This is a genomic window from Micromonospora yasonensis (genome assembly GCF_026013475.1).
Lineage (GTDB): Bacteria > Actinomycetota > Actinomycetes > Mycobacteriales > Micromonosporaceae > Micromonospora > Micromonospora yasonensis.
In genome coordinates this window covers 1-55,604 of the sequence record NZ_JAPDPH010000016.1, presented here as the reverse complement: position 1 = coordinate 55,604, position 55,604 = coordinate 1, and the positions used below count along the sequence as shown (strand labels likewise).

Genomic DNA, 55,604 nt, shown 5'->3' with positions numbered 1-55,604 from the left:
CTCCGTTTCACGGCTGCCGACCCTGTCAGACCGGGGACGCGCGGGGCCAGCCGATTTCGGTTGCGTACCCTGCACCGGTGGCCCTGACCTTGCCGACCGGCGACTTCCGCGCGTACCTGTTCGACTGCGACGGCACCATCGTCGACTCGATGCCTGTGCACTACGCCGCCTGGCGCTCCGCGCTGGACGAGTGGGGTTGCGAGTTCCCCGAGGAGCAGTTCTACGCCTGGGGCGGCCGGCCGGTCGCCGACATCATCGCCGACCTGAACGAGCGCCACGGGCTGGCCATGCCGGTCGACATGGTGGCGTACCGCCAGGAGGACCACTACCGACGGTCGCTGCCCGATTTGACCGCCGTGCCGGAGGTGCTGGCGCACATCGAGGACGCCCACGGGCGGGTGCCGTTCGCGGTCGTCTCCGGCAGCACCCGCGAGTCGGTCACCGCGTCGCTCACCGCGCTGGGCCTGCTCGACCGGTTCGAGACGCTGGTCTGCGCCGGCGACTACGCGCGGGCCAAGCCCGATCCGGAGTGCTTCCTGCTCGCCGCCCGCCGGCTCGGCGTGGCTCCGGCGGACTGCCTGGTCTTCGAGGACACCGAGCTCGGCGTACAGGCCGCGGCCGCGGCGGGCATGGCTGCGGTGCGCGTACCTCAGCCGTGGGAACGAGTCGCGGGAAGAAGGTAGGCGTCCATCCGATGTGACCCTCGTCGCGCCCGGTGGGCCCTCCGGCACTCGCGTTCACGCCTAGGTTCGGTGGCATGGCCGTCAACGAGGACGCCGCAGCCCGGCGAGGGTGGCGAGGACTGCTCGGCGCGTCGCCGATCCCGCCGCCGGGCCGGCTGCGCACCCTCTCCCTGGCCACCCTGGCCAACACGGTCGGCTCCGGGCTCTGGCTGGCCGGCGCGGCGCTCTACCTGACCCGGGACGTGGGGCTCTCCCCCGCCTCGGTCGGCGCCGGTCTCACCCTCGCCGGGCTGGTCGGGCTCACCGCCAGCGTGCCGCTGGGCGGCCTGGCGGACCGGCGCGATCCGCGCACGCTGCGCGCCCTGCTCCAGGTGTGCCAGGCGGTCGTGGCGGCGGCGTACCTGCTGGTCGACTCGTTCCCGGTCTTCCTCGCGGTGGCGGTGCTGGACGCGCTGCTCACCTCCGGCAACCTGGCGGTGCGGGCCGCACTGGTCGCCGCGGTCGCCGGCCCGCAGGGTCGGGTGCACGCCTTCGCCACCCTGCGCGCGGTCGCCAACCTGGGCATCGCAGTCGGCACGGCGCTGGCCGGGCTCGCGTTGGCCGCAGACACCCACCGGGCGTACCAGGTGCTGGTGGTCGGGGATGCCGCCACCTACCTGCTGTCCGCGGCGTTGCTCCTGAGACTGCCGGCCTACCCGCCGACGACCGGCGGCGGCCGACGGGCCGGACCGGCCACGTTCCGGCGCGGCGGCGCGCTGCGCGACGGGCGGTTCCTCGCGGTGAGCGCGGCGTCGGCGGTGCCGGCCCTGCACCTGACGACGCTCACGCTCGTGGTGCCGCTGTGGACGGTGACCCGGGCCGGCGCGCCGCCGCCGGTGGTGTCGGCGGTGCTGCTGACCAACACGGTGCTCACCGTGCTGCTGGCGGTACGGCTCAGCCGGGGTGCGGACACCGCCGCCCCGGCGGCCCGACAGTTGCGCCGGGCCGGTCTCGTGCTGGCGGCGGCGACGCCGCTCTACGCGGCCACCGGGGGCCTGTCCACCGTGCCGGCGGTCGCGCTGCTGCTGGTCGCCACGGCCGTCTGGACCCTCGGTGACCTGTGGCACGGCTCCGCCGCGGCGGGCCTCGCCTACGACCTCGCCCCGCCGGACGCGCTCGGCGCGTATCAGGGGGCGGACGGGCTGCTCGCCGGCCTGGCCCGGGCGGTCGGCCCGGCGCTGCTCACCCTGCTGGTGCTCGACGGCGGGGTGCCGGGCTGGCTGGCCCTCGGCGTGCTGTTCGCGGGCGTCGGCCTGGCCGCTCCGGCGCTGACCGGGTGGGCGCTGGCCAACCGGGCGGCCGACGAGCCGGCGGTGGCCGATGATCGACCGACCGCCGCCGTGTAGCAGCATGACGGCATGACCGACCAGCAGACCCTCGCCGTCCGTCCGGGCGGCCCGGACGACGCCCTCACCGTGCTGCGGCTGCTCGACACCGCCACCGCCTGGCTGGTGGCGAGGGGCCGGACCGGGCAGTGGGGCACCGAGCCGGCGTCGACCGATCCGCGCCGGATCGCCCAGGCCGACGCGTGGGCCACCGGTGGCGGCCTGTACCTGGCGATGCTCGGCGACGTGGCGGTGGGCGCGCTGGTCGTGGGCGAGGCCACCGAGTACGTCCCGCCGGCCACCGAACCGGAACTGTACGTGAACCTGTTGGTCACCGACCGGGCGTACGCGGGCCACGGGATCGGGGCGCGGCTGCTGGCGTACGCGGCGGACCTCGCCCGTGAGCGTGGCCTGGGGCTGCTGCGGGTGGACTGCTACGGCGGCGACGACCGGGCGTTGGTCCGCTTCTACGAGGGCTGCGGATTCACCGCCACCGACCCGTTCACGGTCGAGCGTCCGGGCCGGGTGCCGTGGCCCGGCCAGGTCCTCGCCCGCCGGCTCGGCTGACCGGTCAGCCGATCTCCTCGTCGACGAAGCACCAGCGCCACGACTCGCCGGGTTGGATCGAGCGCATCACCGGGTGCCCGGTGTCCGCGAAGTGCTTGCTGGCGTGCTGGTACGGCGACGAGTCGCAGCAGCCGACGTGCCCGCAGGCCAGGCAGGACCGCAGGTGCACCCAGTCGTCGTTGCCGACGGCGACGCAGTCGGGGCACTCGGTCATGGTCTGCGGCTCGGCGTCGCCCGCCTCGGCCAGGTGCTGGCAGCTCATTCCTTGTCCTCCTGTCGCAGCAACGACTCCTCCAGGTCCAGGTCACGGTAGGCGCGGACCAGCACCTCCTCCGGGATCCGCCCGGAGTCGCGGGCGGCCCGGAACACCTCCCGCTCGGCGTCGATCATCTCCTGCCGCAGCCGACCGTACGCCTGGGAGGGGGTCTCCCGCTCGGTGCCGCCGAGCCGTTCCCAGGCCAGGTTGGTCCGGCTCTGCACCAGCCCGCGCAGCCGCTCGACGACCGCGGCGGGCGCCCCCTCGGCCAGTCCCTCCAGGCGTTCCCGGGCCGCCCGGCTGGCCTGCTGCTGCACGCCGGCGGCGGAGAGCGCGTCCTGCACCGGGTCGTCCGGGGGCAGTTTCACCGCCCGGGCCACCGCGGGCAGGGTGGCGCCCTGCGCGACCAGGGTCACCACGATCACCGCGAACGCCAGCCAGATGAACAGCTGTCGTGGGTACGCCCGGCCGTCGGCCAGGGTGAACGGCAGGGCGAGCGCGGCGGCGAGGGTGACCACGCCGCGCATCCCGGCCCAGCCGATGACGAGGGGGAACCGCACCGACGGCGGCTGGTCCCGGCGGCGGCCGCGGGGCACCAGCCGGGCCAGGTAGGTGGCCGGGAAGAGCCAGACGAACCGGGTCAGCACGACGGCGAGCAGCACCGCGGCGGTGATCCCGACCAGCCGGCCGAACGGCTCGTTCAGATCCCGGACGACCTCCCGCAGTTGCAGGCCGACCAGCAGGAAGACCAGCCCTTCCAGCAGGAACTGGATCAGCCGCCAGAACGCGCCCACCTGGAGCCGGGAGGCGGCGGACATCAGCAGCGGCTGTTTGTGGCCGATGCCCAGACCGGTCACCACCACGGCGACCACCCCGGAGGCGTGGATCTCCTCGGCGGCGAAGACCACCGCGAACGGCACGATCAGCGACAGCGCGTTGTCCAGCACCGCGTCGGTGATCCGCTTGTGCAGGTAGCCGAAGACAACCACGCCGAGCAGGCCGATGAGGATGCCACCGCCGGCGGCGACCAGCACCTCACGGGCCACCTCGCCGAACCCGACGTGGCCGCCGGCCACCGTGGCCGCGGCGACCGCCACCCGCAGCAGCACCAGCGCGGTGGCGTCGTTGACCAGGCTCTCGCCCTCCAGGATGGTGACGATCCGCCGGGGCAGGCCGACCTTGCGGGCCACCGCGGTGGCGGCGACCGCGTCGGGCGGCGCCACCACCGCGCCCAGCGCCAGGCAGATCGCGTACGGCACGTCGGGCAGCAGCAGGTGCACGACGGTGCCCACCACGAACGCGGTGAAGAGCACCAGCCCGACGGCGAGCAGCAGGATCGGCCGGATGTTGAGCCGGAACGCCGGCACCGAGGTCTTCAGCGCCGCCACGTACAGCAGCGGCGGCAGGATGCCGACCAGCACCAGGTTCGGGTCCAGCCGCACCTGTGGGAACCCGGGCACGAAGGACAGCACGAGGCCGAGCACGACCAGCAGGATCGGCGCGAGCAGGCCCAGCCGCCGGGCCAGCGCCGCACCGAACGTCGCGATCGCGAGGAAGAAGACGACCTCGAACAGAGCCTCCATGGGGTACGAGCCTAGGCGGGCAAGCCCGGGCCCCTTCCTGACGCCTTCGGTATGGGAAGGGCCCCGGTCAACACCCGCTACTCGGAGTGCGCCCCGGCGCCGGGTCCGGCCTCGCCTTCGCCGACCCAGACGGTCTTGGTGTTGCAGAACTCCCGCATCCCGAGGGCGGACAGCTCGCGCCCGTAGCCCGAGTTCTTCACGCCGCCGAACGGCAACTCGGGATAGGACGTGGTCATGCCGTTGATGAAGACGTTGCCGGCGTCCAGATCGGTGGCGAACCGCTCCTGCTCGGCCGGGTCGGTGGTCCAGGCGTTCGAGCCGAGGCCGAAGTTGGTGCCGTTGGCGATCTCGATCGCCTCCTCGTACGAGGACGCCCGGAAGAGGCCGGCGACCGGCCCGAACACCTCCTCGGACCACATCCGCATCCCCGGCCGCAGGTCGGTGACCACGGTCGGCGGGTAGTACCAGCCGTCACCGGCGGGCTTCTCGCCGCCGCACAGGATGGTGGCGCCGTTGTCGGCGGCGTCCCGCACCTGCTCGTGCACCTCGTTCCGGCCACGGTCGGTGGCCAGCGGGCCGACGTCGGTGTTCGCGTCCATCGGGTCCCCGACCCGCAGCGCCGACATCCGGGCGGCGAACTTCTCGGCGAAGGCGTCGAACACGTCGGTGTGCACGATGAACCGCTTGGCGGCGATGCAGGACTGGCCGTTGTTCTGGCAGCGGGCGGTGGTGGCCACCTCGGCGGCCTTGTCCAGGTCGGCCGAGGGCATCACCACGAACGGGTCGCTGCCGCCGAGTTCCAGCACGGTCTTCTTCAACTCCCGGCCGGCGCTCTGCGCGATCGAGCGGCCGGCGCCCTCGCTGCCGGTGAGGGTGGCGGCCCGGACCCGGGAGTCGCTGAGGATCCGGTCGACCGCGTCCGAGCCGACCAGCAGGGTGGTGAACGCACCCTCGGGGAAGCCGGCCCGGCGGAACAGGTCCTCCAGGTAGAGGGCGGTCTGCGGCACGTTGGAGGCGTGCTTGAGCAGGCCGGTGTTGCCGGCCATCAGGGCCGGCGCGGCGAACCGCATGACCTGCCAGAGCGGGAAGTTCCACGGCATCACCGCGAGCACCGGGCCGAGCGGCTGGTAGCGGACGAAGGCCCGCTTCGCCTTGACGGCGGCGGCGTCAGCGGGCTCGTCGGCGAGCATCCGCTCCGCGTTGGCGGCGTAGAAGCGGCAGGCGGTGGCGCACTTGGTCACCTCGGCCTTGGCCGCCGCGTACGTCTTGCCCATCTCGGTGGTCATCAGCCGGGCGGTCTCGTCGCGCTCGGCCTCCAGCAGGTCGGCGGCCCGGATGAGCCATTGCCCGCGCTGGGCGGCGGTGGTGCCGTGCAACTGCCGGAAGGCCTGGTCGGCCCGCTCGATGGCGGCATCGACCTGCTCGTCCGACATCGGGTCGTACGTCTTGAGCACCTGTCCGGTGGCGGGATTGGTGGTGGCGATGGGCATCTCGTACTCCTGTCACTCGAACAGTGAGTGCCGCACACCCGGCTCCTCGCGACGACGGGCAGCGCGGCGGCGCTGGATGACGACCAGGTCGACCACGGCCACCAGGGCGAGGACGGCGCAGACCACGCCGAGCCAGACCAGGTGCACCCAGAAGGCGACCACCGCGAAGAGAGTCATGGTGACCAGGCCGAAGGTGGCGAGCACGAGCCGCAGGTTCAGCGCGCTGTACGCGGCGTTGACCCGGCGGCGAGGCTGTGATCGGGTCATTCCTTCGGGCTACCCCGGCACGGAGCGCCCTAACCGGTTGCCGCTGGGTCGACGACTGACGGTGCGCTCAGGGCCGGCGCTGCTGCGGCAGGTTGCCGCGACCACCCCGGTAGAGGGCCCGGGCCCGCTCGGCCAGATCCCTGGTGGCCGAGGAGTTGGCCCAGGTGCCGAGGATGATCGCGGCCCCGGGCACCACCTTGGCGAAGATCCGCTTGGCGGCGCGTACCCCGGCCATCTGGGCCAGCCGGATGCCGAGCTGCACCATCACCCGCCCCAGCGGGCGCTCCCCGGCCATGCCGAAGAGCGCACCGGCGCGTTCCCGCCCGGCGGCCACCCCGAGGGCGAGCCGGGCGGTCTCGGCGACCTTGTGCACCTTCTGCAGCACCAGCAGGTCGGCGGCGCGGTCGGGGTGCACCGGGTCGACGCCGTACGCGGCAGCCACGTGCAGCACCAGCCGGGCCTGGGTCCAGGCCAGCACCCCGATGTCGATCACCGCGCCGGGCAGCCCGGCCGCCCCCGAGACCGCCCCGGAGAGCCGGGCGTGGTTGACGAACTTGCGGACCGCCTGGTCGGCCAGCTCCTCACCCGGGATCTCGGGCCGCTGCGCCCGCTCCCGGGCGGCCCACTGCGCCGCCTCGGGTCCGAGCCGCCGCACCGCCTCCAACGCCAGGTGCTCCGGGGCGTACTGCGGGTCGTCCCGCATCCGGTCCCAGAGGGTGGCCGGCGGCGCCTCAGGGGCGTCCTGGGGCGCCGCCGGCCGCGGGGGGACGGTGTTCTCGCCGTCGACGGGGGCGGAGTCGGTCACGAGAGGCTCCCGGGGTTCGGATCTGCGGGGCGTACGGGTCAGCGCCGGCGGCTGGACAGCCGGGTGGCGAGTTGCCTGAGCCGTTGCTGGTTCTCCGGCTTGGCCAGCTCCCGCCGGCCGCGTTCGACCAGCTGCTGGCCGCGCGGCGACCGCAGGAACGTGCGGATCCGTTGCATCAGTGACATGTCGTCCTCCCGTCCGCGGTCCCCCTCATGTGTACCCGGGACCGGCAATCCCCCGGTACCCGGACCGAACTTCGGACAACCGTCCACACCGGACGAGGGCGATCAGGCGAGGATCGCGTCGACGACCTCGGTGGCCCGCCACTCGTGCTGGGCGTACGCCCAGGGAAACGCGGAAACCTGCACGGCCTGGGCGGCATCGGTGAGCGCCATGTCCTGCCAACCGGGGATCTGCACCAGGACCGAGAGGAACGCCTTGGTGGCGTACTTCGGGTTCATCAGGTCGGCGACGGAGCCCCAGCCGCTGCTCGGCCGCTGCTGGAACAGCCCGACCGAGTCGTGGTCCCAGCCGATGGCCTGGTGCGGGTAGTTCTGCGACTCGGGCAGCACGCCGCTCGCGTAGTTGTAGAGGTTGCTCTCCTGCATCGCGGTGGCCACCGCGATCACCAGGGCGCGGCGCGGCACGCCCATCTCCTTGCCGGCCTGCACGATCCTCTTGGCGTTGTCCATCTGGGCCTGGTCCAGCCCGGCCACCGGGACGATCCGCTTCGGCGTGGGCTTCGTCGTGGGCTTGGGCTTCGGCTTCTTCGTCTCGGTCGGGGTGGCGGTGGGCGTGGGGGTGGAGGTGGCGGTGGGGGCGGCCGTCGGGGTCGCCGGAACCGACGTCTGGCGCTCCATCGCCCGGGAGGCGGCGTCGAGGGCCGCCCGCTGGGCGATCTCCTCCTTCGCCGGCGCGGGATTCGCCGAGCCGCCGATCGCGCCGGCGCCGATCTGGCTGAAGCCGACCAGGCCGAGGCAGCAGACCGCGCCGGTGGCGACCGCCAGCTTCGTCCGGCCGGGCCGGGCGGCGAGCGGGTTAGCGAGGCCGCTCAGGCGGGTAAGCAGGGAACGTCGAGGGGTGGGTGCCTCCACGGATTCGGTTGACCGGACGGTGGAGTGGGTATCGTCCGAACGGTCAATCGCGCCGTCGAGCCCGTACTGGTCATCGAGGGTGCCGTCGTCACGCATTCGACGAGGCTAGGCAAAAGGATCGCCCGCCACAGAGGGTGATCATGTGGCCCTTGCCACAATTTGCCCCCCATAATCCGGGCAAGCGTGCCCAAAAAGCTGCGGAGCCGGATGCACCTCGCCAACCGGGCGAACCTCCGGTCCACCTCGAGGCGCGCCGCCACGGGTAGGAACGGGGCAGCCGACGGCGGGCCGCCTCAAGGTCCACTAACTCGGCCGTTCGGTGGATTCACCCTTAGGTCGTTCACCCGAGGACCCGAGCAAGATCAACGTATTCGCCCCGATCTGCACCCCACCTCCACCAGGCCGTGATCGACCGCCGACCCCCGAACCGGGCCGTAACGGAATGGACCAGGATGGCCGGTACGTTGGCCCCACGGGGTGCCGTGCGCGCACGGCCCGCCGCACGCGCGTTTCCAGGGAGGTCCCGACCAGTGCTCGACCCACACGAGCTCTACGAACTCAGTGACGAGCTGCCCGAACTCGGCCAGCCGGTGCTGATCCAGGCGCTCACCGGCTTCGTCGACGCCGGCAGCGCCACCCGGCTGGCCCGGGAGCAGTTGCTCACCTCCCTGGAGGCGCGGCTCGTCGCCCGGTTCGACGTCGACCAGCTCTTCGACTACCGCTCCCGCCGGCCGGTGATGACCTTCGTGGAGGACCACTGGGCCGACTACGACGCGCCGGCGCTGGAGCTGCACCTGCTGCACGACGACGACGAGAACCCGTTCCTGCTGCTCACCGGGCCCGAGCCGGACCTGCAGTGGGAACGCTTCGTGGCCGCGGTCGCCGGGCTCGCCAAGCGGCTCGACGTGCGGCTCACCGTGGGGCTCAACTCGATCCCGATGGCGGTCCCGCACAGCCGGCCCAGCGGGGTGACCGCGCACGCCACCCGGCCGGAGCTGATCGCCGGGTACGAGCCCTGGCTGCAGCGGGTCCAGGTGCCCGGCAGCGCCGGCCACCTGCTGGAGTACCGCCTCGGCGAGCAGGGCCGGGACGCCCTCGGCTTCGCCGCGCACGTACCGCACTACGTCGCCCAGACCGAGTACCCGGCCGCCGCCGAGGCGCTGCTCGCCGCGGTCTCCCGCAGCACCGGGCTGCTGCTGCCCCGCGACGGCCTGCGCAGCGCCGCCGAGGTGGTCCGGGTGGAGATCGACCGCCAGGTCGCCCAGACCGAGGAGGCGGCAACCCTGGTGCAGGCCCTGGAGGAGCAGTACGACGCGTTCGCCCGGGGCCGCGGCCAGAAGAACCTGCTGGCCACGGAGACCGGCCCGCTGCCCACCGCCGACGAACTCGGCGCCGAGCTGGAACGCTTCCTCGCCGAGCAGACCCGCCCGGGCGACACCCCGGAGCGCTGACCACGGCGAACCGGCGCGGGGCTGACCAGGCAGGCGACGACGGGATGCGGCAGGCTGGGGGCATGCGCCTGGCGACCTGGAACGTCAACTCGGTGAAGGCCCGCCTGCCCCGGCTGCTCGACTGGCTGGCCGCCACGAAGCCCGACGTCGTCTGCCTGCAGGAGACCAAGTGCCCCGACGGGGCCTTCCCGGTCGCCGAGGTCAGCGAACTCGGCTACGAGTCGGCCAGCCACAGCGACGGCCGGTGGAACGGGGTGGCCATCCTGTCCCGGGTCGGTTTGGCCGACGTGGCGGTCGGCTTCCCCGGCGAGCCGGGCTTCCCCGAGCCGGAGGCGCGGGCCATCTCCGCCACCTGCGACGGGGTGCGGGTCTGGTCCGTGTACGTACCCAACGGCCGGGCCCCCGACGACCCGCACTACGCGTACAAGCTGGCCTGGCTCGCGGCGCTGCGCGACGCCCTGGATCCGGAGCTGGCCACCGGGCTGCCCCTGGCGGTCTGCGGGGACTTCAACGTCGCCCCGACCGACGCCGACGTCTGGGACCCGGCGCTCTTCGTCGCCTCCACCCACGTCACCCCGGCCGAGCGGGCGGCGCTGGCCGCGCTGCGTGACCTCGGGCTCAGCGACGTGGTGCCGACCCCGATGAAGGGGCCGCACCCGTTCACCTACTGGGACTACCGGGCCGGCATGTTCCATCAGAACAAGGGCATGCGGATCGACCTGGTGTACGCCTCCGCGCCGTTCGCCCGCGTGGTCCGCTCCGCGTACGTGGACCGGGAGGCGCGCAAGGGCAAGGCCCCGTCGGACCACGCCCCGATCGTGGTCGACGCCGAGCTGGTGCCGGCCGTCGAGGGCTTCTGAACCCGTAGGGTGGGACGCATGGCAGTCGTGAAGATCAACGCGATCGACGTCCCACCCGGCGCGGGCGAGGAGCTGGAGAAGCGGTTCGCGGCCCGGGCCGGCGCGGTGGAGAACTCCCCCGGCTTCCTCGGCTTCGAGCTGCTCCGCCCGGTCGCCGGGGACAACCGCTACTTCGTCTACACGAAGTGGGAGTCCGAGGAGGCGTACCAGGCGTGGGCGCAGGGACCGTCCCGAGCCGCGCACGCCGGCGGCGAGGGCGGCGAGCCACGCAAGCCGGTCGCCACCGGGGCCACGCTGCTGGAGTTCGAGGTGGTCCAGCAGGTCCCCGGCAAGGGCTGAGTCACGCCTGGCGGATGCCGGCCAGCGAGGCGAACACGATCACGTTGTCCTGGTAGCCGGTCCGCCCGCCGACCCAACTGCCGCCACAGGTGATGAGGCGCAGCTGCGGCGGGCCGGAATCGCCGTACACCCGGTCGGCGGGGAGGTCGGCCTTGTCGGAGTACTCGACGGTGTCGACCGTGAAGGTCACCACGCTCCGGTCGGACCGGGTCACCTCGATCCGGTCCCCTGGCTTCAGCTCCCGCAGGTGGTAGAAGACCGCCGGGCCGCTCTTGGTGTCGACGTGCCCGACGATGATGGCCCGGCCCGGCTCCCCGGGGACTGCGCCCCGGTCGTACCAGCCGGTCTGGTTGTGCTGGGTCAGCGGCGGCACGTCCACCGAACCGTCCTTGGCCTGGCCGACCGGGGTGATCGGCGCGGTCACCTTGATCGCCGGTACGGCGAGGGTCACCGGCCGGCTGGCCGGCGTCCGGCCCGCGGCCGACGCGGACGAGCGCGACGTAGTGCCGGTCGACGCGTCGGCCCAGTCGAACGGGCCGGCGGTACGGCCCAGTCCGGCCCCGGTGGCGAAGACCCCGACCAGCACCAGCAGTACGGCGAGCGGGGTCGACCACGGGCTGCGCCCACGGGCCGCCTGGGTGGACGGCGGGGAAACGGGCGGCGCGGTCATGGCGGGAGTCAGCGGCGGGCGGCGCCGCGGACGGTACGGGGCCGACGGGATGCCGCCACGCCGACGACCGCCCCGGCCACGGTCAGCGCCAGCCCGACCGGCACCAGCAGCCGGCCCGGTCCGTGCCCGCCGGCGGTGCCGCCGAAGCCGGTCGCCGGGCCGCGGCTCGGCCACGGGCTCCGGGGCGGGTCCGTCCCCACCTGCTTCACCACCTGGAGCATGGTCGACGCGGTCTGCCCGCTGGGGCACTCCAGCTTGACCCGGTAGTTGCCCGGCCGGGTGCGCTCGTTGACCATCGGCGAGGCGGTGAGCAGGCCGCGCTGCGGCTGCACCTGCACCCGACCGAACGCGTCGGAGACCACGATCGCCGGGATTGAGTTGTCCCGGCAGCTGGCCCGGACGCCGACCAGGAACCCGGGCTGGACGGTGCTCGGGGTGACCTCCGCGAAGATCAGGTCACCGGGCGGCGGCGGCTCGGTGCTCGGCGCCGGCTCGGCGAACGGCCGGGCGGCCGCAGCGTGACCGGCAGGCGGGCGGGCGGCGGAACGCGGGAGGGCCAGCGCGGGTGCCGCCCCGACCAGCGGGGCGCAGGCGGCGACCGTGATCAGCAGCGCCGCGCGTCGCGTGACTGACACCATGCCCCCTTCCGGCGCCGCCGCTGTCCGGCAACTCCAGCTCGGCGCAGCGGCCTCGGAGCCGTCGTCCGGGCGGCGGGCCACCCGTCCTGCCGTACGGGATGAATCCTCTCACCCCGGACCGCACATCACATCCGATCCGCCCCGACGGTCGCGTACGCTCGGGTCGCTGTGACCTCCACCGACCTCAACGCCGCCCCGCCGGCCCACCCCGCCGGCATCCGTACCTTCCATCCGCGTCGCGGCCGGATGAGCGACCGACAGCGTGACGCGCTGGCCCGGCTCTGGCCCACGTACGGGCTGGAGATCGCCGGCCTCGACGGGCCGTTCGATCCGGCGGCGCTGTTCGACCGGCGGGCGCCGCTGGTGCTGGAGATCGGCTCCGGCATGGGCGACGCCACCGCCGCGATGGCGGGGGCCGACCCGGACCGACACTATCTGGCGGTCGAGGTGCATACGCCCGGAATCGCCAACCTCCTCGGCCTGGTGGAACGGCACGGACTGGACAACGTCCGGGTGGCCGAGGGCGACGCGCTGGACCTGGTCCGGGCGATGCCGGAGGGCTGCCTCGACGCGGTGCACGTCTTCTTTCCCGACCCCTGGCCGAAGTCCCGCCACCACAAGCGGCGGATCATCCAGCCGGCGCACGTGGCGCTGCTGCGCTCCCGGCTGGTCCCCGGCGGGACGCTGCACTGCGCCACCGACTGGGCCGAGTACGCCGGGTCGATGCGCGAGACGCTGACCGCCGACCCGGAACTGGTCGACGTGCACGGCGGCTACGCGCCCCGCCCCCCGCACCGCCCGGTGACCAAGTTCGAGCGCCGCGCCCTGACCGCCGGCCGGGAGATCTTCGACCTCGTCCACGTGAAAGCAGGGGCCCCTTCTTAACGCCTGGTGCGGGTAAAGGGCCCCCTCCTAACATCGACGGCACAGCGACGGCAGCAGGCCCGGTTGGCGCGGCGGCCCATGATCCAGGCACGATGGGAGCCGCCATGACTCTCACCGCCGCGCTGCCGAAGAGCGCCGACCCCGACACCCTCTACGACGCGTTCGCCGGCTGGGCGTCCGAGCGCGGTCTCGACCTCTACCCCCACCAGGAGGAGGCGGTCATCGAGATCGTCTCCGGCGCGAACGTGATCATGAATACGCCGACCGGCTCCGGCAAGAGCCTGGTGGCGGTCGCGGCGCACTTCGCGGCCCTGGCAGACGACCGGACCACCTTCTACACCGCGCCGATCAAGGCCCTCGTGTCGGAGAAGTTCTTCGCCCTCTGCGAGGTCTTCGGCGCGGAGAACGTCGGCATGCTCACCGGCGACGCCAGCGTCAACGCCGACGCCCCGATCATCTGCTGCACCGCGGAGATCCTGGCCAACCTCGCGCTGCGCGAGGGCGCCCGGGCCGACGTCGGCCAGGTGATCATGGACGAGTTCCACTTCTACGCCGAGCCGGACCGGGGCTGGGCCTGGCAGGTGCCGCTGATCGAGCTGCCGCAGGCGCAGTTCGTCCTGATGTCCGCCACGCTCGGCGACACCACCCGGTTCGTCGACGACCTGACCCGGCGTACCGGGCGGCCGACCGCCGTCGTCCGCTCGGCCGAGCGGCCGGTCCCGCTCCTGTTCTCGTACGCGATGACCCCGCTGCACGAGACGCTCGAGGAGCTGCTGGAGACCAAGCAGGCCCCGGTGTACGTCGTGCACTTCACCCAGGCCGCCGCGCTGGAGCGGGCCCAGGCGCTGATGAGCGTCAACGTCTGCACCCGGGCCGAGAAGGACATGATCGCCACCGCGATCGGGAACTTCCGGTTCACCTCCGGTTTCGGCAAGACGCTGTCCCGGCTGGTCCGGCACGGCATCGGCGTGCACCACGCCGGCATGCTGCCCAAGTACCGCCGCCTGGTGGAGACCCTCGCCCAGGCCGGGCTGCTCAAGGTCATCTGCGGCACCGACACCCTCGGCGTCGGCATCAACGTGCCGATCCGCACCGTGCTCTTCACCGGCCTGTCGAAGTACGACGGCACCCGTACCCGGCTGCTCAAGGCCCGCGAGTTCCACCAGATCGCCGGCCGGGCCGGCCGGGCCGGGTTCGACACCCTGGGCCGGGTGGTGGTGCAGGCCCCCGAGCACGTCATCGAGAACGAGAAGGCCCTCGCGAAGGCGGGCGACGACCCGAAGAAGCGCCGCAAGGTGGTCAAGAAAAAGCCCCCGGAGGGGTCGATCGGGTGGGGGAAGCCCACCTTCGACCGGCTGGTCGAGGCCGAGCCGGAGCCGCTCACCTCCAGCTTCCAGGTCAGCCACTCGATGCTGCTCAACGTGATCGGCCGCCCCGGCGACGCGTTCGCCTCGATGCGGCACCTGCTCACCGACAACCACGAGGACCGGGCCGCCCAGCGCCGGCACATCCGCCGGGCCATCGCGATCTACCGGGCGCTGCGGGCCGGCGGTGTGGTCGAGGAGCTGCCCGAGCCGGACGAGCAGGGCCGACGGGTGCGGCTCACCGTCGACCTCCAGCTCGACTTCGCGCTCAACCAGCCGCTGTCGCCGCTCGCCCTGGCCGCCATCGAGCTGCTCGACCGGGAATCCCCCGCGTACGCCCTGGACGTGCTGAGCGTGATCGAGTCGATCCTGGACGATCCGCGCCAGGTGCTCTCCGCGCAGCAGTTCAAGGCCCGCGGCGAGGCGGTCGCCGCGATGAAGGCCGAGGGCATCGAGTACGAGGCCCGCCTGGAACTGCTCGACGAGGTGACCTGGCCGAAGCCGCTCGCGGAGCTGCTGGAGTCGGCGTACGAGATGTACCGCCAGGGCCACCCCTGGGTCGCCGACCACCAGCTCTCCCCCAAGTCCGTGGTCCGCGACATGTACGAGCGGGCGATGACCTTCCCCGAGTACGTGCAGTTCTACGGGCTGTCCCGGTCCGAGGGCCTGGTCCTGCGCTACCTCGCGGACGCGTACAAGACGCTGCGGCAGACCGTCCCCGAGGACGCCAAGACCGAGGAGCTGGTCGACCTCATCGAGTGGCTGGGCGAGCTGGTCCGGCAGGTCGACTCCAGCCTCATCGACGAGTGGGAGCGGCTGCGCAACCCGTCCGACGTCGAGGCGGTCGCGGCGTCGCTGGACGAGCGCCCGCCGGCGGTCACCCGCAACGCCCGGGCGTTCCGGGTGCTGGTCCGCAACGCGCTGTTCCGCCGGGTCGAGCTGGCCGCCCTGCGGCGCTGGGATCTCCTCGGGGAACTGGACGCGGAGCACGGCTGGAACGCCGACACGTGGGCGGACGCGCTGGAGCCGTACTTCGAGGCGTACGACGGGATCGGGGTCGGGCCGGACGCCCGCGGGCCGGCGCTGCTCATGATCGAGCAGGGCCGGGAGAAGTGGACCGTACGCCAGATCCTGGACGACCCGGACGGCGACCACGACTGGGGCATCAGCGCCGAGGTCGACCTCGCGGCGTCCGACGAGACGGGGGTCGCGGTCGTCCGGATCACCGGCGTCGGACAGCTGTAGAACATTTGTTCGAAGGGCCGCCCGGAATGTCCGGGCGGCCCTTTTCGTGCCCTGGGCGATGTCAGCCTCGTCGATTAGAATGTGTGTACTAATCGAGCTGTTGACCTGGGAGGATGCTCGTGACCGCGCCCACCTCCAGCACCCCGCTCACCCCCTACGCCACGCTCCTCGGCTTCACCCGGTACGTGGACCGCACCGGGCCGACGAAGGCCACCTTCGTCGGGGGCCTGCGCAAGCAGCGGGCGAGCCGGCACGGCTTCAACCCGCACGGCCAGTTCGTCAAGGCGCTCAAGGCCGACATCGCCTTCCACACCGGCGGCACCCACCTGGCCCAGGTCGCCGACGTGGTCAAGCCGCGCTGGCGCCCGCTCTACGAGGCCCTCGTCCCCGGCGCGGCGACCTGGCTGCACTCGCTCGGCGAGCCGATGGGCATCGACCTGGCCCAGACCCGCGACGCCCTGGCCATGCTGGGCGACCTCCCCGTCAAGATCAACCCCCACTTCGGCGTCCGGTACGCCGACGGCCACGCCGAGGCGGTCCGGCTGCACTTCGACGAGGCCCCGCCGAGCGAGGAGGCCACCCTGGCGACGCTGCACCTGATGGCCCGGCACATGGACGCGGTCCTCCCGCACGCCGAGCCGGTCCTGGTCGACGTCCGTCGCGGCGAGTCCCACCGGATGCCCGCCGACACCAGGCCCGACCAGGTCGAGCAGTGGCTGGCCGGCGAAGCCGCCGCCTTCCGCGTCATCTGGTCCACCGCCGCCTGACCCACCCCACCCCGCCAAGGTCCGCGCAACTTCCGGGAAGTTGCTGCCACCTCGTCGATTGAGGCAGCAGGTTCCCCGATGTTGCGCGGATCTTGAACGGCGGAGGCGTCAGGCGGACAGGTACTGTTCGAGGTCGTCGAGGATCTTGTTGGCGGCGGTGACGCCGATGCCGGTCATCCAGGTCTCGTCGGAGACGACGTGGGCCTTGCCGGCCTTGACCGCGGACAGGCCCTGCCACAGGGTGCCGGCGGTGACCTTGACCTGCTCGGCGGCGGCCTTCTCGCCGTACGCGGTCACGAAGATGACGTCGCCGTCGACCTCGTCGACCCGCTCGGGGCTGACCAGGTCGAACCGCTTGTCGTCCTTGCCGTCGAGGCGCTGCCGCTCGGGGCGGCCCAGCCCGGTGTCACCCACCACGATGCCGGAGAACGACTCGGGGCCGTACACCCGGATGTTGCCGGGGACGAAGCGCACGATGGAGATCTTCCGGGCGGCGGCGTCGCCGAGCCTGGCGCCGAACTCCTTGGCCCGCTTCTCGTACGCGGCCAGCAGATCGCGAGCCTGCTGCTCCTTGCCGAGCGCCCTGCCGTCGAGGAGGAAGTTCTCCTTCCAGGTCACCCCCACCTTCTCGGTGAAGACGGTCGGCGCGATGGCGGACAACTCGTCGTAGAACTTCTCCTGGCGGAACTTGCTGCCGAGGATCAGGTCCGGCTTGAGCGCGGTGATCGCCTCCAGGTCCGGCTCGGTGAGCACGCCGACCTCCTTGATGCCGGCGAGCTTCTCGGCGCCGAAGTAGGTGGGCCAGCTCTTCGCCTCGCCGGCGGTCGCCGCGCCGACCGGGGTGACGCCCAGGGAGAGCGCAGTGTCGATCTTGTCGGTGTCGAGCACCACCACGCGCTTCGGCTCGGCGGGCACCTTGGTGGTGCCCATCGCGTGGGTGATCTCCCGGGTCTGGCCGGTGGCGGTGCCGGCGACGGGATCGCTCTCACCGCAGGCGGTGAGGCCGACGCCGAGGGCGAGGGCCGCGGTGAGGGCGGCGGCGAGTCGACGCATCAGGGTCCTTTCCTAACGGTACGGGTCGACGCGCGCTCAGGCGTCGCCGACGGAGGGGCCGGCGGGCGCCGGCACGGCGGCCGGAGCGGCCGAGGTGTGGGTGCGGGCGGGCACGACGAGCGGGGCGCCGGTGACCGGGCAGGGCACGACCACGCAGTCGAGCCCGAAGACGTCCCGGACCAGGTCGGCGGTGAGGATCTCGTGGGGCGGGCCGGCGGCGACCACCGCGCCGGCCCGCATGGCGACCAGGTGGTCGGCGTACCGGGCGGCCTGGTTGAGGTCGTGCAGCACGGCGACCACGGTCCGGCCGCGCTCCGCCCGCAGCCGGTGCAGCAGATCGAGGACCTCCACCTGGTGGGCCAGGTCGAGGAACGTGGTCGGCTCGTCCAGCAGCAGCGCCTCGGTGTCCTGGGCGAGGGTCATCGCGATCCAGACCCGCTGGCGCTGGCCGCCGGAGAGGGTGTCCACCGGCCGGTCGGCGAGCCCGGCGACGTCGGCCAGCGTCATCGCCTGCTCGACCGCCCGGCCGTCCTCCGCGGACCACTGCCGCCACCAGCGCTGGTACGGCTGCCGTCCCCGGCCGACGAGGTCCGCCACGGTGATCCCCTCGGGCACGAGCGGGCTCTGCGGCAGCACGCCCAGGCGCCGGGCCACCTCGCGGGTGGGCAGATCGCGGATCGCCGTACCGTCGAGCAGCACGGCGCCGTGGCGCGGGGTGAGCAGCCGGGCCATGGTCCGCAGCAGGGTGGACTTGCCGCAGGCGTTCGGCCCGACGATGACGGTGAACGCGTCGGCGGGCAGGTCGAGGTCGAGCCCGTCCAGGACGGTCCGGCCCTCGTAGCCGACGACCAGGTCACGGGTGGACAGCAGCGCGGTCACGACCGCCTCCCTCGGGTCCGCAGCAGCAGGAACATCAGGTACGGCCCGCCGATGGCGGCGGTGAGCACGCCGGCCGGCAGTTGGGTGGGGGCGAGCAGCCGCCGGCCGGCGAGGTCGGCCAGCACCAGCAGCAACGCCCCGAGCAGGGCCGCGCAGAGCAGCGGTGGCCGTTCGGCCCGGACCAGCCGCCGGGCCACCTGCGGGGCGACCAGCGCGACGAAGTCCACCGCGCCCACCTGGGCGGTGACCGTGGCGGCGACGAGCACGCCGGTGCCGGCCAGACCGATCCGGCGGGCCACCGGGCGCAGGCCGATGCTCCGGGCGGTGTCGTCGTCCAGCGCCGCGCTGTGCAGCGCCCAGCCGGCCCAGAGCAGCACCGGCAGCAGCACGGCGAGGGTCGCCGCGATCCAGGCGGCCTCGGTCCAGCCCTTGCCGGCCAGGGTGCCGATCAGCCAGACCTGGGCGCGCAGCCCGTCGATCGGGTCGGCGGCGAGCATGACGACCTCGGTGAGCGCCCGGAAGGCGAAGGCCATCGCCACGCCGGCCAGGACGAAGCGTTGCGCGGCCAGGCCGTGCCGGGCCCCGAGGGCGAACACCAGCACGGCCGCGAGCAGCCCGCCGAGCAGGGCGGCCGGCGCGACCAGGATCGCCGCCGCGCCGCCGGTGAGCGCCACCGTGGCAGCCAGCCCGGCGCCCTGGGTGACGCCGATGACGTCGGGGCTGGCGAGCGGGTTGCGCGCCACGCTCTGGATCAGGGTGCCGGCCACGCCGAACGCCGCCCCGGCCAGCGCCGCGAGCACCGCGCGGGGCAGCCGCAGGTCGAGCACGACCAGGTCGTACGGGGTGCCCGCCCCGGAGAGCGCGCGCAGCACGTCGGCCGGGGCCACGTACGGGGTGCCGAGGCAGAGGCTGAGCACCATGGCGGCGGCGAGGAGCAGGAGCAGGGCCGTGGCGACCAGCACCGGCCGGCGGCGGACCCGTACGGCCACCGGCCCGAGCCGCAGCAGCGACCGCCCGGGCAGGACCGTAGTCGACGCGCTCATGCCGTCACCACGCGGGCGCGGCGGACCAGGAAGGCGAGCAGCGGGGCGCCGATCAGCGCGGTGATGATCCCGGCGGGGACCTCCCCGGGCGGCGCGACCAGCCGGCCGACGACGTCGGCGGCGAGCAGCAGGGCCGGGCCGAGCAGCCCGGCGACCAGCAGGGTCCACCGGTGGTCGGCGCCGACCATGGCGCGGGCCAGGTGCGGCACGGCCAGCCCGACGAAGGCGATCGGTCCGGCGGCGGCGACCGCGGCGCCGGTGAGCAGCACACCGGCGACGCCGGCGCCGAGGCGTACCAGGGCGGTGCGGTGGCCCAGGCCGGTGGCGACGTCGTCGCCGAGGGCGAGCGCGTCGAGGCCCCGGGCGACCAGGGCGGCCAGCACGGTGCCGGCGAGGACGAACGGGAGCACCTGCCCGGCCACGCCGGCGTCCCGGCCGGTCAGCCCGCCGACCACCCAGAAGCGGTACTCCTCGAAGGTGCGGGCGTCGATGCTGAGCAGCGCGTACACGATGGCCCCGAGACTGGCGTCGAGGGCCGCGCCGACCAGCGCGAGGGTGACCGGGCTGGCGCCGTCGCGGGTGCGGTTGGCGACGGCGAAGACCAGCAGCCCGGCCAGGAGCGCGCCGGCGACGCCGAACCAGACGTACCCGGTGAGCGTGCCGACCCCGAAGACCGCGATGGCCAGCACCACGCCGAAGGACGCGCCGGCGCTGACACCGAGGATGCGCGGCTCGGCGAGGGGGTTTCGGGTGACGGCCTGGAAGAGCACCCCGGCGAGGGCGAGCGCGAGGCCGACGACCAGGCCCAGCACGGTACGCGGCAGCCGCAGTTCCCGGACGATCGTGGTGGCCTGGCCGCCGTCCGGGGCGGTGAGCGCTCCCCACACCTCGCCGACGGCGAGCGGGCGGCTGCCGAGCGCCAGGCTGGCCAGCAGGACGGCGACGAGCAGCAGCGCCGCCGCCAGGGCGACCGCGAGGCGGCGACGGGCGTCTCGGCGGCGCGGCGGGCCGGCCCGCTCGGGCCGGACGGCGACGGTGGTCAAGGGTTCTCCCGTCCCTCTGATTAGGGTCGCCTTACCTTAGCGGAGCGGGTTAGGCATACCTAACTCGGGCTCGTCGATCTTCGGCCGGAGTTGCACCTCCCCCTGGTGGAGCAGCGAGGGTGGGGGCATGAACGGCGAGCCGCGCTACTCGATCGGCGACCTGGCCCGACGGACCGGGCTGACGGTCAAAACCATCCGGTTCTGGTCCGACCGCGGCATCGTGCCGCCGACCGACCGCGGCCCGACCGGCCGCCGCCGCTACGGGGTCGAGGCCGTCGCCCGCCTGGACCTGGTCCGCACCCTGCGCGACCTGGGCCTGGACCTGGCCACCATCCGGACGGTGGTGGACCGGGAGGTGCCGCTCGCCGAGGTCGCCGCGGCGCACGCCGAGGCACTGGCGACGCAGATCCGGGTGCTGCGGCTGCGCCGCGCGGTGCTGACCGCGGTCGCCCGACGCGGGTCCACCCCCGAGGAGATGGAGCTCATGCACAAACTGGCCCGGCTCTCCGCCGACGAGCGGCGGCGAATGATCGACGAGTTCCTCGACGCCGCCTTCGCCGGCCTGAACGCCGACCCCGGGTTGGCCGGGATCCGGCGCTCCCTGACCCCCGAACTGCCCGACAATCCCGAGGCCGAGCAGGTCGAGGCGTGGGTGGAACTGGCCGAACTGTCCCAGGACCCGGACTTCCGCGCCGGCCTGCGCCGGATCGCGGCGCAACACGCGGCCGACCGCGCGGAGCACACCGGTGTCCGGCGCGACGCGGTCGCCATCGTCCGGGACGAGGTCGAGCCGGCCCTGGCCGCCGGCGTGGACCCGCTCTCCCCCGCCGCCGACCCGGCCGTCGCGGCGGCCACCGCCCGGTACGCGCAGCTCTGCGGCCGGCCCGACGACGCCGACCTGCGGCGGCGGCTGCTGGCGCGGCTGGAGTCCGCGAACGACCCGCGCCGGGAGCGGTACCTGCACCTGCTCGCCGTGATCAACGGCTGGCCGGCCGGCGAGAGCCTGGCGCCGGTGCTCGACTGGTCGATCCGCGCGTTGCGGGCCCGGACCGCCGAGTAGCCCGGTTCCGCCCGATTCCGGCCCTACCCTGGCAGCATGCGATTCGACCAGCACACCGTGGTCCTCCTGGCGCGTCCGGACGACCCGCCCGCGCTGCCCCGGGACGCGGCCGACCGGTTGCGGCACGCGCACCTGGCGCACCAGGCCGGGCTGGTGGAGCAGGGCGCGGTCCTGGCCGCCGGCCCGTTCCTCGGCGGCGACGACGCGCGGATCCGCGGTTTCGTCGTGCTCTCGGTGGACCCGCAGATGGCCCGCGAGCTGTACGCCAACGATCCCGCGGTGCGTGCGGGGCAACTGGTCGCCCAGGTGATGAGCTGGATGGTGCCCGAGGGCGTGCTCCGCTTCGAGGACGTCCCGGTGCCCACCTCCATGCTGGAGATGGCCGCCGGGGACTGACCCGGTCCCCGGCCGGTCGCCTTCGGCGCCTGGTTCAGTCCTCCGCGGCCTGGCGGCTGCCCGGCACCACCGGCATCGGCCACACCCCGGTACGCGGCGCCGTCGGCAGCTCCACCTGGTGGTCCGACCAGACGTACGTCTCGGGCAGCAGGTCGGTCACCGGGACCGCCCGCAGCCCGTCCGGCGGGCCGACGATCACCTTGATCGACGGGAAGTAGTCGAGCAGCACCTGCCGGCAGCGGCCGCACGGCGGGATGACGCCCCGACCCCGGTCGCCCACCGCGACGATGGCCTCCAGGTCGCCGGCGCCCGCGGTGGCGGCGGCGCCGATGGCCACCACCTCGGCACAGGGGCCCCCGGTGAAGTGGTAGACGTTCACCCCGCTGAAGACCCGACCGTCGGCGGTCCGCGCGGCGGCCGCGACGGTGTGGTTGTCGCTGCGGCAGCGCAGCTTGGCCACGGCGGTGGCGGCCTGCACGAGTGCCCGGTCGATGTCCCGCATGATCATCCCGTCCCCTCGTCGACCCTGGTCGGCGGAAACTCTAGCCGGGCGTGCCACCCGGACCGGTTAGGCACGCGCGCCGGGTGGCCCGGGCCGCGGCGGTAACCCGGGAGCGCCGCGGCGCGCGCCTGCCTATCCTTGGCGACGACATGCAGAATCCAGCCGCACCCGCCGTACCCGAGACCGCCCGCGACCTGCACCGCCGTCTCTCCCCCCTGATGTTCCGCGACCAGCGCCGGCTGCAGCGACGGCTGGACGGGGTACGGAAGCTGCGGGACCCGCAGCGGCGGGACGCGGCGCTCGCCGAGATCGCGGCCGAGGTGGCCCGGGCGGAGTCGCGGCTGGTCGCCCGGCGGGCCGCCGTGCCGGCCATCACCTACCCGGCGCAGCTGCCGGTCAGCGAGCGCAAGGACGACATCGCCGCCGCGATCCGCGACCACCAGGTGGTGATCGTGGCCGGTGAGACCGGGTCCGGCAAGACCACCCAGCTACCCAAGATCTGCCTGGAGCTGGGCCGCGGCATCAACGGGCTGATCGGGCACACCCAGCCGCGCCGGCTGGCCGCGCGCACCGTCGCGGACCGGATCGCCGAGGAACTCGGCACCGAGCTGGGTGACGTGGTCGGCTACAAGGTCCGCTTCACCGACCAGGTCGGCGAGCACAGCCTGGTCAAGCTGATGACCGACGGCATCCTGCTGGCCGAGCTGCAGACCGACCGGATGCTGCGCCAGTACGACACGCTGATCATCGACGAGGCGCACGAGCGCAGCCTCAACATCGACTTCATCCTCGGCTACCTGAGGCAGCTCCTCCCCCGCCGCCCCGACCTCAAGGTGGTCATCACCTCCGCCACCATCGAGACCGACCGGTTCGCCCGGCACTTCGCCGACGCCGAGGGCAACCCCGCGCCGATCGTCGAGGTGTCCGGCCGGACCTACCCGGTGGAGGTGCGCTACCGGCCGCTGGTCGAGGTCACCGAGGCCGACCAGGAAGACGAGGCCGACGAGGAGAACGTCCGGGACCAGATCCAGGCCATCGGCGACGCGGTCGAGGAACTGGCCGCCGAGGGGCCCGGCGACATCCTGGTGTTCCTCAGCGGCGAGCGCGAGATCCGGGACACCGCCGAGGCGCTCGGCAAGCTGGTGCAGAAGAAGCGCGCCCTGCTGCGCACCGAGATCCTCCCGCTGTACGCCCGGCTGTCCACCGCCGAGCAGCACCGGGTCTTCGCCCCGCACGCCGGACGCCGGGTGGTGCTCGCCACCAACGTCGCGGAGACCTCGCTGACCGTCCCCGGCATCAAGTACGTGGTGGACCCCGGCACCGCCCGGATCTCGCGCTACTCCAGCCGGCTCAAGGTGCAGCGGCTGCCGATCGAGCCGGTGTCGCAGGCCTCGGCCAACCAGCGCAAGGGCCGCTGCGGGCGTACCTCGGACGGCATCTGCATCCGCCTCTACGACGAGCCGGACTTCGAGTCCCGGCCGGAGTTCACCGACCCGGAGATCCTGCGCACCAACCTGGCCTCGGTCATCCTGCAGATGACCTCGATCGGCCTCGGCGACATCGGCGCGTTCCCGTTCATCGACCCGCCCGACCGCCGCAACATCACCGACGGCGTGAACCTGCTGCACGAGCTGGGCGCGCTGGACCCGGCCGAGACCGACCCGGCGAAGCGGCTCACCCCGCTGGGCCGGCGGCTGGCCCAGCTCCCGGTCGACCCGCGGCTGGCCCGGATGGTCCTCGAGGGCGATCGCAACGGCTGCGCCACCGAGGTGGTCGTGATCGCCGCCGCGCTCTCCATCCAGGACCCACGGGAGCGGCCCGTCGACAAACAGGCCCAGGCCGACCAGGCGCACGCCCGGTTCGCCGACAAGGAGTCGGACTTCGTCGCGTACCTCAACCTGTGGCGGTACCTGCGCGAGCAGCAGCGGGCGCTGTCCTCCAGCGCCTTCCGCCGGATGTGCAAGGCGGAGTACCTCAACTACCTGCGGGTACGCGAGTGGCAGGACATCGTCAGCCAGCTGCGCCAGGTGCTGCGTACCGCGGACAAGAGTGACGGCCGGCGCGGGGCCGGCGCCGACCTACCGGAGGAGATCGACACCCCGAAGGTGCACCAGTCCCTGCTGCCCGGCCTGCTCTCGCACGTCGGGCTCAAGGACGCCCAGAAAAACGAGTACCTGGGGGCGCGCGGCGCGAAGTTCGGGATCTTCCCCGGCTCGGCGCTGTTCCGTAAGCCGCCGCGCTGGGTGATGGCCGCCGAGCTGGTGGAGACCTCCCGGCTCTGGGGCCGGGTGGCCGGCCGGGTCGAACCCGAGTGGGTGGAGCCCCTCGCGCAGCACCTGGTCAAGCGCAGCTACAGCGAGCCGCACTGGGAGAAGAAGCAGGCCGCCGTGATGGCCTACGAGAAGGTCACCCTGTACGGCATCCCGATCGTCACCTCCCGCAAGGTCAATTTCGGTCGGATCGACCCCGTACTGAGCCGCGAGCTGTTCATCCGGCACGCCCTCGTGGAGGGCGACTGGCAGACCCACCACCAGTTCTGGCGGGACAACCAGCGGCTGCTGGCCGAGGTGGAGGAGTTGGAGAACCGGGCCCGGCGGCGGGACATCCTGGTCGACGACGAGACCATCTTCCACTTCTACGACCAGCGGATCCCCGCCGACGTGGTCTCCGGCCGGCACTTCGACACCTGGTGGAAGAAGACCCGGCGCGAGCGCCCGGACCTGCTCACCTTCACCCGCGAGCTGCTGGTCAACTCCGGTCGCGGCGGGGTGGACGAGACCGACTACCCGGACGAGTGGCGGGCCGACGGGGTGGCCCTGCCGCTGACCTACACCTTCGACCCGGGCACCCCGACCGACGGCGTCACCGTGGACATCCCGCTGCCGCTGCTCAACCAGGTGCCGGCGGAAAGCTTCGACTGGCAGGTGCCGGGCCTGCGCGAGGAGCTGGTGGTCGCGCTCATCCGGTCGCTGCCCAAGGCGGTCCGGCGCAACTTCGTCCCGGTGCCCGACTTCGCCCGGGCCGCCCTCGCGGCGATCACCCCCGGCGAGGAGCCGCTGCTCGACGCGCTCACCCGGCAGCTGCGCCGGATGACCGGGGTGACGGTCCCCGCCGAGGCCTGGGACCTGGCGAAGCTGCCACCGCACCTGCGGGTCACCTTCCGGGTGCTCGGCGAGGACGACAAGCCGGTCGCCGAGGGCAAGGACCTGCCGGCCCTGCAACGCGAACTCCGCCAGGAGGTACGCCAGGTCGTCGCGGCCGCCGCACCGGACGTGGCCCGGTCCGGGCTGACCGAATGGAGCATCGGCACCCTGCCGCACACCATCGAGCAGGTCCGCGCCGGGTACGCGGTGACCGCGTACCCGGCCCTGGTCGACGAGGGCACCACCGTCGGGGTGAAGGTGTTCGACTCCCCCGCCGAGCAGGAGGCCGCGCACTGGGCCGGCACCCGCCGGCTGCTCCGGCTCACCGTGCCCGCCCCGGCGAAGTTCCTCCAGGGGCGGCTGAGCAACGAGGCCAAGCTGGCGCTGTCCCGCAACCCGCACGGCGGGGTGCAGGCGCTGATCGAGGACGCGACCGGCGCCGCGATCGACAAGCTGATGGCGGACGCGGGCGGCCCGGCCTGGGACGCCGAGGGCTTCGCCGCGCTGCGCGACAAGGTCCGCGCCGATCTGGTCGACACCGTGGTGGACGTGATGAACCGGGTCCGCCAGGTGCTCGCCGCCGCGTACGCGGTGGAGCAGCGGCTCGGCGCGACGAAGAACCTGGCCGTGGTGGCCGCCCTGGCCGACATCCGCAACCAGCTCACCGGCCTGGTGCACGCCGGGTTCATCACCGAGGCCGGGTACGCCCGACTGTCCGACCTGCTGCGCTACCTGACCGCGATCGAGCGCCGGCTGGACCGGCTGCCCGGCAACCCGCAGCGGGACAAGCAGCAGCAGGACCGGATCGCCGTGGTGCAGCAGGAGTACCAGGACATGCTGGCCGCGCTGCCGGTGGCGAAGCGGCAGGCGGCGGCGGCCCGGCAGATCCGCTGGATGATCGAGGAGCTGCGGGTGAACGTGTTCGCCCAGGCGCTCGGCACCCCGTACCCGGTTTCCGAGCAGCGCATCTACCGGGCGATGGACGACGCCGAGGGGCGCTGAGGGGTCAGAGCGGTTCCACGCCGGCCGGGAGCTGGTCGCCCGCGGTGGCGTCGTGGACGTACTCGAGCAGGATCCGGCGCAGCTCGCGGCCGGCGTGGGTGGGTACCACGTCCCGGCGGCGGGCAACCGCGATGGTCCGGCGTACGCCCGGCGGGGCGAGCCGGGTGACCCGGATGCCGGGCCGCCGGGTCACCGCGATGCCGGGTACCAGGGCGACGCCGAGCCCCGCCTCGACGAAGCTGAGCACGGCGTCCAGCTCGCCGCCGTCCACCGAGAGCCGCGGCTCGAAGCCGGCCTCCCGGCAGGCCTGGAGGGTGGCGTCGCGCAGGTCGTAGCCCTCGCGGAACATCACCAGCGGTTCGTCGCGCAGGTCGGTGATGCGCAGCTCGCCGGTGACCGGGTCGGCGGGTAGCGGCTCCACCGAGGCGACCACCAGGCTCTCCCGCAGGATCGGGTCGGCGCGCAGCCCCGGGTCGGTGCCGCCCGACGGCATGATGATCAGCGCCAGGTCGAGGTCGCCGCGGAGCAGGTCGCGGACCAGGTCCTGCGAGCCGCCCTCCTCCACCCGCAGGTCGACGGTGGGGTGGGCGTCGCGGAACCGGCGCAGCACCGGGGGCGCGAGCGAGGTGGCCAGGCTGGGCGTGGCGCCGAGCCGGACCCGCCCCCGGCGCAGCCCCACCAGCTCCTGGACCTCGCGGGTGGCGGTGTCCACGTCGGCGAGGATCCGCTTGGCCAGCGGCAGCAGCACCTCGCCGGCCGCGGTGAGGGCGATGTTGCCCCTTACCCGTTCGAAGAGCGGGGCCCCGAGGTCGGTCTCCAGGGCGTGAATTTGCTTACTCAACGAGGGCTGGGTGATGCCCACCAGATCGGCTGCTTGGGTGAAATGTCGTACTTCTGCGACCGCCACGAAGTACCGGAGTTGATGGAGCTGCATCTAGATAGCTTATGGCTATCAAGACTACGAGGTCGATGCATTGGACGACTGATCGAACTGCTCCTAGCGTCGGCCACGTGGTACTCACGAAAACTCGGTCGCCCATCCGCTCGAACGTCGGCCTCAAGGCTGTCATGGCGGTAACGGGCATCATCCTTGTGCTGTTCCTGATCCTGCACATGCTCGGGAACCTGAAGATCTTCACGGGCGAGACCTCGTTCGACCACTACGCGCACTGGCTCCGCGAGATCGGGACGCCGCTGCTGCCGTCGACCTGGTACCTGTGGATCCAGCGCACCGTGCTCGTCGTCGCGGTGCTGGCCCACATCACGTCGGCCACCGTGCTGGCGATGCGGGCCCGGGCCGCCCGGCCGGTGCCCTACGCACACCGCAAGAAGATCCACGTGAACTACGCGGCCCGCACCATGCGCTGGGGCGGCGTCATCATCCTGCTCTTCGTGATCTACCACATCCTGGACCTGACCACCGGTCACCTGAACCCGCAGGGCGACCCGGCCAACCCGTACGGCAACGTGGTCGCCGACTTCGCCCCGGAGCGCTGGTACGTCACCCTCTTCTACGTCCTGGCCGTCGTCACCATCGGCTTCCACCTGCGCCACGGCGCGTTCAGCGCCTTCCGCAGCCTCGGGCAGCAGACGCCGCAGGGTGAGCGCCGGGCCAGGACCGCCGCGCTGGTCTTCGCCGTCGTGCTGACCGCCGGCTACCTGGTGGTCCCGTTCGCCGTACTCACCGGATTGGTGGCCTGACATGGATCTCTACACCGAAGGCGACCCGATCGCCGACACCAAGGCCCCGGACGGCCCGATCGAGACCCGGTGGGAGCGCCACCGGTTCGAGGGGAAGCTGGTCAACCCGGCCAATCGCCGGAAGCTCACCGTGATCGTGGTGGGCACCGGCCTGGCCGGCGGCTCGGCCGCGGCGACCCTGGCCGAGCAGGGCTACCACGTGAAGTCGTACTGCTACCAGGACAGCCCGCGCCGGGCCCACTCGATCGCCGCCCAGGGTGGCATCAACGCCGCGAAGAACTACCGCAACGACGGCGACTCGGTGCACCGGCTCTTCTACGACACGGTCAAGGGCGGCGACTTCCGCTCCCGGGAGTCGAACGTGCACCGGCTGGCCGAGGTCTCGGTCAACATCATCGACCAGTGCGTCGCCCAGGGCGTCCCGTTCGCCCGCGAGTACGGCGGCCTGCTGGACACCCGCTCCTTCGGCGGCGCGCAGGTACAGCGCACCTTCTACGCCCGGGGCCAGACGGGCCAGCAGCTGCTGCTCGGCGCGTACCAGGCGCTCGAGCGGCAGATCGGCCTGGGCAACGTGGAGATGAACGCCCGCCACGAGATGCTCGAGCTGGTCGTCGTCGACGGCCGGGCCCGCGGCATCGTGGTGCGGGACCTGGTCACCGGTGAGATCAGCACCGAGATGGCCGACGCGGTCGTGCTCGCCTCCGGCGGCTACGGCAACGTCTTCTACCTCTCCACCAACGCCAAGGGCTGCAACGTCACCGCCTCCTGGCGGGCGCACCGCAAGGGCGCGTACTTCGCCAACCCCTGCTACACGCAGATCCACCCGACCTGCATCCCGGTCTCCGGCGACCACCAGTCGAAGCTGACCCTGATGAGCGAGTCGCTGCGCAACGACGGCCGGGTGTGGGTGCCGAAGGCCAAGGGCGACAACCGCAACCCGAAGGACATCCCCGAGGACGAGCGGGACTACTACCTGGAGCGGATCTACCCCTCCTTCGGCAACCTGGTCCCCCGGGACATCGCCTCCCGGGCCGCCAAGAACGTCTGCGACGAGGGCCGCGGCGTCGGCCCCAGCGGGCTCGGCGTCTACCTGGACTTCGCCGACGCCATCCAGCGGCTCGGCCGCAAGGCGATCGAGGCGAAGTACGGCAACCTCTTCGAGATGTACGAGCGGATCACCGGCGAGGACCCGTACGAGGTCCCGATGCGGATCTATCCCGCCGTGCACTACACGATGGGTGGTCTCTGGGTCGACTACGACCTGCAGTCGAGCATCCCGGGCCTGTTCGTGATCGGTGAGGCCAACTTCTCCGACCACGGCGCGAACCGGCTCGGCGCCTCCGCGCTGATGCAGGGCCTGGCGGACGGCTACTTCGTGCTGCCGAACACCCTGCCCAACTACCTGGCGAACGCCGGCTCTTTCGGGAAGGTCGACGCCAGCCACCCGCAGGCGGTGGCGGCCCGCACGGCGGTCGAGGAGCGGATCCAGAAGCTGCTCTCGATCAACGGCGACCGGACCGTGGACTCGTTCCACCGGGAGCTGGGCCAGATCATGTGGGAGCACTGCGGCATGGAGCGCAGCGAGGCCGGGCTGCGCAAGGCGATCGACGAGATCCGCACCCTGCGCGACGAGTTCTGGCAGCGGGTCCGCGTCCCGGGCGACGGCGAGGGGCTCAACCAGTCGCTGGAGAAGGCCGGCCGGGTGGCCGACTTCTTCGAGCTGGCCGAGCTCATGTGCATCGACGCCCTGCACCGCGAGGAATCCTGCGGCGGCCACTTCCGGGCCGAGCACCAGACCCCGGACGGCGAGGCGCAGCGCGACGACGACCGGTTCGCCTACGTGGCGGCCTGGGAGTACACCGGCACCGGCCAGCCCGTGCTGCACAAGGAAGACCTGAAGTTCGAATACGTCCACCCGACGCAGCGGAGCTACAAGTGAATCTGACCCTGCGCATCTGGCGCCAGAAGGGCCCTGAGGACAAGGGTCAGATGGTGACCTACCAGGTGCCGGACGTGTCCCCGGACATGTCCTTCCTGGAGATGCTCGACGTGCTCAACGAGCGGCTGATCCTCGAGGGCGAGGAGCCGGTCGCGTTCGACCACGACTGCCGTGAGGGCATCTGCGGCATGTGCAGCCTCATGATCAACGGTGAGGCGCACGGGCCGCAGCGCGGCACCACCGCCTGCCAGCTGCACATGCGGCAGTTCTCCGACGGCGACACCATCGACATCGAGCCGTGGCGCGCCCGGGCCTTCCCGGTCGTCAAGGACCTGGTGGTCAACCGGAGCGCCTTCGACAAGATCATCGAGGCCGGAGGGTACATCACCGCGCCGACCGGCAGCGCCCCCGAGGCGCACTCCGCCCCGGTGGCCAAGGCCAACGCGGACGCCGCCTTCGAGTCGGCCGCCTGCATCGGCTGCGGCGCCTGCGTGGCCGCCTGCCCGAACGGCTCCGGCATGCTGTTCACCGCCGCCAAGATCACCCAGCTGTCGCTGCTGCCGCAGGGCCAGCCCGAGCGGTACACCCGGGTGATCGGCATGGTGGACGCGCACGACGAGGCCGGCTTCGGCGGCTGCACCAACATCGGCGAGTGCGCGGCGGCCTGCCCGAAGGGCATCCCGCTGAACACCATCGGCCGGCTCAACCGGGACTTCCTCAAGGCGACGACCAAGCGCGCCGGCACCCCGGGCTCCTGAGCCCCGCGGCGGGCTAACCGCCGTCCGACCCACCCGACCGCCGCGCCCCGCACCGGGGGCGCGGCGGTCGCCCCTTTCCGGGGTACCCGGCCCCGTCGCCCCGACCGGGACGTCCGGGCCGCCGGCGGCCGACCACGACATGGTCCGGGACCTCCTGTCGAGCTGAATCGTCTGTGACGTCAGGCCACCGAAAGGTCTATGGGCTCCCAGCCCCCACGCGGTGCGGGCCGACCCCGGAACGCCTGAATCGTCTACGACATCAGCTCGAAAGGAGCCCTACACCTCTCGCCGGACCCGGGCGCCCGCACCGGGCGGGAGCGAGCCCGGCGGTGGGCGGGCCGGCCGGTTCAAGTCCGCCCGCACGGGTAGCAGTCCCATGGACGGCACCGAGGAGGGGACCCCGGTATGAAGGCGACTCCGGCCTGCACCGCTGGCTGCGTCAAGGTCGTGCTCACGCCGTGAGCCGGACGGTGCCGGCCGGCGGGACCGGCCGGACGCCGGGCTGAGGCGGGAAGCGAACCCGGCGACCGGGTGGATACGGTGTACTGCGGGAGACAGCGGAGGGACGGATCATGCGGGCACCGGCGGAGCGGGAACTGGACCGGGCACTCGGCAGGCGGATGTGGCGGATGACCGGGCTGGCCGCGGTGGCCGGCCTGGCCTGGGCGGCCCGGGACGTGCCCGTCCAGCTCGGCGGCCGGCTCACCGGCTCCCGGGCGGAGCGCGCCGCCCGCTCCCCGCAGTACCGGGACGGCACCTTCCACAACCCGGCGGGCACCCGCACCATGGTCGCCGACCCCGGCCGCAACCTGCTCAAGGAGCTGATCTTCGGCAAGCAGAAGCGGCGGCCCACCGCAGCCGTCCCGCTGCTGCGCCCGGCCGACCCGGCCCCCGGCGACACCGAGCGGGAACTGGGCATCGTCTGGTACGGCCACGCCTCGACGCTGGTCGAGATCGAGGGGCACCGGGTGCTGCTCGACCCGGTCTGGAGCGACCGCTGCTCCCCCTCGGCCCTGATCGGCCCGCGCCGCATCCACCAGCCGCCGGTACGCCTCGACGAGCTGCCCCGCCTCGACGCCATCCTCATCTCGCACGACCACTACGACCACCTGGACATGGCCACGGTGCGCGGGCTGCTCGCCCACCAGTCCGCGCCGTTCCTGGTCCCGCTCGGCGTCGGCGCCCACCTCGACCGGTGGGGCGTACCGGAGGAGCGGATCGTCGAGCTGGACTGGTCGGAGCAGCACCGGATCGGTGGGCTGACCATCACCGCCACCGCCGCGCAGCACTTCTCCGGCCGGGGGCTGCGCCGCGACGGCACGCTCTGGAGCTCCTGGGTGGTCGCCGGGGCGCACCGGAAGGTCTTCTACACCGGCGACTCCGGCTACTTCGACGGCTACGGCGGGATCGGCGCCGAGCACGGGCCGTTCGACGTCACGCTGATGCAGATCGGGGCGTACGACCGGGCCTGGCCGAGCATCCACATGTTCCCCGAGGAGGCGGTCGCCGCCCACCTCGACCTGCGCGGCGGGCTGTTCATCCCGGTGCACTGGGCCACCTTCAACCTCGCCCTGCACGACTGGTCCGAGCCGGTGGACCGGCTCTGGGCCGAGGCGAAGGCCCGGGACGTCCGGCTGGCGGTGCCCCGGCCGGGCGAGCGGGTCGTGGTGGACGACCCGTTGCCGGTGGACGGCTGGTGGCAGGCGGTCGCCTGACCCCCTTCAGAGCACGAACGCGTCGGTCCAGAGCGCGCCGGAGCGGCCGGAGAGGGCGTCCAGCATCGCCACCGCCTGCCCGTCGGTGAGCTGCGCGACGAAGTCGACGATCGCCCGCCCGCGGGCTCGGCCGATCCGGTCCGGCGTCCGCGGGTGCAGCTCCGCCTCGGCCAGCTCGACCAGGTCGTGCAGGCGACGGGGCAGCCGGGACTCCTCCTCCGGGTCGAGCAGCCAGTCCCAGAGCGCCTCCACCAGAGTGCCCAGCAGCCGGGCCTGACCGCGCTGGTGCAGGGCCAGGTCGGGGCGGGCCAGCACGAACCGGTGGTGGACGAACTTGAGCACCTGTACCTCGTGCCACTGCGGCCGGGCGAGCAGCACGTACCCGGAGCGGACGTCCGGGTCGGGGGTCACGTCGATGGCCTCGACGAACCGGGTGGACCAGCGGGCGGAGAACCGGGCCACGTACTGCTCGGCCTCGATCGAGCCGTCGAACGGCAGCGCCAGCAGCCCTTCCACCAGCTCCTCCCGGACGTGTTCCACGGCGGCGGCGAACGCCTCGTCGTCGGCGATCCAGGCGTCCTTGCGGTGCAACTGCCGGCGCAGCCGTTCGATCGCCGCGCCGGGCCGCCGGCCGGCCGCGGTCAGCGCCGAGGAGGTGATCGAGCGGAAGTGCCCGCACTCCCGCTGCCAGGCCATCAGCTCGGCGGCCACCGCGCCCTGCTGGAGCACCCCGACCCGGTAGAAGTCCTCCACGTCGTGGATGGCGTACGCGATGTCGTCCGCGGTGTCCATGATGGACGCCTCGGGGGTCTGCTGCCAGTCCGGGATCCGCCCGACGAACGGCTCCCGGGCCTGCCGGAGGTCGTCCACCTCGGTCCGGTACGCGCCGAACTTCACCGACCCGCTCTCCGGGTCGTCCGGTGGGGCGGCCGCGCCGCGCGGCGCCGGGTCCAGGTGCCGCGGGTGCGGGTCGGGGTGGTCGAGCCGGGTCCACGGGTACTTCAGCATCGCCGCCCGGACCGCCGCGGTGAGGTCCAGACCGGTGGTGGCCGCGCCGCGGATCTCGGTACTGGTGACGATCCGGTACGACTGCGCGTTGCCCTCGAAGCCGTCGGCCAGCCCGAGCCGCTGCCGGGCCAGCCGGTCCAGCACCCGCTCCCCCAGGTGCCCGAAGGGCGGGTGGCCGAGGTCGTGGGCCAGCGCGGCGGCCTCCACCACGTCCGGGTCGCAGCCGCCCAGCTTCTCCAGCAGGTCCCGGTACGCCGGATCGGCGGTGAGCCGCTCGGCGATCGCCCGCGCGACCTGGGCCACCTTCAGGCTGTGGGTGAGCCGGTTGTGCACCAGCAGTCCCGACCCGCCCGGGCTGATCACCTGGGTCACCCCGTTCAGCCGGGCGAAGAACGGCGACGCCACGATCCGGTCCCGGTCGGCCCGGAACGGGCTGGCGGCCAGATCGCCCAACGCCCGGGCGCTGCCGCCGAAGAGCCGCCGGGCCCGCGGATCCGCAGGTACGTCCATGATCGCCCACCGTAGCGCAGCGGACCGGCCAGCAGCGACGGGTCAGCGGCACGGCCGGGCGCCGCCACGCCGGGCAGGGGTCGCGAGCGCCGTCGGTGGGGAGCGGCAGAATGCACCACGGAACCCACCCGAGAAGGCGGATCAAGATCGTGACCCAGTCTGTTCATCAGCGGATCGCCGAGGAGCTCGGCGTCGCCGAACGTCAGGTGCGGGCGGCCGTGGAGTTGCTCGACGGCGGCGCCACCGTGCCGTTCATCGCCCGCTACCGCAAGGAGGCCACCGGCCTGCTCGACGACGCGCAACTGCGCACCCTCGAGGAGCGGCTGCGCTACCTGCGCGAGTTGGACGAGCGACGCGCCGCGGTGCTGGAGTCCATCCGCAGCCAGGGCAAGCTCGACGACGCCCTGGAAGCGCAGATCATGGCGGCCGACTCGAAATCCCGGCTGGAGGACATCTACCTGCCGTACAAGCCGAAGCGGCGGACCCGGGCGCAGATCGCCCGCGAGGCCGGCCTCGAGCCGCTCGCCGACACCCTGCTGGCCGACCCCGCGCAGGACCCGAAGACCGCCGCCGCCGGCTACGTCGACGCCGACAAGGGGGTGGCCGACGTCGCCGCCGCGCTGGAGGGCGCGCGGGCCATCCTCATCGAGCGCTTCGCCGAGGACGCCGACCTGATCGGCACGCTGCGCGAGCAGATGTGGGCGCGGGGCCGGCTGGTCTCCCGGGTACGCGAGGGCCAGGAGAGTGCCGGCGCCAAGTTCGCCGACTACTTCGACTTCGCCGAGCCGTACCCCAAGCTGCCCTCACACCGGATCCTCGCCATGTTCCGGGGCGAGAAGGAGGGCGTGCTCGACCTGACCATGGACCCGGAGGCCGAGGGCGACTCCGACGCCGTGGTCACCGGCCCGACCCGCTACGAGGCGGCGATCGCCGGCCGGTTCGGCGTCACCGACCAGGGCCGCCCCGCCGACCGGTGGCTGACCGACACGGTGCGCTGGGCCTGGCGTACCCGGATCCTCATCCACCTCGGCGCCGACCTGCGGATGCGGCTCTGGCAGGCGGCCGAGGAGGAGGCCGTACGGGTCTTCGCCACCAACCTGCGCGACCTGCTGCTCGCCGCGCCCGCCGGCACCCGCGCCACCATGGGGCTCGACCCGGGCCTCCGCACCGGCGTGAAGGTGGCCGTGGTCGACGCCACCGGCAAGGTGGTCGCCACCCACACGATCTACCCGCACGAGCCGCGCCGGCAGTGGGACGCCTCGATCGACACCCTGGCGAAGCTGGCCGCGGCGCACCAGGTCGAGCTGGTCGCCATCGGCAACGGCACCGCCAGCCGGGAGACCGACAAGCTCGCCGGTGACCTGATCAAGCGGCACCCGGAGCTGAAGCTGACCAAGGTGGTGGTCTCCGAGGCCGGCGCGTCGGTCTACTCCGCCTCGGCGTACGCCTCGCAGGAGCTGCCCGGGCTGGACGTGTCGCTGCGGGGCGCGGTCTCCATCGCCCGCCGCCTCCAGGACCCGCTCGCCGAGCTGGTGAAGATCGACCCGCGCTCGATCGGCGTCGGCCAGTACCAGCACGACCTGTCCGAGGTGAAGCTGTCCCGCTCGCTCGACGCGGTGGTCGAGGACTGCGTGAACGGGGTCGGCGTGGACGTCAACACCGCCTCCGCGCCGCTGCTCACCCGGGTCTCCGGCATCGGCGCCGGGCTCGCGGAGAACATCGTGCTGCACCGGGACGCCAACGGGCCGTTCCGCACCCGGGCCGACCTGAGGAAGGTGCCCCGGCTCGGGCCGAAGGCGTTCGAGCAGTGCGCCGGCTTCCTGCGCATCCCCGGCGGGGACGACCCGCTGGACTCCTCCAGCGTGCACCCCGAGGCGTACCCGGTGGTGCGCCGGATCCTCGCCCACACCGGGCAGGACCTGCGCGCCCTGATCGGGAAGTCGGCGATCCTGCGCGGCCTGCGGGCGGCCGACTTCGTCGACGGCACGTTCGGCCTGCCCACCGTCACGGACATCCTCGCCGAGCTGGAGAAGCCCGGCCGTGACCCGCGCCCGGAGTTCCGGACGGCGACGTTCGTCGAGGGCGTGGAGACGATCGGCGACCTGCGGCCCGGCATGGTGCTGGAGGGCGTGGTCACCAACGTGGCCGCGTTCGGGGCGTTCGTCGACGTCGGCGTGCACCAGGACGGCCTGGTCCACGTGTCGGCGATGTCGCACACCTTCGTCAAGGACCCGCGCGACGTGGTCAAGTCCGGCGACGTGGTCCGGGTCCGGGTGCTCGACGTCGACGTACCGCGCAAGCGCATCTCGCTCACCCTGCGGCTGGACGACGAGGCCCCGGCCGGCGCCGGCCGACCGCCGGGCGGCGACGGGCGGCGGGAGCGGGGCGGCCAGGGCGGCGGCGCTCCCCGGGGCGGCCAGCGGGGCGGCCAGGGCGGTGGCGGCCAGGGCGGCGACCGTGGCTCGCGGGGCGGGCCGCAGCAGCGGCAGGGGCGCGGGGCACCGGCCCCGGCCAACAGCGCGATGGCGGACGCGCTGCGCCGCGCCGGCCTGGCCTGAGGTCGAGCCCGGGATGCCGGGCAGGCCGGGGCAGGGCCGGGGTGGCGTCCCGCCGGCCGGGCCGCCGCGCGAGGGCCGGAGGGCACTTCGGCGACGCTGTCGAGCTGATATCGCAAACGACTCAGCTCGACAGCGTGCCGGGGAACCACGTTCGGGTTCATGCGCGGCCCGATGCGGTTCCCGGCCGGGCGAGGTCACCGGCGCAGCCCGGCCGGCGCGGGTCCGCGTACCGTGTCGGGCGTGGTGGACGACGGCCTGGAGTGGCGGGAGCGGCAGCGCCGCGCGGTGCGGGCGCACGCCGCGGCCGACGCCCGGCAGCGCGCCGACGAGCAGGCGGAGGCGGCGGAGCTGGTGGCCCGGTTCGCGGCCGAGGCGACCCGGCTCGGCCTGCGCCCGGACCGGCTGATCGTGACGTCCTACGACGGCCGCGCCCGATACCGCACCCGGCTCACCGGCTGGTACGTGGACCGGGCGCGCAGCCGGGCGGTCGACGCCGAGGGGCGGTTCTATCTGCTGGCCGTGCCGCCCAGCCTCCGGTCCCGGCTGTTCGGTGCCGATCCCGAACCGTCCCCGCCGCCGCTGGTGGTCGGCCGGGGCGGCCGGGACGGGGAGTCCATGCCGCTGCGGGACCTGCTCACCCGGCGGCTGGCAGCCGGCGACGACTGGAACTGAGCTGGCTCAGCCCCTGGTGGCCCGGTATCCGGCCGCCCGGTGGCGGATTCGCCACCACCACAGCTGCTGGACGACCAGGGTGGCAAGGCCGGCCAGCACGATCGCGAGCAGGTTGATCACCAGTTGGAGTGACGAACCTGCGGCCTCCTGCCACACGCCGTACGCCGCCGCCACCGCCACGTTCGCGGCGGCCGGCACGGTGGTCACCGAGATCAGCACCCCGACCAGCGCGCCGGACTTCTTCGAGGTCAGCGAGAGCATGCCGGCGATACCGGCGAGCAGGCCGACCACCCAGGAGAGTGCGTCCGGCCGCCAGATGAAGTCGGTCAGCGGCCGGGGCGCCAGCAGCGTGGCCCGGCTGACCAGACCGGCCGCGGTCAACGCCCAGGTGCTCAGCACGGTGGCCAGCATGGCGGCCAGGAACCCGACGACCAGGGCCTGCACCGACCGGCCGACCACCCGCCGGTTGCGCCGCAGCAGTGCGACGCTGAGTGCGGCGAGCGGGCCGAATTCGGGGCCGACCACCATCGCCCCGACGATGAGGATCGGCTGGTCGAGCAGTACGCCGATGCCGGCGATCATCGTGGCCACCATGATGAGCGCCAGGAACGTCCCGCTGAGCACCGTCTGCTCGCCGGTCTTCGCGGCGATCTCGTCCCAGACCAGTGCGTCCTCCCCGTGCCCCGGCGCCTCCCGGGCGGCCCGTTCCGCGGCCGCCGAGAGCGTCACCTCGACGTCGTCGGCGGAGATGCCGCCGCGCGCCTCGACGTCGAGTTCCTGGAGCCGGTGCAGCACCTGGTCGGCGCTCTCCCGGACCACGTCGCAGGTGATGTAGTCGCCGGCCGGCTGGCGGGCGGCACCGGGCAGCACCACGAGGTGGGTCACGCCGGGCTCGGCCGCCAGCAGGTCGACGACCGCCCGCGACTGCTCCGCTGGCGCGATCACCCTGAGATGCAGCACAGAGCCATCCCTCCCGGCTGGGCGGCACCGACGCCGCCGGTCGCCGCACTCTACTTCGCCGGACCGAGCGGACCGGGACGGCCTCTGCCCGAGGGCCACCACGCCCGCACGGAGCAATGCCGGGAAATCGCCTCAAAGCGCGTGTTGTCCTGATACAACTCACCTGACGGAATTCGCCGAGCCGGAGGTCGCTGTGCGCAGCTGTCCACCCCCGCTTACCAGACCGCGGGGTCCCCGCGAGCTCCACGGCGGGCGGTGCATCCGGTGAGCGGTCGGATCCACCTCTCTCCCCCGGACGTCGGCCAACTGGAGGAGTCCTACCTGATTCGAGCCCTGCGGTCCGGCTGGGTTGCGCCCACCGGGCCGGAGGTCGACGCGTTCGAGCAGGAGTTGGCGGCACGGACCGGCACCACGCACGCGGTCGCGGTCAACTCCGGTACGGCCGGCCTGCACCTGGCCCTGCTCGCCATCGGCGCCGGACCGGGTGACGTCGTCATCGTCCCCACCCTGACCTTCGTGGCGACCGCCAACGCGGTGCGCTACACCGGCGCCGAACCGGTCTTCGTGGACTGCGAGCCGGAGACCGGCAACCTGGACGTCACGCTGCTCGCCGACCTGCTCGACCGGCTGGGCGCGGCCGGAGAGCGGGTGGTCGCGGTGCTTCCCGTGGACCTCTTCGGCACCTGCGCCGACTACACCGCACTGGCGCCGCTCTGCGCCGCTGCCGGCGTGCCGCTGATCGAGGACGCGGCGGAGGCCCTGGGCGCCACGCACCAGGGCCGCCCGGCGGGCTCGTTCGGGCAGGTCGGTGTCCTCTCGTTCAACGGCAACAAGATCATCACCACCTCGGGTGGCGGGATGCTCGTCTCCGACGACGCCGACCTGCTGGCGCGCTGCCGATACCTGTCCACCCAGGCCCGGCAGCCGGTCATCCACTACGAGCACACCGAGGTCGGCTACAACTACCGGCTGAGCAATCTGCTGGCCGCACTCGGCCGGGCCCAGCTACGCCGCCTGGACGGGATGATCGCCCGCCGTCGGCTGCTGCGCGACCGGTACGCGAAGCTCTTCGCCGCGTTCCCCGGCGTCCGCCTGCTCGGCGACGGCGACCCCGGTACCAACTGCTGGCTCACCGCCATCGTGGTCGACCCGGAACAGACCGGGTGGCCGGCGGCCGAGCTGGCCGAGCACCTCGCCCGGTCCGACATCGAGACCCGGCCGGTCTGGAAGCCGATGCACCGGCAACCCGCCTTCGCCGGCGCCCGTGCCGCGCTGACCGGCACGGCGGACCGGCTCTTCGCGCGCGGGCTCGTGCTGCCCTCCGGCTCGGCCCTCACCGAACCACAGGTGGAGCGGGTGTTCGGGGCCGTTGAGGGGTTCGTGCACCAGCGATGACGATCGAGCTGATCCACCCGGACCACTCCGGGTCACTCACCCTGGACTACCCCGACGTCTACTTCACCCCCGGGTACGGCCGAGCCGCAGCCAGCACCGAGTCCGCCGACTGGCGCCTGGCGTACGCACCTGGGCGAATGCTGGTCCCGTACCTGGTTCGCCCGGTCACGCCGGAACATGACGACGCGCTGAGCCCGTACGGCTACTCGGGCGTCCACCTCTTCCCCGGCTGCCGGCCGGCCGAGCTGGCCCGCTCCTGGTCCGCCCTGCTGGACCGGTGGCGGGAGCAGGGACTGGTCAGCATCTTCCTCCGGTTCTCCCCGCTCGACCCGGACTCGGTGGCGGCGGTCCGCGCGGCGGGACTGGTGGACATGACCCGCCGGGCCGACACGGTGACCGTACCGGTGGACCGGTCCCGGGAGGAGATCTGGGACGGCATGGCCGGCCGCTCGCGGACCGCCGTACGCAAGGCGCGCCGGGTCGGCCTGGAGGCAGCGATCCGGCCCGCCGGCACCGAGGACCTGGCCGCCGGCTCCCCGTTCCGTCGGCTCTACGAGCTGACCATGCGCCGGGTGGGCAGCTCGCCCGGCTACCTGTTCCCGGACCGCTACTACCGGCAACTGCTCGGCGGGTTGGGGAAGTCGTTGCTGATCACAGAGGTGCGCGACCCGGGTGGTTCGGTGGTCGCCGCGGCGCTGGTGCTGCGGCACGCCGACCGGGTCCACTACCACCTCGCCGGCTCCGAGCCGGCCGGTGCCCGGGACGGGGCCAACAACCTGCTGCTCTGGACCGTCCTCTCCTGGGCCGCCGACGCCGGGCACCGTCACGTCCACCTCGGCGGCGGGGTGCGCCCCGACGACGGCCTGTTCCAGTTCAAGTGCGCCTTCGGCGGCCGCCGCACCGAGTTCTGGACCGGTGCGCTGGTCCTCGACGCCGCCCGGTACGACGCGCTGGTGGCGCGCCGGGCCGCCGCACTCCATCGGCCGGTGGCCGAACTGCTCACGTCCGGATTCTTTCCCGCCTACCGCTACGAGGTGCGATGACCATGCCGTCCGATCGATCGAAGCGGACCGCCGACGTGATCCTGGCCAGCCTGCTGCTGCTCCTGCTCGCCCCGGTGATGGTGGTCATCGCCCTGGGCGTCCTCGTCACCGCGGGCCGGCCGATCCTGTTCCGCCAGGTACGCCCGGGTCTGCACGGGCAGCCCTTCACCCTGTGCAAGTTCCGTACCATGCGGCCGCCGCGGCCCGACGAGGAGCTGTGGACGACCGACCACGTCCGCTCCACCGGCTTCGGCCGCTTCCTGCGGCGTACGAGTCTGGACGAGCTGCCCGAACTGGTGCAGGTGATCACCGGGAAGATGAGCCTGGTGGGGCCCCGCCCACTGGTCATGGACTACCTGCCGCGGTACAGCGCCCGGCATGCCCGGCGGCACGACGTGCGGCCCGGCATCACCGGGCTGGCCCAGATCAGCGGCCGCCGCGCCCTCACCCTGGGGCAGCGGCTCGACCTCGACGTCGAGTACGTCGACAACCGGTCGCTCCGGCTGGACGCCTGGATCCTGCTGCGGACCCTGGCCGCGCCCTTCCACCGGGGCGAGATTCCCCAGCAGTCCCTGGAGGAGATCGACGACGTCGGCCTGCTGATGCCGGTCCTGGAGCGGGCCCGGTGACGGCTGCCGACCGTTGGGAGGTCGGCTCCTGGTTTCCGCTCTGGCACGGTGGCGGCCCGGGATGGACGGACGCCCCGGACCCGCTGCGGCTCTACGGCTCCGGCCGTCAGGCGCTCGTGGCACTGCTCCGGTTCGGCCGGGAGACGCACGGCTGGCGGCGCGTGCACGTCCCGGCCTACTACTGCCCCCCGGTCGCCACGGCGCTCGCGGAGGTGCTGCCGGTGTCCGCGTACGACGCCGGGCCCGGCACCGGCGGCCAGCGACCGGAGCCGGCGGCCGACGAGGTGGTGCTGAGCGTCTCCTACTTCGGCGACGCCCCGTTGGCGCCGGTACGTCGAGGCGCGGGGCTGATCGTTGACGCGACGCACGACCCGGCGGCGGGCCGGTACGGCGAACCAGAGCCGGACTGGGTGTTTGCCTCGCTGCGCAAGACGCTGCCGCTGCCGGACGGGGGTGCCGTCTGGTCGCCCCGCGGCCACCCGCTGCCGCCGGAGGCGCCGACCACCGTGGCCCAGCGGGCGGCGGTGTGCGGGATCCTCTCCGCGATGGCGCTCAAGGCGGACTACCTCGCCGGCGCCGGGGGTGATTCGGTCAAGGCGGCGTACCTGGCCCTGCACGCCGCGGGCGAGGCGGAGCTGGAGAGCGCTCCGGTCGGAGGGCCGTCGGAGTACACCCGGCACCTGCTGGCGTCGGCCCCGATCCACGAGTGGCGGCAGCGACGGCACGGCAACGCCCAGCTGCTGGTCGCCTCGCTGGGCAGCCTGCCGGCGGTGGCCGTGACCGCCCATCGGTACGGGGTGGTGCTGTGGTTCGACTCTGCCGCGCGGCGCGACATCACCCGCCGGACGCTGATCGGGCAGCGCGTCTATCCGGCCGTGCTCTGGCCGATGGCGGCCGGCGCCGCGCCGGAGCACCTGCGCGACCGGGCGGATCGGATGCTCTTCCTGCACACCGACCACCGCTGGGACGCCGACGACATGCGCCGGGTGGCTCGGATCGTCCGCGCGTCGGTGGACGTCCCCGGGGTCCGTCCCGGGCCGCACGTCCTGCCGGCGCCGGCCCGGCCCGTCCCCGCCACGGAGGGAGCACTCGAATGCTGACCGGACGACTCGTCGAGATCCGGCCCGTCCTCGCCGAGGATCTCGCCTTCCTCGCCGATCTCGCCAACACCCGCCAGGTCCGCACCCATGTGGTGGGTTGGGACTGGCCACTGGCGGCGGACGGCCAGCGCGACTGGCACCAGCGGAGCGCGGGCGACCCGCGTACCCGGCGGCTGACCGTGACGGACCGGGCGACAGGCGAGCCGGTCGGCATGACCGGACTCTGGGACGTGGACTGGCACAACAGGTCCGCCCTCACCGCCGTCAAGCTGATGCCAGGCCTGGCCCCCCGGGGCGCCGGCAGCGATTCCATCATGCTCGTGATGGCCTGGGCCTTCTACGAGGTCGGCCTGCGCCGTCTGCACAGCACCATCCTCGACTTCAACGCCGCCAGCCTCGGCGCGTACGTGCGCCGGTGCGGCTGGCGGGTCGAGGGGCGGGAAGTGGCCTCGGTGTTCCGGTTCGGGCAGTGGCGGGACCTGTTCCGGGTCGCCGCGCTGCGGGCCGACTTCGATGCCCTGCCCGACGCCGCCGAGTACCTGGAGCGGGTCTGCGGACCGGTCCGGCCGGCCGTGCCGGACCCCGCCGCGCGACCCGACGAGCCGCTCACGACTTCCTGACCGGACGGACCGGCGGACCGCCGGGAGCGGCAGCGCCCGCTACCGCCGGATGCCGGCCCAGTCGTGGTGCCGCCGGACGGTGGAGAGGATGAAGTCGGCCACCCGCCGCGACGTGTCCGGCACCTGGTAGTCCGCTGGGCAGGGCACCCCGTGGGCACCGACCTGGTCCACGGTCACCTCGATCGCCTCGACCACGCCCTGCGGGTCGAGCCCGGTCATGATGATGCCGCCGGCGTCCAACGCCTCCGGGCGTTCGATCGACTCGCGCAGCGTCACGGCCGGGAAGCCGAGGATGGCAGCCTCCTCGCTGATCGTTCCGCTGTCCGACAACGTGCAGCACGCCCTCTTCTGCAGGTGCACGTAATCGAAGAGGCCGAACGGCTCGTGGAAGGCGATGCCGTCGAGGGTGCCGGCGTCCGGCGCGGCCGCCTCCAGCCGCTTACGGGTCCGGGGGTGCGTGGAGACCAGCACCGGATAGCCCCAGCGGTCGCGTACCGCGGCGAGGCAGTCGAGCAGCCGGCGGAGCCGGTCCGGGTGGTCCACGTTCTCTTCGCGGTGCGCGCTGACCATGAAGTACCGGCCGGGCACCAGGTCGAGCTGGCGCAGGATCGCCGAGGCCTCGATGTCGATCCGGTAGTGCTCCAGCACCTCCCGCATCGGGGATCCGGTGTGCAGGATCCGGCGGGGGTGCAGCCCCTCGGCCAACAGGTTGCGGCGGGCATGCTCGGTGTAGACCAGGTTGAAGTCGGCCACATGGTCGACCAGGCGCCGGTTCGTCTCCTCCGGCACGTTCAGGTCGAAGCACCGGTTGCCGGCCTCCATGTGGTAGACGGGCACCCGCATCCGCCGGGCCATCAGCGCGGCGATGCAGCTATTGGTGTCCCCGAGCACGAGCAGGGCGTCCGGGCGCAACTCGTCGAGCACACCCTCCATGGCGACCAGCACCCCACCCAGTACCCGGCCGAGGGATGAGGTGTCGACCCGCAGGAACCGGTCGGGGTCGCGCAGCCGCAACTCCTTGAAGAAGACGTCGGACAGGGTGGTGTCCCAGTTCTGCCCGGTGTGCACCAGCACGTGGTCCACGGTGTCGTCGAGCCGGCAGATCACCCGGGACAGTCGGATGATCTCCGGTCGGGTCCCCACCACGGTCATGATCCGGGTCATGCCGGTCCGCTCCCCTTCGCCACCTTGGTCAGGATGTCCTCGAACTGGTCCACACCCACCTGCAACGACATGCGCTCGAGGTAGACCTGCCGGGCCCGCCGGGCCAGCTCGGCCCGGGCCACCGCCGGCATGGTCGCGGCCTCGGTGAAGCGCGCGGCGAGCGCGACCGGGTCCTCCGGGGCGGCGACCAGCCCTACCCCCGCCGAGCGGACCAGGCCCCCCGCGTCCCCGCTGGCAGAGACGATCACGGGCGAACCGCAGGCCAGCGCCGACTGCAGCTTCGACGGGATGGTGCCGGCCAGGGCCGGCAGGTCGCGCAGGCAGACGAGCTGCCAGTCCGCCGCCGCGTACAGCGCCGCCATCTCCTCGGGGGGCCGCCGGCCGAGGAACCGCACGTTGTCGGCGCCCAGCTCGGCGGCGAGCCGCCGGGCGGCGTCCTCACCCGCACCGGAACCCACCAGCACCAGGTCGATCCAGTCCCGGGTGGCGGCCGCGGCCCGGATCGCCGTCTCGATCCCCTGCAGCAGGCCGAGGTTGCCGGCGAACATCACCGTGCACCGGCCGCGGTGGCCGAGCGCCGCCCGAGCCTCGGCGGTGACCAGCACCGGCCGGAAGAGCTGATCGTCCGCCCAGTTCCAGACCACCCGCAGCCGCGCCGGGTCGGCACCCTGCCGGACCAGCAGGTCGGCCATGGTCGGCGAGATCACCACGATGGCGGCGGCCAACCGGTACGTCGTACGCATCAGGGCGTCCAGGTTGCGATCCAGGAAGCGCCCGGCCAGACCGGTGGGCGCCATCCCCGACTGCAACACCGACTCCGGCCACAGGTCCTGCACGTGCAGCACGATCGGCGTCCGCCGGGCGAGTCGCAGCAGCGCCGCGGCGGCGACGGCGGTGGGCGGCGGGTGGTAGACGTACGTGACGTCGGCGCCGCGCAGCCAGCCGAGGCCGCCGGCCGCGCTGGTCGCGCCGAACGACAGGAAGCTCAGCGCCCGGCGTACCGCGGAGGTGTCGTGGCTCGGGTACGACGGCACCCGCCGCACCGCCACCCCGCCGTGCGTCTCCCGGTGCCGCCAGCGCTGCTGCCAGCCGGGGTAGATCCGGCCGTACGGGTAGCTCGGGAAGGTGGTGAGCACCCGCACCTGGTGGCCGCGCTCCGCCAGCCCGTGGGCCAGGTTCCCGGGGATGAACGCCCCCTCCGGCGGGTACCACTGGCTGATCAGTCCGATCTTCATACCGCGACCGCCAGCGGCTCCGGCCGGATCGCCTCCACCGGCTCCGGCCAGGTGTCCGGCCGGTCCGGATCGAACAGTTCGTTCGTCCAGAACAGGGTGACCAGCTCGCCGGCGCCGGTGTTGGCGATGTTGTGGACCCACATGGTCGGCATGTCCACGACGACGGGCTCGTCGCCGGACACCGGGAAGCGGACGACGTCGTGGTCGCCGACCCGGCGCAGGCTGATCTCGGCGGACCCGCGCAGCACGACGAAGCGTTCCACCTTGGCCAGGTGGAAGTGCTCGCCCCGGGTGATGCCCGGGTTGGTGGTGGAGCAGAAGGTCTGCCCGGCTCCGCCGTGCGCCCGCACCGTCTCGACCAGCTCGCCACGGGCGTCGACCCGGCGGGTCAGCGGCAGCGGGTAGTGGGCCGGGAAGCAGTGCGAGCGGTAGGTGTTGAACAGCCGGACGTGGTGCCGGTCGGGCAGCGACGGGATGTCCCCGACGCGGTAGACGGTGACCATCTCGGTGAGCCGGTCGGCCAGGTCCCGCACCCCGATGCGCAGCGCGGGCAGCGCGGGGTCCCACGAGTTGGCGGCCGGGAGACCGATGAGTCGGGCGGCCGCGTCGGTGACGTGCACCAGGTCCAGCTGTCGGTCCTGGTGCACCGCCGGCCGCCCGCCCTCGGCGAGCACCCGGCAGAAGGTGGCAACGACGGAGTTGTACCAGGGCCGGCCGTGCTCGCCGTACAGGTTCGGCAGGAGGACGTCGTCGAGCGGCAGGCCGGTGTCGGCCAGGACACCCGCCGCAGCGGCCTTGCCGTCCCCGTACGGCGTGCCGTTGCCGGCCTGCACCGAGTTGGCGAAGACCACCGATCCGGGCGGGACGGCCGCGGCCCGCAACCCTTCGGCCAGCCGGCGGGCCAGCCGTACGTTGCCGGCGGTCACCTTCGCCGGATCGTCGTCGCGGTTCACCCCCGCCAGGTGCAGCACCCGGTCGACCCCGCTGACCTTGTCGGCGACCATCGCCGGGTCGGCCAGGTCGGCCCGGGTGACCACGACCGGGTCCGGCCAGCGGAGGGCGCGCAGCAGCACCCGGACGTGCCAGCCGAGGAACCCGCCGGCCCCGGTGAGCGCGAGCCTCAACACGCCAGCACCGGGTCGCGCAGCGCCAGCTCCGCCCGGATCTCCGGCAGCGTCTTCAGCAACTCGACGATCTGGGGTACGTCGAGCCGGGGCGCGTTGGCCGAGTTGAAGTCCTCCGGCGGCTCCCCGCCGAGTTCGCCCTCGGAGACGTAGAGGGCGTAGTTGAGGTCGCGCGCGTCCAGTGGCACCCGGAGGAAGTCGCCGAAGTCCTCGGCTCGGATCAGCTCTTCCCGGCTGGCCAGCGTCTCGTCCTGCTTCTCGCCGTGGCGTACGCCGATGACGTCCAGCTTGGCCGGCACGTCGAAGAGCTGGCAGACCGCCTCCGCGAGGTCGGCGATGGTGCAGGCGGCGGCCTTGCGGATGAAGATGTCGCCGGGGTGGGCGTGCTGGAAGGCGTGCTCGACGAGCTCCACCGAGTCCGCCAGCGACATCAGGAACCGGGTCATCCCGGGATCGGTGACGGTGGGCGCCCGGCCCGTCTTGATCTGCTCGATGAAGAGCGGGATGACCGACCCGCGGGAGAACATGACGTTGCCGTAGCGGACACAGGAGACCGTGGTCGCGCTGTCCGGGTTGTTCCGGGCGTGCGCCTGGGCCACCTTCTCCATGAGGGCCTTGCTCATGCCCATGGCGTTGACCGGGTAGACCGCCTTGTCGGTGCTCAGGACCACCACCGAGCGCACCCCGTTGCGCTCGGCCGCGTCGATGACGTTGCGGCTGCCCAGGACATTGGTCCGGACCGCCTCGAGCGGGAAGAACTCGCAGGAGGGCACCTGCTTCAGGGCCGCGGCGTGGAACACGTAGTCGATCCCCCGGCTGGCCCGCAGCACCGAGTCGTAGTCGCGCACGTCGCCGACGTGGTAGCGGACCCGTTCGTCGCCGAGCGTCCGCCGCATGGCGTCCTGCTTGGCCTCGTCGCGGCTGAGGACCCGTACCTCTTCGACGCCGCAGTCAAGGAGGCGGTGGACCATCGTCTGACCGAAGGAGCCGGTACCGCCTGTGATGAGCACCCGGCATCCGTAGGGCAATTGCGTCACTGGATCCCGTTCCTTCGTTAGCTGAACAAGGGCCGTTTCGCCCCGGCACGGGACTGGCCCGCACATCACCCGCAACGAAACGGACAGTAGGGCGGAAACGCCTTGAACTGGGCAAGAATTCCACATATCCCTGGATGGCTAAAAATCAATCCTGATTATCGGAAACTCAGGACACCAAGGCTCATCCCTTGCTATAACACCGAAAACGAATCGGCGGCCTTCACGCCCACGACGACAGCCCTCCGGCCGTCCCTGAGAGAGGACTCATCGTGGCCATTGCCTACGCCGGCCCCACCCGTCCCGAGGACCAGGCGGCCACGGTCGACCGGACCGGATCGGGAGCGCACGGTCCCCTGAAGCTGGCCGTCGCCTACCTCGCCGGCACCTATCTGGTGTTCCTGCTCTTCGGGCAGTCCGCCCAGGTACCCGACCTGGCCGTGCTGACCATGTTCGTGTCCGGGGGGATCGGGGCACTCGCCCTCGGCTACGGGCTGAACGTCCGGTACGGAGCCCGCCTCCGGCCCCGTCCCGCGTCGCGGGTCGCGGGCCAACCCCGCGTGCTGATCGCCGTCTGCGCCACCTACTACCTGGCGTTCAGCCTGTTCCTGCTCAGCGTCCGCGGGTTCCCGACGCCCGGCTCACTGCTGACCGCCTTCACCAGCCCGGGCGACTCCTACTTCGACCGGATCCGCGACACGACGGACTCGATGCCGCCGTTGGTCCACCTCTTCACCCTCACCTCGGTCTGCTACACCATGCTCATCCCGTTAGCGGTGTTGTGGTGGCGGAGCATGGGACACCTGCTGCGCCTGTACGTCGTCGCCGGGCTCATGGCGTACGCCACGTTCTTTCTGTCCGTCGGCACCCTCAAGGGTCTCGGCGACATGCTCATCTTCTGGGCGGCGAGCTACCTCGCGGTCCGCAGCCGCCACGGGGTCGGTCGCCGGTCGTCCAGGAAGCGACGCTCGGGAATCCTGCTGGCCCTCGTGGTGGGCCTGCTGTTCACCGGCTACATGTCCTTCAACCAGAGCGACCGGCTGCAGCACGCCGGCGCCGCGGACATCTTCCCGCCGAATCCGGTCGTCGCGAGGGTCGTCGGTGACCAGCTCGCATCCGGCGTCTCCGCCACCGTCTTCTACCCGACGCACGGCTACCTCGGGCTCGCCTACAACCTGGAGACACCGTTCCGGTGGACCTACGGCCTCGGCGGGTCGAAAGCGATGAGCGAGTTGTACCAGCGCGTCACCGGCGACGACGGACCCGCGCGCGACCGGTACACCGCCCGCACCGAGGCGCTGACCGGCTGGCCCGACGGCATCTACTGGTCGACCATCTACCCGTGGTTGGCGTCCGACCTAACCTATCCGGGTTCGCTCATCTTCATGGTGGTCGTCGGCTGGTTCCTGGCCAAATTCTGGCGGGAGGCGCGGCAAGGCCGCACGCTGTCCCTGATGCTGCTGGCTCAACTGGCGCTGTTCGTGACCTTCATTCCCGCCAACAACCAGATCGGCCAGCAGAGCTTCGCCCTCATCGGCTTCGCATCGCTGGCGCTGCTGTCTGTCCTCAACCGGATCCACCGAGGGCTCGACGCGGCGGATCCGCCCGACCCGCCCCGTTGAACGGCGTCAGCCGCCGCGGTTCCCGGCGGGAGCGACGGGCGTGGCGGGCCGGGGAGAACCTGCGGCAGGCACCACCGAGCGCCAGAGCCGCACGACCGCCGCGGCCACCTCGTCCATGGCGTACTCGCCCAGCGCCCTGCTCCGCGCCCGGTCACCCATCGCCTGGCGCAGCGCCCCGTCCCGCATGAGGTCGGCGAGCGCCCCCGCCAGCTCGGCGGGTCGGCGGGGCGGGACAACGCTCCCGCAGCCGTCCGCAAGCATGTCCGCCACCGCACCGACGTCGGTGGCGACCACCGGACGCCCCAGCGCCATCGCCTCGACCACGACGTTGGGGAACCCCTCGGTGTGGCTGGGCAGGACGAAGATGTCGCACCCGGCCATCTCCCGCAGGAGTGCCGGATGTGCCAGCTCGCCCGTGAACACCACCGAGCCGTCGCAGCCGTACCGCTCCAGCAGGTACCGCCGGTAGTCGTCCTCGCACGATCCCGACAGCTGCAGGGTCCACCCGCTGGTGTCCAGCGTCTGCCAGGCTTCGAGCAGCTCCTCCACCCCCTTGCTGGGGACGACCCAGCCGGCGTAGAGCACCCGACGGGTGAGCCGGTGGCCGGTGGGCGACGGGCTCGGCAGGACGCTCGGGTCGAAGCCGTTGGGCAGGCGGACCGCCCGGACACCGGGCAAGGCCTCGATGATGGCCCGCTCCGTGTGCCGGTCGATGGCGACGACCGTGGCGGCCCGAGCGAGCGCCAGCCGCATCAACCGCCACTCCCCCGTGTTCCGCGCGGCGATGTCCGGCACCCGCCCGAAGTGCAGCTGGTAGATGACCGGCACGCGGAACGCGCGGGCGACGAGGACCAGCGCCACGTCCCGGACGGCGCCCAGCCCGCCCGATGACCTCAGGTGCACCACGCCCGGCCTGCGCCGCACGCACTCCCAGGTCAGCAGCAGGGTGCTGCGGAGCAGCTGCCGGGCCCCGTCGCGCACCCGCGCGCCGGCGGACATCCGGTGGATCGAACGCCACCGGAGCCCGATGTCCACCACCCGCAGATCGACCTCGGCCCGGACCTGCTGCGCCCGACGGAGCATCTCGACGCCGCGGGCGATGCCGCCCATCGGCGGCGGCAGCGGGCCGACCAGGACCACTCGCAGACGCTCACCCATCACCGTTCCTCCCTGTCGTTGACGGCGTCCGCACCGGCCGGGCCTGGAGGACGGTCAGCAGCTCGTCCAGCACCGCGACGTACCCGCGTACGTCGAACGAGGCGACCGCCCGCTCGTGCGCGGCCCGCCGCATCGCCCCGCGCACCTCGGCCGGCAAATGCAGGGCGCGGTGCAACGCGAGCCGCAGCGACTGGGCGCTGTGATCGGGCAGGACCAGTCCTTCGACCCCGTCCCGGAGATAACTGCGCAGATCGCTGGTCAGGTTCGCGATGACCGGGGTGCCGTGTGCGAGGCTCTCGCAGAACTTGGTGGGAAAGCCGGCTTGGGCGAAGCGGGCGGGCTCGCGCATGAGGATGCTGAAGTCGGCCTGGCGCAGCAGCGCCGGGACCTCCTGCTGGGGCACCCGGCCGCGGACCCGCACCGGCGGCGGCGGGGGCGCGCCGAGGGCGCGGGTCACCTCGGCCGGCGACGGGCCGATCACCTGCAGGGAGACGTCGCAGCCGTCCCGGGCGGCCAGGTCGACCCCGCGGATGGTCTCCGCCAGCAGATCCTTCCGGCCGGGAGAGCCCGCGTACACGAGCCGCATGCCGCCGGCGGAAGCGGCGACCGGCGCCGCGCCCAGGGCCCGAACGTCGAGGGTTGGCGGTACCCGGACGACGGCGCACCCGCGCTCCCGGTAGTAGGACTCCAGAAACGAGCTGATCGCGACGACGCCGGCGCAGCGTGGGTAGTGGTATCGCAGCGCGACCTTGGTGCTCAGGTGCAACGGGCCGAGGCGTCCGCCGCGCAGCTGCTTCGGGCTGTACCACTCGACCACGTCGGCGAGGATGGGCACGCCGTTGCGGCGGCACCACCGTTGCAGCTGGAACATGTACTGCATGCCACCGCCGTAGACGATGACGTGCGACGGCCTGACCCGCTGCGTGTCCAGCCAGGCAGCGGTCCGCTGGCCGGCCCGCATCAGCCACTGGAGCGACTTCGCGAGCAGCGAATCACCGGCCTGCGGCAGCTCGCCGACCCCGACATGGTGGATCGAGCCCGGGCCGTCGACGCCTGGGATCTCCTGGGGCGCCGACGGACCCGGTTCCCCACTGAGCACGACGACCCGGCGGCCGCCGAGAGCCAGCGACTGGGCGATCCCCCAGACCCGGCGGGAACTGGCGTCCCCCCACGGGAACCGGAAGGGACCGACGTAGGCGACCCAGGAGTCGCTCGGCTGGCTGTCGACGGACATGGCACTCCTCATCGAAAGGCTCAGGAGACGACCGGCGCGGCCACCGGGCGGCCGGACGCCGGTTGAGACCGCGGGTCGGTGTGCCGGACGAGGACCGAGCGGAACCCGTACAGCGCGGCCGGCAGGACGGTCACCAGGTAGACGGCCACCCCGATCCACGGCACCGACTGCGCGCCGAAATGCCGCACGCCGTACCACTTGGCAGGCAGCGTGACGAGCAGGTACACGGACCAGCCGAGCAACTGGGGCCGCACCACGCCGGCCGCGTTCTGCACCATGAACCGGGGCGCGATCACGCCCAGCAGCAGCCACCAGACCACGAGCCCCACCAGCAGGGTGTCGTCCGGGGTGAAGGCGGATCCCAGCAGGGTGGGCGCCACGTTCGCCACGACGGTGAGCAGCGCACCGAGACCCAGCGCCAACCCTGCGGAGACGAGGGTCATCCGGCGGGTCATCCGCCGTACCCAGGCGAGATGGCCCTGAGCGAGCGCCTCCCCGTTGGCTGGCCACAGCGGCGCGTTGATGAGCGCGAGGACGAAGCCGAGCTGCGCGAACAGCCGCAGGGGTACGGCGTAGTCGGCCGCCTCGTGGAGCCCGCGGGCCTGGGTGACGATGAGCAGGTCCACGTTGGTCGCGATGCCGGTGATGACGGTCAGGGCGAAGAAGAGGCCGCCCAGCCGGAACAGCTCCACCGCGACCGTGGCGTCGACGGCGGTGAGACCCGGCCGGAGGTCCGGTCGTCGCCGGCGGAAGAACCACAGGTTGTTGACCAGGTTCACCGCCGGCGGACCCACGACCGTGCCGGCGACCACGAGGACGGGCGAGAGTCCGGCCAGCACGGCCGCCATCGCCAGGGGGAGGGCGACCAGGTTGCCGCCGCCCTGCCAGAGGTTGGCCGAGGAGATCTGCTGGTACGCCATCTGCACCCGGGTGATCAGCGAGAGCGGGACGTTGACCACGAAGGCGGTCAGGCAGACCAGGGTGATCCGGCGGGCGTCGTCCGGGGTCACCGAGCCGGTGGTGTGGAAAATCCTCGCCCACGGCACGACCGTGGCGCAGCTCCACAGCACGCCGATCAGCGCGAGCGCCAGCAGCGACAGGGAGAGGTAGGCGTTCGAGATGTAACGGCGGGCCGTGGCCACATCACCCGTGGCGTAGCACGGGGCCAGCTTGGTCATCAGGCCGTTGCCCAGGCCCAGATCCGCGAACGCGGCCATGCCGACGACGGCGGTCACCGTCATCCACAGGCCGTACAGGTCTGGCCCGAGATAACCGAGGGTGACCGGGATCAGCGCGAGCGGGACCAGACCGGCCAGGCCCCGGCTAACGGCGCCGGTCAGGATCCCCCCCAACAGCCGCCGCATCCGCGAGTCGGGGCGGCCGGCAGCCGCCGAAGCGGTCCGCGCCACCGGTGGCCGCTCGGGGGCGGGGGGTGCGGCGGCCGCTGTGGGCGTCGCGCCCGCGCTACCGTCCGGCGGGGACACGCGCCGACATCCACGCCACGGTGGCCTCCAGTCCCTGGCGCAGCGAATGACGGCTGACGCCGGGGAAGAGGGCCCGGAGCGCGCTGTTGTCCGCCTGGGAGTCCCGGACGTCGCCCGCCCGGGGTGGCCGGTGCTCGACCTCGAGCCGCCGGCCGAAGATGTCCTCCAACTCGGCGACCAGCCGCCGCAGCGAGGTACGGGAGCCGAAGGCGAGGTTGACCGGGTCCATCGAGGAAACCTGGCGCAGCACGGCGTCGACGATCACCGCGGCCACGTCGCCGACGAAGGTGAAGTCCCTGGTCTGCTCGCCGTCGCCGTCGATCATCAGGGGCCGCCCCTCGATCGCGGCCGAGACGAAGGAGGGCACCACCGCGGCGTACGCGTGGTGCGCGGACTGGCCCGGCCCGAAGACGTTGAAGAACCGGAAGGGCAGGACCGCCAGGTCGAAGCAGGACGCGTACGCGATGGCGTACGACTCGGTGGCCAGCTTGGAGACCGCGTACGGGCTGAGCGGCACCGGCCGGAGCGACTCGTGCTTCGGCAGAGTGGGGTTGCGGCCGTACACGGACGAGGATGAGGCGACGATCACCTGCCCCACCCGGTGCCGCCGCGCGGCCTCCAGCACCAGCAACGTGCCGGTGGCGTTCGCGTGGTGGCTGCGCAGCGGATTCTTGATCGAGCGCGGCACGGACGGCACCGCCGCCAGGTGGATGACGCTGGTGGCATCCCGGAACGCCCGGTCCAGGAGCGCCGGCTCCAGGATGCTCCCCTCGATCACGTGGGCGTCGACGGCCGCCAGGTTGTCGGTGGACCCGGTGGAGAGGTCGTCCAGGACGACCAGTTCCTCGATGCCCGGGACGCCGGTGAATGCACGTACCACGTTGGAGCCGATGAATCCGGCCCCTCCGGTCACCACGATCTTCACGGAATTCTCTTTCTTGGCAGGGTGGGGCGATCAGCGGGCAGTGGCAGGCCGCGGGACGAGTACGACTTGAGCCCCAGCGCGGGCTTCTCCACGAGGTGCCAGGACAGCAGCGCGCAGCACGCCGTCCCGGCGATCGCGAGGAGCACCAGGGCGGTGCCGTGCAGCGGCACCCGGTCGAGGCCCACCCAGAGCAGCAGGTTGATCACGGGCATGTGCCAGATGTAGACGCCGAAGCTCAGGTCGCCGATGCGATCGGTCAGCCGGCGCAGTACCGCCCCGCCGTGGTAGGCGAGCCAGTGCACGAGGTACGCCAGCGGCACCCCGCCGAGCAGGCCGAGCACCACCTCGGCACCGCCGCCCAGGTGCCTTCGGGCGACGGCGGTCGCCACGTACCCGACGAGCGCCACGACCGCGACCAGTGGGGACCGGGGGACGCGGTGCCAGATCCGGTTCCACCCCATGCCGAGCAGGAAGAACCCCAACCAGGGCAGGACGCTGACCGCGAGCAGGCGGGTGCCGAGACGGTCTTGGTCGACGGCCACGGCGTGCAACACCACCCCGCACACCGCGGCGATGCCCGCCCCGGCGAACATGACCGCGAAGGACCGGCGGACCGCCACCCGCACCAGGGCGGGCACCAGCAGGTAGAAGCCCACCTCGACGGGGATGGTCCACAGGCTTCCGTTGAGCACCCCGGTGCCGAACCCGGCCAGCAGCGGCGGGTGGTAGACCGGCACGAAGAGCAGGGTGCTGCCCAGCCAGCCGAGGAACTGCGTCCCGGCGAGGGCCCGCCCGTCGACCACCCCGGCGAGCAGCACGAAGACCACCATCACCGCGGCGTACGCGTAGAGCGCCGGAGCGATGCGGAACAGCCGGTTGCGGAAGTAGTCCCGCCAGGGGCGGCCCTGCTGGCGGCAGCGCAGCGCGGAGGCGTAGACCAGGGCGCCGCTGATGATGAAGAACATCGGCACGCCGTCGCCGAACCACCGGTCGCTGCCGGGCGCGAACCACAAAAAGGACGTGTGCAGGTGCGCCACGGCGTGCTGGACGGCCACGCCGAGTGCCGCGACCAGCCGCAACAGGTCGAAACAGTTGTCCCGGCGCGCGCCGCTCCCAGCGCCGGTGGCGGCCGGCCGGGAGCCGACCGGAGCCGCGTCCCGCAGCCGGTCGGGTGTCCCGCTCACTACGCGCAGCACCGGTCGTCCCTCCTGTCGTCCGACGGGACCAACGACCACCCAGCCAACGGGTCACGAAATTTCTGCCACTAACTGCCCTATCGTCCCTTTCACCCGGGAGCGCCGGTACGCCCGGCAGACCCCTCGCCGATGTGATGAGCTGTACGGGTGGCGGGATACCAGCTTGGTCTGGTGCTGCATCCCACCCGGGACGTCTCCGAGGTGGTCGGCATCATCGAACGGTGGGCGATGCGCCACCGCAAGACGCTGCTCGTCCGCGCGGAGGACCGGCACCGGGTGCCACCCAGCGTCGAGCCGGTTCCTGAGGCGGCGGTGGCGGCTCGCGCCGACGCGTTGATCAGCATCGGCGGGGACGGCACCATGCTGGGCGC

Annotated in this window: 51 protein-coding genes and 1 pseudogene (1 of these 52 running past the window's edge); 25 read left to right on the top strand and 27 right to left on the bottom strand. The window is 72.9% G+C overall.

Features of this window, described 5'->3' with window-relative positions; all coding sequences use genetic code 11:
- On the bottom strand, positions 1–11 hold the start of the coding sequence (locus tag ONA70_RS06015) for a GNAT family N-acetyltransferase (RefSeq protein ID WP_265005332.1). It extends 502 nt beyond the left edge of the window; only the first 11 of its 513 coding nucleotides appear in the window; its start codon is at positions 9–11; its stop codon lies beyond the left edge, outside the window.
- Between the two features lie 66 nt (positions 12–77).
- Here ONA70_RS06015 and ONA70_RS06010 point away from each other — a divergent pair, with 66 nt between their 5' ends.
- From ONA70_RS06010 to ONA70_RS06000, 3 genes are all read left to right on the top strand, one after another.
- Positions 78–683, top strand: a complete 606-nt coding sequence (locus tag ONA70_RS06010; RefSeq protein WP_265005331.1) for an HAD family hydrolase — start codon at positions 78–80, stop codon at positions 681–683.
- A 74-nt stretch (positions 684–757) separates the two neighbouring features.
- Positions 758–2,068: an MFS transporter gene (locus ONA70_RS06005; RefSeq protein ID WP_265005330.1), complete on the top strand. Its 1,311-nt coding sequence runs from the start codon at positions 758–760 to the stop codon at positions 2,066–2,068.
- 12 nt (positions 2,069–2,080) lie between these two features.
- Positions 2,081–2,614: a GNAT family N-acetyltransferase gene (locus ONA70_RS06000; RefSeq protein ID WP_265005329.1), complete on the top strand. Its 534-nt coding sequence runs from the start codon at positions 2,081–2,083 to the stop codon at positions 2,612–2,614.
- 4 nt (positions 2,615–2,618) lie between these two features.
- On the opposite strand, the gene ONA70_RS05995 is transcribed toward ONA70_RS06000, so the two are convergent.
- The 7 genes from ONA70_RS05995 to ONA70_RS05965 all read right to left on the bottom strand — a co-directional run bounded on the left by ONA70_RS05995 (position 2,619) and on the right by ONA70_RS05965 (position 8,205).
- Positions 2,619–2,876, bottom strand: coding sequence for a UBP-type zinc finger domain-containing protein (locus ONA70_RS05995; RefSeq protein ID WP_265005328.1), 258 nt, complete (start codon positions 2,874–2,876; stop codon positions 2,619–2,621).
- The gene (locus tag ONA70_RS05990; protein WP_265005327.1) at positions 2,873–4,453 is read right to left on the bottom strand and encodes a Na+/H+ antiporter; all 1,581 of its coding nucleotides are present in this window, start codon (positions 4,451–4,453) and stop codon (positions 2,873–2,875) included. Before ONA70_RS05990 ends, ONA70_RS05995 begins: the two co-directional genes overlap by 4 nt.
- Positions 4,454–4,530: 77 nt before the next feature.
- Positions 4,531–5,943, bottom strand: a complete 1,413-nt coding sequence (locus ONA70_RS05985; protein ID WP_265005326.1) for an NADP-dependent succinic semialdehyde dehydrogenase — start codon at positions 5,941–5,943, stop codon at positions 4,531–4,533.
- 12 nt (positions 5,944–5,955) lie between these two features.
- Positions 5,956–6,210 carry a DUF6343 family protein gene (locus ONA70_RS05980; protein ID WP_265005325.1) on the bottom strand — a complete coding sequence of 85 codons (255 nt, stop codon included), beginning with the start codon at positions 6,208–6,210 and terminating at the stop codon, positions 5,956–5,958.
- Positions 6,211–6,277: 67 nt separating this feature from the next.
- Positions 6,278–7,015 (bottom strand): EcsC family protein, encoded by a 738-nt coding sequence (locus tag ONA70_RS05975; protein WP_265005324.1) that lies wholly within the window; start codon positions 7,013–7,015, stop codon positions 6,278–6,280.
- Between the two features lie 38 nt (positions 7,016–7,053).
- Complete coding sequence (locus ONA70_RS05970) at positions 7,054–7,200, bottom strand: hypothetical protein (RefSeq protein ID WP_265005323.1); 147 nt, start codon at positions 7,198–7,200, stop codon at positions 7,054–7,056.
- A 102-nt stretch (positions 7,201–7,302) separates the two neighbouring features.
- Positions 7,303–8,205, bottom strand: coding sequence for a peptidase M23 (locus ONA70_RS05965; RefSeq protein ID WP_265005322.1), 903 nt, complete (start codon positions 8,203–8,205; stop codon positions 7,303–7,305).
- A gap of 434 nt (positions 8,206–8,639) precedes the next feature.
- Between ONA70_RS05965 and ONA70_RS05960 the strand changes: the two genes are divergently transcribed.
- From ONA70_RS05960 to ONA70_RS05950, 3 genes are all read left to right on the top strand, one after another.
- Positions 8,640–9,560, top strand: coding sequence for a proteasome assembly chaperone family protein (locus tag ONA70_RS05960; RefSeq protein WP_265005321.1), 921 nt, complete (start codon positions 8,640–8,642; stop codon positions 9,558–9,560).
- A gap of 62 nt (positions 9,561–9,622) precedes the next feature.
- A complete protein-coding gene (locus ONA70_RS05955) occupies positions 9,623–10,420 on the top strand; it encodes an exodeoxyribonuclease III (protein WP_265005320.1) in 798 nt (265 codons plus the stop codon).
- 18 nt (positions 10,421–10,438) lie between these two features.
- Positions 10,439–10,759 carry an antibiotic biosynthesis monooxygenase family protein gene (locus ONA70_RS05950; protein ID WP_265005319.1) on the top strand — a complete coding sequence of 107 codons (321 nt, stop codon included), beginning with the start codon at positions 10,439–10,441 and terminating at the stop codon, positions 10,757–10,759.
- A gap of 1 nt (position 10,760) precedes the next feature.
- Here ONA70_RS05950 and ONA70_RS05945 read toward each other — a convergent pair whose 3' ends face one another.
- Both ONA70_RS05945 and ONA70_RS05940 read right to left on the bottom strand, forming a co-directional pair.
- On the bottom strand, positions 10,761–11,429 hold the full coding sequence (locus tag ONA70_RS05945; RefSeq protein WP_265005318.1) for a class F sortase: 669 nt from the start codon (positions 11,427–11,429) through the stop codon (positions 10,761–10,763).
- A gap of 8 nt (positions 11,430–11,437) precedes the next feature.
- Positions 11,438–12,067 carry a hypothetical protein gene (locus ONA70_RS05940; protein ID WP_265005317.1) on the bottom strand — a complete coding sequence of 210 codons (630 nt, stop codon included), beginning with the start codon at positions 12,065–12,067 and terminating at the stop codon, positions 11,438–11,440.
- 168 nt (positions 12,068–12,235) lie between these two features.
- On the opposite strand from ONA70_RS05940, the gene trmB reads away from it, so the two are divergent.
- The 3 genes from trmB to ONA70_RS05925 all read left to right on the top strand — a co-directional run bounded on the left by trmB (position 12,236) and on the right by ONA70_RS05925 (position 16,328).
- Complete coding sequence (gene trmB / locus ONA70_RS05935) at positions 12,236–12,952, top strand: tRNA (guanosine(46)-N7)-methyltransferase TrmB (protein ID WP_406601150.1); 717 nt, start codon at positions 12,236–12,238, stop codon at positions 12,950–12,952.
- 104 nt (positions 12,953–13,056) lie between these two features.
- Positions 13,057–15,561: a DEAD/DEAH box helicase gene (locus ONA70_RS05930; RefSeq protein WP_265005316.1), complete on the top strand. Its 2,505-nt coding sequence runs from the start codon at positions 13,057–13,059 to the stop codon at positions 15,559–15,561.
- A 119-nt stretch (positions 15,562–15,680) separates the two neighbouring features.
- Positions 15,681–16,328 carry a hypothetical protein gene (locus ONA70_RS05925; protein ID WP_265005315.1) on the top strand — a complete coding sequence of 216 codons (648 nt, stop codon included), beginning with the start codon at positions 15,681–15,683 and terminating at the stop codon, positions 16,326–16,328.
- 108 nt (positions 16,329–16,436) lie between these two features.
- Here the strand turns inward: ONA70_RS05925 and ONA70_RS05920 are convergent, their stop codons facing one another.
- From ONA70_RS05920 to ONA70_RS05905, 4 genes are read right to left on the bottom strand one after another with little or no spacing between them, the layout of a single operon-like run.
- Entirely contained in the window at positions 16,437–17,381 is a 945-nt protein-coding gene (locus ONA70_RS05920; protein WP_265005314.1) for an ABC transporter substrate-binding protein, read from the bottom strand.
- 36 nt (positions 17,382–17,417) lie between these two features.
- Positions 17,418–18,260, bottom strand: coding sequence for an ABC transporter ATP-binding protein (locus ONA70_RS05915; protein ID WP_265005313.1), 843 nt, complete (start codon positions 18,258–18,260; stop codon positions 17,418–17,420).
- Positions 18,257–19,303, bottom strand: coding sequence for a FecCD family ABC transporter permease (locus ONA70_RS05910; protein ID WP_265005312.1), 1,047 nt, complete (start codon positions 19,301–19,303; stop codon positions 18,257–18,259). The genes ONA70_RS05915 and ONA70_RS05910 overlap by 4 nt, the downstream gene beginning before the upstream one ends.
- Positions 19,300–20,346 (bottom strand): FecCD family ABC transporter permease, encoded by a 1,047-nt coding sequence (locus ONA70_RS05905; protein WP_265005311.1) that lies wholly within the window; start codon positions 20,344–20,346, stop codon positions 19,300–19,302. Before ONA70_RS05905 ends, ONA70_RS05910 begins: the two co-directional genes overlap by 4 nt.
- A 127-nt stretch (positions 20,347–20,473) precedes the next feature.
- Here ONA70_RS05905 and ONA70_RS05900 point away from each other — a divergent pair, with 127 nt between their 5' ends.
- Both ONA70_RS05900 and ONA70_RS05895 read left to right on the top strand, forming a co-directional pair.
- Positions 20,474–21,406, top strand: a complete 933-nt coding sequence (locus ONA70_RS05900) for a MerR family transcriptional regulator (RefSeq protein ID WP_265005310.1) — start codon at positions 20,474–20,476, stop codon at positions 21,404–21,406.
- Positions 21,407–21,442: 36 nt separating this feature from the next.
- Positions 21,443–21,802 (top strand): YciI family protein, encoded by a 360-nt coding sequence (locus ONA70_RS05895; RefSeq protein ID WP_265005309.1) that lies wholly within the window; start codon positions 21,443–21,445, stop codon positions 21,800–21,802.
- Positions 21,803–21,836: 34 nt separating this feature from the next.
- Here the strand turns inward: ONA70_RS05895 and ONA70_RS05890 are convergent, their stop codons facing one another.
- Positions 21,837–22,310, bottom strand: a complete 474-nt coding sequence (locus ONA70_RS05890) for a cytidine deaminase family protein (protein ID WP_265005308.1) — start codon at positions 22,308–22,310, stop codon at positions 21,837–21,839.
- A 143-nt stretch (positions 22,311–22,453) separates the two neighbouring features.
- On the opposite strand from ONA70_RS05890, the gene hrpA reads away from it, so the two are divergent.
- Positions 22,454–26,449 (top strand): ATP-dependent RNA helicase HrpA, encoded by a 3,996-nt coding sequence (gene hrpA / locus ONA70_RS05885; protein WP_265005307.1) that lies wholly within the window; start codon positions 22,454–22,456, stop codon positions 26,447–26,449.
- Positions 26,450–26,453: 4 nt separating this feature from the next.
- On the opposite strand, the gene ONA70_RS05880 is transcribed toward hrpA, so the two are convergent.
- The gene (locus ONA70_RS05880) at positions 26,454–27,383 is read right to left on the bottom strand and encodes a LysR family transcriptional regulator (RefSeq protein ID WP_265005306.1); all 930 of its coding nucleotides are present in this window, start codon (positions 27,381–27,383) and stop codon (positions 26,454–26,456) included.
- A gap of 35 nt (positions 27,384–27,418) precedes the next feature.
- Here ONA70_RS05880 and ONA70_RS05875 point away from each other — a divergent pair, with 35 nt between their 5' ends.
- The 4 genes from ONA70_RS05875 (at position 27,419) to ONA70_RS05860 (ending at position 32,562) form a co-directional block, all read left to right on the top strand.
- Positions 27,419–28,150 carry a succinate dehydrogenase cytochrome b subunit gene (locus ONA70_RS05875; RefSeq protein WP_265005305.1) on the top strand — a complete coding sequence of 244 codons (732 nt, stop codon included), beginning with the start codon at positions 27,419–27,421 and terminating at the stop codon, positions 28,148–28,150.
- Between the two features lies 1 nt (position 28,151).
- Positions 28,152–30,089, top strand: a complete 1,938-nt coding sequence (locus ONA70_RS05870) for a fumarate reductase/succinate dehydrogenase flavoprotein subunit (protein WP_265005304.1) — start codon at positions 28,152–28,154, stop codon at positions 30,087–30,089.
- Entirely contained in the window at positions 30,086–30,847 is a 762-nt protein-coding gene (locus ONA70_RS05865; protein ID WP_265005303.1) for a succinate dehydrogenase/fumarate reductase iron-sulfur subunit, read from the top strand. Before ONA70_RS05870 ends, ONA70_RS05865 begins: the two co-directional genes overlap by 4 nt.
- Positions 30,848–31,419: 572 nt before the next feature.
- Positions 31,420–32,562 (top strand): MBL fold metallo-hydrolase, encoded by a 1,143-nt coding sequence (locus ONA70_RS05860; protein WP_265005302.1) that lies wholly within the window; start codon positions 31,420–31,422, stop codon positions 32,560–32,562.
- A 6-nt stretch (positions 32,563–32,568) separates the two neighbouring features.
- Here ONA70_RS05860 and ONA70_RS05855 read toward each other — a convergent pair whose 3' ends face one another.
- Positions 32,569–34,080, bottom strand: coding sequence for a deoxyguanosinetriphosphate triphosphohydrolase family protein (locus ONA70_RS05855; RefSeq protein ID WP_265005301.1), 1,512 nt, complete (start codon positions 34,078–34,080; stop codon positions 32,569–32,571).
- Positions 34,081–34,190: 110 nt separating this feature from the next.
- Here ONA70_RS05855 and ONA70_RS05850 point away from each other — a divergent pair, with 110 nt between their 5' ends.
- Positions 34,191–36,638, top strand: a complete 2,448-nt coding sequence (locus ONA70_RS05850) for a Tex family protein (protein ID WP_265005300.1) — start codon at positions 34,191–34,193, stop codon at positions 36,636–36,638.
- A gap of 159 nt (positions 36,639–36,797) precedes the next feature.
- Entirely contained in the window at positions 36,798–37,310 is a 513-nt protein-coding gene (locus tag ONA70_RS05845; protein WP_265005299.1) for a hypothetical protein, read from the top strand.
- Positions 37,311–37,316: 6 nt separating this feature from the next.
- Here the strand turns inward: ONA70_RS05845 and ONA70_RS05840 are convergent, their stop codons facing one another.
- Positions 37,317–38,270: a DUF389 domain-containing protein gene (locus ONA70_RS05840; RefSeq protein WP_265005298.1), complete on the bottom strand. Its 954-nt coding sequence runs from the start codon at positions 38,268–38,270 to the stop codon at positions 37,317–37,319.
- A gap of 264 nt (positions 38,271–38,534) precedes the next feature.
- Here ONA70_RS05840 and ONA70_RS05835 point away from each other — a divergent pair, with 264 nt between their 5' ends.
- The 5 genes from ONA70_RS05835 to ONA70_RS05815 are packed head-to-tail and all read left to right on the top strand — an operon-like array spanning position 38,535 to position 43,057.
- Positions 38,535–39,665 (top strand): DegT/DnrJ/EryC1/StrS family aminotransferase, encoded by a 1,131-nt coding sequence (locus ONA70_RS05835; protein WP_265005297.1) that lies wholly within the window; start codon positions 38,535–38,537, stop codon positions 39,663–39,665.
- Positions 39,662–40,708 (top strand): GNAT family N-acetyltransferase, encoded by a 1,047-nt coding sequence (locus tag ONA70_RS05830; protein ID WP_265005296.1) that lies wholly within the window; start codon positions 39,662–39,664, stop codon positions 40,706–40,708. The genes ONA70_RS05835 and ONA70_RS05830 overlap by 4 nt, the downstream gene beginning before the upstream one ends.
- A 2-nt stretch (positions 40,709–40,710) precedes the next feature.
- Entirely contained in the window at positions 40,711–41,337 is a 627-nt protein-coding gene (locus ONA70_RS05825) for a sugar transferase (protein WP_265005295.1), read from the top strand.
- Positions 41,334–42,437, top strand: coding sequence for a hypothetical protein (locus ONA70_RS05820; protein WP_265005294.1), 1,104 nt, complete (start codon positions 41,334–41,336; stop codon positions 42,435–42,437). Before ONA70_RS05825 ends, ONA70_RS05820 begins: the two co-directional genes overlap by 4 nt.
- Positions 42,431–43,057: a GNAT family N-acetyltransferase gene (locus ONA70_RS05815; protein WP_265005293.1), complete on the top strand. Its 627-nt coding sequence runs from the start codon at positions 42,431–42,433 to the stop codon at positions 43,055–43,057. Before ONA70_RS05820 ends, ONA70_RS05815 begins: the two co-directional genes overlap by 7 nt.
- 39 nt (positions 43,058–43,096) lie before the next feature.
- Here the strand turns inward: ONA70_RS05815 and wecB are convergent, their stop codons facing one another.
- The 4 genes from wecB to ONA70_RS05795 are packed head-to-tail and all read right to left on the bottom strand — an operon-like array spanning position 43,097 to position 47,590.
- On the bottom strand, positions 43,097–44,221 hold the full coding sequence (gene wecB, locus ONA70_RS05810; RefSeq protein WP_265005292.1) for a non-hydrolyzing UDP-N-acetylglucosamine 2-epimerase: 1,125 nt from the start codon (positions 44,219–44,221) through the stop codon (positions 43,097–43,099).
- A complete protein-coding gene (locus tag ONA70_RS05805) occupies positions 44,218–45,456 on the bottom strand; it encodes a glycosyltransferase family 4 protein (protein ID WP_265005291.1) in 1,239 nt (412 codons plus the stop codon). Before ONA70_RS05805 ends, wecB begins: the two co-directional genes overlap by 4 nt.
- Positions 45,453–46,583, bottom strand: a complete 1,131-nt coding sequence (locus tag ONA70_RS05800; RefSeq protein ID WP_265005290.1) for a polysaccharide biosynthesis C-terminal domain-containing protein — start codon at positions 46,581–46,583, stop codon at positions 45,453–45,455. Before ONA70_RS05800 ends, ONA70_RS05805 begins: the two co-directional genes overlap by 4 nt.
- Entirely contained in the window at positions 46,577–47,590 is a 1,014-nt protein-coding gene (locus tag ONA70_RS05795) for a polysaccharide biosynthesis protein (protein WP_319956156.1), read from the bottom strand. The genes ONA70_RS05800 and ONA70_RS05795 overlap by 7 nt, the downstream gene beginning before the upstream one ends.
- 296 nt (positions 47,591–47,886) lie before the next feature.
- Between ONA70_RS05795 and ONA70_RS05790 the strand changes: the two genes are divergently transcribed.
- Positions 47,887–49,236, top strand: a complete 1,350-nt coding sequence (locus ONA70_RS05790; protein WP_265005289.1) for a hypothetical protein — start codon at positions 47,887–47,889, stop codon at positions 49,234–49,236.
- Between the two features lie 6 nt (positions 49,237–49,242).
- Here ONA70_RS05790 and ONA70_RS05785 read toward each other — a convergent pair whose 3' ends face one another.
- From ONA70_RS05785 to ONA70_RS05765, 5 genes are all read right to left on the bottom strand, one after another.
- Complete coding sequence (locus ONA70_RS05785; RefSeq protein ID WP_265005288.1) at positions 49,243–50,394, bottom strand: glycosyltransferase family 4 protein; 1,152 nt, start codon at positions 50,392–50,394, stop codon at positions 49,243–49,245.
- On the bottom strand, positions 50,387–51,628 hold the full coding sequence (locus tag ONA70_RS05780) for a glycosyltransferase (protein WP_265005287.1): 1,242 nt from the start codon (positions 51,626–51,628) through the stop codon (positions 50,387–50,389). The genes ONA70_RS05785 and ONA70_RS05780 overlap by 8 nt, the downstream gene beginning before the upstream one ends.
- A gap of 20 nt (positions 51,629–51,648) precedes the next feature.
- Positions 51,649–52,980: a lipopolysaccharide biosynthesis protein gene (locus ONA70_RS05775; protein ID WP_265005286.1), complete on the bottom strand. Its 1,332-nt coding sequence runs from the start codon at positions 52,978–52,980 to the stop codon at positions 51,649–51,651.
- 112 nt (positions 52,981–53,092) lie between these two features.
- Positions 53,093–54,037 (bottom strand): NAD-dependent epimerase/dehydratase family protein, encoded by a 945-nt coding sequence (locus ONA70_RS05770; RefSeq protein ID WP_265005285.1) that lies wholly within the window; start codon positions 54,035–54,037, stop codon positions 53,093–53,095.
- The gene (locus ONA70_RS05765; protein WP_265005284.1) at positions 54,034–55,233 is read right to left on the bottom strand and encodes an acyltransferase family protein; all 1,200 of its coding nucleotides are present in this window, start codon (positions 55,231–55,233) and stop codon (positions 54,034–54,036) included. Before ONA70_RS05765 ends, ONA70_RS05770 begins: the two co-directional genes overlap by 4 nt.
- 147 nt (positions 55,234–55,380) lie before the next feature.
- On the opposite strand from ONA70_RS05765, the pseudogene ONA70_RS05760 reads away from it, so the two are divergent.
- A pseudogene (locus tag ONA70_RS05760) lies at positions 55,381–55,604 on the top strand (NAD(+)/NADH kinase); the annotation flags it as partial.

What these genes read in the sequence shown, in the direction of transcription:
- ONA70_RS05855 (WP_265005301.1), bottom strand. Translation starts at nt 34,080, where the DNA reads ATGGACGTACCTGCGGATCCGCGGGCCCGGCGGCTCTTCGGCGGCAGC.
- ONA70_RS05830 (WP_265005296.1), top strand. Translation starts at nt 39,662, where the DNA reads ATGACGATCGAGCTGATCCACCCGGACCACTCCGGGTCACTCACCCTG.
- ONA70_RS05780 (WP_265005287.1), bottom strand. Translation starts at nt 51,628, where the DNA reads ATGTCCGTCGACAGCCAGCCGAGCGACTCCTGGGTCGCCTACGTCGGT.
- ONA70_RS06000 (WP_265005329.1), top strand. Translation starts at nt 2,081, where the DNA reads ATGACCGACCAGCAGACCCTCGCCGTCCGTCCGGGCGGCCCGGACGAC.
- ONA70_RS05860 (WP_265005302.1), top strand. Translation starts at nt 31,420, where the DNA reads ATGCGGGCACCGGCGGAGCGGGAACTGGACCGGGCACTCGGCAGGCGG.
- ONA70_RS05920 (WP_265005314.1), bottom strand. Translation starts at nt 17,381, where the DNA reads ATGCGTCGACTCGCCGCCGCCCTCACCGCGGCCCTCGCCCTCGGCGTC.
- ONA70_RS05980 (WP_265005325.1), bottom strand. Translation starts at nt 6,210, where the DNA reads ATGACCCGATCACAGCCTCGCCGCCGGGTCAACGCCGCGTACAGCGCG.
- ONA70_RS05995 (WP_265005328.1), bottom strand. Translation starts at nt 2,876, where the DNA reads ATGAGCTGCCAGCACCTGGCCGAGGCGGGCGACGCCGAGCCGCAGACC.
- ONA70_RS05955 (WP_265005320.1), top strand. Translation starts at nt 9,623, where the DNA reads ATGCGCCTGGCGACCTGGAACGTCAACTCGGTGAAGGCCCGCCTGCCC.
- ONA70_RS05940 (WP_265005317.1), bottom strand. Translation starts at nt 12,067, where the DNA reads ATGGTGTCAGTCACGCGACGCGCGGCGCTGCTGATCACGGTCGCCGCC.
- ONA70_RS05805 (WP_265005291.1), bottom strand. Translation starts at nt 45,456, where the DNA reads ATGAAGATCGGACTGATCAGCCAGTGGTACCCGCCGGAGGGGGCGTTC.
- ONA70_RS05880 (WP_265005306.1), bottom strand. Translation starts at nt 27,383, where the DNA reads ATGCAGCTCCATCAACTCCGGTACTTCGTGGCGGTCGCAGAAGTACGA.
- ONA70_RS06005 (WP_265005330.1), top strand. Translation starts at nt 758, where the DNA reads ATGGCCGTCAACGAGGACGCCGCAGCCCGGCGAGGGTGGCGAGGACTG.
- wecB (WP_265005292.1), bottom strand. Translation starts at nt 44,221, where the DNA reads ATGACCCGGATCATGACCGTGGTGGGGACCCGACCGGAGATCATCCGA.
- ONA70_RS05845 (WP_265005299.1), top strand. Translation starts at nt 36,798, where the DNA reads ATGCGCGGCCCGATGCGGTTCCCGGCCGGGCGAGGTCACCGGCGCAGC.
- ONA70_RS05930 (WP_265005316.1), top strand. Translation starts at nt 13,057, where the DNA reads ATGACTCTCACCGCCGCGCTGCCGAAGAGCGCCGACCCCGACACCCTC.
- ONA70_RS05970 (WP_265005323.1), bottom strand. Translation starts at nt 7,200, where the DNA reads ATGTCACTGATGCAACGGATCCGCACGTTCCTGCGGTCGCCGCGCGGC.
- ONA70_RS05965 (WP_265005322.1), bottom strand. Translation starts at nt 8,205, where the DNA reads ATGCGTGACGACGGCACCCTCGATGACCAGTACGGGCTCGACGGCGCG.
- ONA70_RS05825 (WP_265005295.1), top strand. Translation starts at nt 40,711, where the DNA reads ATGCCGTCCGATCGATCGAAGCGGACCGCCGACGTGATCCTGGCCAGC.
- ONA70_RS05875 (WP_265005305.1), top strand. Translation starts at nt 27,419, where the DNA reads ATGCATTGGACGACTGATCGAACTGCTCCTAGCGTCGGCCACGTGGTA.
- ONA70_RS05990 (WP_265005327.1), bottom strand. Translation starts at nt 4,453, where the DNA reads ATGGAGGCTCTGTTCGAGGTCGTCTTCTTCCTCGCGATCGCGACGTTC.
- ONA70_RS05945 (WP_265005318.1), bottom strand. Translation starts at nt 11,429, where the DNA reads ATGACCGCGCCGCCCGTTTCCCCGCCGTCCACCCAGGCGGCCCGTGGG.
- hrpA (WP_265005307.1), top strand. Translation starts at nt 22,454, where the DNA reads ATGCAGAATCCAGCCGCACCCGCCGTACCCGAGACCGCCCGCGACCTG.
- ONA70_RS05985 (WP_265005326.1), bottom strand. Translation starts at nt 5,943, where the DNA reads ATGCCCATCGCCACCACCAATCCCGCCACCGGACAGGTGCTCAAGACG.
- ONA70_RS05910 (WP_265005312.1), bottom strand. Translation starts at nt 19,303, where the DNA reads ATGAGCGCGTCGACTACGGTCCTGCCCGGGCGGTCGCTGCTGCGGCTC.
- ONA70_RS05900 (WP_265005310.1), top strand. Translation starts at nt 20,474, where the DNA reads ATGAACGGCGAGCCGCGCTACTCGATCGGCGACCTGGCCCGACGGACC.
- ONA70_RS05895 (WP_265005309.1), top strand. Translation starts at nt 21,443, where the DNA reads ATGCGATTCGACCAGCACACCGTGGTCCTCCTGGCGCGTCCGGACGAC.
- ONA70_RS05785 (WP_265005288.1), bottom strand. Translation starts at nt 50,394, where the DNA reads ATGGGTGAGCGTCTGCGAGTGGTCCTGGTCGGCCCGCTGCCGCCGCCG.
- ONA70_RS05815 (WP_265005293.1), top strand. Translation starts at nt 42,431, where the DNA reads ATGCTGACCGGACGACTCGTCGAGATCCGGCCCGTCCTCGCCGAGGAT.
- ONA70_RS05850 (WP_265005300.1), top strand. Translation starts at nt 34,191, where the DNA reads ATGCACCACGGAACCCACCCGAGAAGGCGGATCAAGATCGTGACCCAG.
- ONA70_RS05890 (WP_265005308.1), bottom strand. Translation starts at nt 22,310, where the DNA reads ATGATCATGCGGGACATCGACCGGGCACTCGTGCAGGCCGCCACCGCC.
- ONA70_RS05950 (WP_265005319.1), top strand. Translation starts at nt 10,439, where the DNA reads ATGGCAGTCGTGAAGATCAACGCGATCGACGTCCCACCCGGCGCGGGC.
- ONA70_RS05870 (WP_265005304.1), top strand. Translation starts at nt 28,152, where the DNA reads ATGGATCTCTACACCGAAGGCGACCCGATCGCCGACACCAAGGCCCCG.